Source organism: Escherichia sp. E2586 (genome assembly GCF_005781105.1).
Taxonomy (GTDB): Bacteria; Pseudomonadota; Gammaproteobacteria; order Enterobacterales; family Enterobacteriaceae; genus Escherichia.
Genome location: NZ_VATN01000029.1, coordinates 1 through 57,671, shown reverse-complemented (window position 1 = coordinate 57,671; position 57,671 = coordinate 1). Strand labels below are relative to the sequence as shown.

General features: G+C 49.4%; 59 protein-coding genes and 6 pseudogenes (1 of these 65 running past the window's edge). 9 read left to right on the top strand and 56 right to left on the bottom strand.

Annotated features, from left to right (window positions below):
* From faeD to FEK50_RS22070, 4 genes and pseudogenes are all read right to left on the bottom strand, one after another.
* Positions 1–109: the start of a F4 (K88) fimbrial usher FaeD gene (gene faeD / locus FEK50_RS22085; RefSeq protein ID WP_131161752.1), read on the bottom strand. It extends 2,294 nt beyond the left edge of the window; 109 of the gene's 2,403 nt are visible here — the first part of the coding sequence; the start codon lies at positions 107–109; the stop codon falls past the left edge of the window.
* A gap of 56 nt (positions 110–165) precedes the next feature.
* Positions 166–708, bottom strand: coding sequence for a type 1 fimbrial protein (locus FEK50_RS22080; protein WP_131161751.1), 543 nt, complete (start codon positions 706–708; stop codon positions 166–168).
* 194 nt (positions 709–902) lie between these two features.
* Complete coding sequence (locus tag FEK50_RS24755) at positions 903–1,196, bottom strand: PapB/FocB family fimbrial expression transcriptional regulator (protein WP_131161750.1); 294 nt, start codon at positions 1,194–1,196, stop codon at positions 903–905.
* 1,161 nt (positions 1,197–2,357) lie between these two features.
* Positions 2,358–3,485: pseudogene (locus FEK50_RS22070) on the bottom strand (IS256 family transposase); the annotation flags it as partial.
* A gap of 884 nt (positions 3,486–4,369) precedes the next feature.
* Between FEK50_RS22070 and FEK50_RS22065 the strand changes: the two are divergent.
* The 6 genes from FEK50_RS22065 to FEK50_RS22040 all read left to right on the top strand — a co-directional run bounded on the left by FEK50_RS22065 (position 4,370) and on the right by FEK50_RS22040 (position 10,517).
* Positions 4,370–4,711 (top strand): PapB/FocB family fimbrial expression transcriptional regulator, encoded by a 342-nt coding sequence (locus FEK50_RS22065; protein ID WP_346478048.1) that lies wholly within the window; start codon positions 4,370–4,372, stop codon positions 4,709–4,711.
* A gap of 392 nt (positions 4,712–5,103) precedes the next feature.
* On the top strand, positions 5,104–5,619 hold the full coding sequence (locus FEK50_RS22060; protein WP_131161749.1) for a fimbrial protein: 516 nt from the start codon (positions 5,104–5,106) through the stop codon (positions 5,617–5,619).
* An 85-nt stretch (positions 5,620–5,704) separates the two neighbouring features.
* Positions 5,705–8,119 (top strand): PefC/AfrB family outer membrane usher protein, encoded by a 2,415-nt coding sequence (pefC, locus tag FEK50_RS22055; protein WP_131161748.1) that lies wholly within the window; start codon positions 5,705–5,707, stop codon positions 8,117–8,119.
* Positions 8,112–8,804, top strand: coding sequence for a fimbrial chaperone (locus FEK50_RS22050; protein WP_205712941.1), 693 nt, complete (start codon positions 8,112–8,114; stop codon positions 8,802–8,804). Before pefC ends, FEK50_RS22050 begins: the two co-directional genes overlap by 8 nt.
* The gene (locus tag FEK50_RS22045; protein WP_240780264.1) at positions 8,791–9,315 is read left to right on the top strand and encodes a F18 fimbrial protein FedE; all 525 of its coding nucleotides are present in this window, start codon (positions 8,791–8,793) and stop codon (positions 9,313–9,315) included. The genes FEK50_RS22050 and FEK50_RS22045 overlap by 14 nt, the downstream gene beginning before the upstream one ends.
* 326 nt (positions 9,316–9,641) lie before the next feature.
* Positions 9,642–10,517, top strand: a complete 876-nt coding sequence (locus FEK50_RS22040) for a hypothetical protein (RefSeq protein WP_131161746.1) — start codon at positions 9,642–9,644, stop codon at positions 10,515–10,517.
* A 193-nt stretch (positions 10,518–10,710) separates the two neighbouring features.
* On the opposite strand, the pseudogene FEK50_RS22035 reads toward FEK50_RS22040, so the two are convergent.
* The 4 genes and pseudogenes from FEK50_RS22035 to tap all read right to left on the bottom strand — a co-directional run.
* Positions 10,711–11,030 (bottom strand): annotated as a pseudogene (locus tag FEK50_RS22035) (IS3 family transposase); the annotation flags it as partial.
* A 291-nt stretch (positions 11,031–11,321) separates the two neighbouring features.
* A pseudogene (locus FEK50_RS24605) lies at positions 11,322–11,475 on the bottom strand (hypothetical protein); the annotation flags it as partial.
* Positions 11,476–12,479: 1,004 nt separating this feature from the next.
* Complete coding sequence (repA, locus tag FEK50_RS22015; RefSeq protein ID WP_131161745.1) at positions 12,480–13,337, bottom strand: incFII family plasmid replication initiator RepA; 858 nt, start codon at positions 13,335–13,337, stop codon at positions 12,480–12,482.
* A complete protein-coding gene (gene tap / locus FEK50_RS22010) occupies positions 13,330–13,404 on the bottom strand; it encodes a RepA leader peptide Tap (RefSeq protein WP_001365705.1) in 75 nt (24 codons plus the stop codon). Before tap ends, repA begins: the two co-directional genes overlap by 8 nt.
* A gap of 60 nt (positions 13,405–13,464) precedes the next feature.
* Between tap and FEK50_RS24800 the strand changes: the two are divergent.
* Positions 13,465–13,603 (top strand): annotated as a pseudogene (locus FEK50_RS24800) (replication protein RepA).
* A gap of 21 nt (positions 13,604–13,624) precedes the next feature.
* On the opposite strand, the gene FEK50_RS22000 reads toward FEK50_RS24800, so the two are convergent.
* Together FEK50_RS22000 and FEK50_RS21995 are read right to left on the bottom strand one after the other, a co-directional pair.
* Positions 13,625–13,882, bottom strand: coding sequence for a replication regulatory protein RepA (locus FEK50_RS22000; RefSeq protein ID WP_097452575.1), 258 nt, complete (start codon positions 13,880–13,882; stop codon positions 13,625–13,627).
* Between the two features lie 283 nt (positions 13,883–14,165).
* Entirely contained in the window at positions 14,166–14,315 is a 150-nt protein-coding gene (locus FEK50_RS21995) for a Hok/Gef family protein (RefSeq protein ID WP_001312851.1), read from the bottom strand.
* A 335-nt stretch (positions 14,316–14,650) separates the two neighbouring features.
* Between FEK50_RS21995 and FEK50_RS24335 the strand changes: the two genes are divergently transcribed.
* On the top strand, positions 14,651–14,857 hold the full coding sequence (locus tag FEK50_RS24335) for a hypothetical protein (protein ID WP_033549320.1): 207 nt from the start codon (positions 14,651–14,653) through the stop codon (positions 14,855–14,857).
* Positions 14,858–14,937: 80 nt separating this feature from the next.
* Here FEK50_RS24335 and FEK50_RS21985 read toward each other — a convergent pair whose 3' ends face one another.
* The 44 genes and pseudogenes from FEK50_RS21985 to traM form a co-directional block, all read right to left on the bottom strand.
* Positions 14,938–15,504 carry a hypothetical protein gene (locus FEK50_RS21985; RefSeq protein WP_131161744.1) on the bottom strand — a complete coding sequence of 189 codons (567 nt, stop codon included), beginning with the start codon at positions 15,502–15,504 and terminating at the stop codon, positions 14,938–14,940.
* Positions 15,505–15,656: 152 nt separating this feature from the next.
* Positions 15,657–18,881: an inverse autotransporter beta domain-containing protein gene (locus FEK50_RS21980; RefSeq protein WP_131161743.1), complete on the bottom strand. Its 3,225-nt coding sequence runs from the start codon at positions 18,879–18,881 to the stop codon at positions 15,657–15,659.
* 218 nt (positions 18,882–19,099) lie between these two features.
* Positions 19,100–19,530, bottom strand: a pseudogene (locus FEK50_RS21975) (hypothetical protein).
* A gap of 48 nt (positions 19,531–19,578) precedes the next feature.
* Positions 19,579–19,911, bottom strand: coding sequence for a hypothetical protein (locus FEK50_RS21970; RefSeq protein WP_240780263.1), 333 nt, complete (start codon positions 19,909–19,911; stop codon positions 19,579–19,581).
* Between the two features lie 33 nt (positions 19,912–19,944).
* The gene (locus FEK50_RS21965; protein ID WP_165488993.1) at positions 19,945–20,571 is read right to left on the bottom strand and encodes a PIN domain-containing protein; all 627 of its coding nucleotides are present in this window, start codon (positions 20,569–20,571) and stop codon (positions 19,945–19,947) included.
* A gap of 218 nt (positions 20,572–20,789) precedes the next feature.
* A complete protein-coding gene (locus FEK50_RS21960; RefSeq protein WP_131161740.1) occupies positions 20,790–21,350 on the bottom strand; it encodes a fertility inhibition protein FinO in 561 nt (186 codons plus the stop codon).
* Between the two features lie 54 nt (positions 21,351–21,404).
* Positions 21,405–22,151, bottom strand: coding sequence for a conjugal transfer pilus acetylase TraX (gene traX / locus FEK50_RS21955; RefSeq protein ID WP_131161739.1), 747 nt, complete (start codon positions 22,149–22,151; stop codon positions 21,405–21,407).
* A 19-nt stretch (positions 22,152–22,170) separates the two neighbouring features.
* On the bottom strand, positions 22,171–27,441 hold the full coding sequence (traI, locus tag FEK50_RS21950) for a conjugative transfer relaxase/helicase TraI (RefSeq protein ID WP_131161738.1): 5,271 nt from the start codon (positions 27,439–27,441) through the stop codon (positions 22,171–22,173).
* Positions 27,441–29,594, bottom strand: a complete 2,154-nt coding sequence (traD, locus tag FEK50_RS21945) for a type IV conjugative transfer system coupling protein TraD (protein ID WP_131161737.1) — start codon at positions 29,592–29,594, stop codon at positions 27,441–27,443. Before traD ends, traI begins: the two co-directional genes overlap by 1 nt.
* Before the next feature lie 252 nt (positions 29,595–29,846).
* On the bottom strand, positions 29,847–30,578 hold the full coding sequence (gene traT / locus FEK50_RS21940; protein WP_000850422.1) for a conjugal transfer complement resistance protein TraT: 732 nt from the start codon (positions 30,576–30,578) through the stop codon (positions 29,847–29,849).
* 13 nt (positions 30,579–30,591) lie between these two features.
* Positions 30,592–31,101 carry a conjugal transfer entry exclusion protein TraS gene (gene traS / locus FEK50_RS21935; RefSeq protein ID WP_131161736.1) on the bottom strand — a complete coding sequence of 170 codons (510 nt, stop codon included), beginning with the start codon at positions 31,099–31,101 and terminating at the stop codon, positions 30,592–30,594.
* On the bottom strand, positions 31,098–33,923 hold the full coding sequence (gene traG, locus FEK50_RS21930; RefSeq protein WP_131161735.1) for a conjugal transfer mating-pair stabilization protein TraG: 2,826 nt from the start codon (positions 33,921–33,923) through the stop codon (positions 31,098–31,100). Before traG ends, traS begins: the two co-directional genes overlap by 4 nt.
* The gene (traH, locus tag FEK50_RS21925; RefSeq protein ID WP_131161778.1) at positions 33,920–35,293 is read right to left on the bottom strand and encodes a conjugal transfer pilus assembly protein TraH; all 1,374 of its coding nucleotides are present in this window, start codon (positions 35,291–35,293) and stop codon (positions 33,920–33,922) included. The genes traG and traH overlap by 4 nt, the downstream gene beginning before the upstream one ends.
* Positions 35,280–35,672, bottom strand: a complete 393-nt coding sequence (trbF, locus tag FEK50_RS21920) for an F-type conjugal transfer protein TrbF (RefSeq protein ID WP_240780262.1) — start codon at positions 35,670–35,672, stop codon at positions 35,280–35,282. The genes traH and trbF overlap by 14 nt, the downstream gene beginning before the upstream one ends.
* Positions 35,659–36,000, bottom strand: a complete 342-nt coding sequence (gene trbJ, locus FEK50_RS21915; RefSeq protein ID WP_131161733.1) for a P-type conjugative transfer protein TrbJ — start codon at positions 35,998–36,000, stop codon at positions 35,659–35,661. The genes trbF and trbJ overlap by 14 nt, the downstream gene beginning before the upstream one ends.
* Complete coding sequence (trbB, locus tag FEK50_RS21910; RefSeq protein WP_131161732.1) at positions 35,930–36,475, bottom strand: type-F conjugative transfer system pilin assembly thiol-disulfide isomerase TrbB; 546 nt, start codon at positions 36,473–36,475, stop codon at positions 35,930–35,932. Before trbB ends, trbJ begins: the two co-directional genes overlap by 71 nt.
* A complete protein-coding gene (gene traQ / locus FEK50_RS21905) occupies positions 36,462–36,698 on the bottom strand; it encodes a type-F conjugative transfer system pilin chaperone TraQ (RefSeq protein WP_212768171.1) in 237 nt (78 codons plus the stop codon). The genes trbB and traQ overlap by 14 nt, the downstream gene beginning before the upstream one ends.
* 160 nt (positions 36,699–36,858) lie before the next feature.
* Entirely contained in the window at positions 36,859–37,602 is a 744-nt protein-coding gene (gene traF, locus FEK50_RS21900) for a type-F conjugative transfer system pilin assembly protein TraF (protein WP_131161731.1), read from the bottom strand.
* Entirely contained in the window at positions 37,595–37,852 is a 258-nt protein-coding gene (locus tag FEK50_RS21895; RefSeq protein ID WP_131161777.1) for a conjugal transfer protein TrbE, read from the bottom strand. The genes traF and FEK50_RS21895 overlap by 8 nt, the downstream gene beginning before the upstream one ends.
* A 26-nt stretch (positions 37,853–37,878) precedes the next feature.
* Positions 37,879–39,741, bottom strand: coding sequence for a type-F conjugative transfer system mating-pair stabilization protein TraN (gene traN, locus FEK50_RS21890; protein WP_240780261.1), 1,863 nt, complete (start codon positions 39,739–39,741; stop codon positions 37,879–37,881).
* A 235-nt stretch (positions 39,742–39,976) separates the two neighbouring features.
* On the bottom strand, positions 39,977–40,357 hold the full coding sequence (locus FEK50_RS21885; protein WP_131161730.1) for a hypothetical protein: 381 nt from the start codon (positions 40,355–40,357) through the stop codon (positions 39,977–39,979).
* Positions 40,354–40,992 carry a type-F conjugative transfer system pilin assembly protein TrbC gene (gene trbC, locus FEK50_RS21880; protein ID WP_131161729.1) on the bottom strand — a complete coding sequence of 213 codons (639 nt, stop codon included), beginning with the start codon at positions 40,990–40,992 and terminating at the stop codon, positions 40,354–40,356. Before trbC ends, FEK50_RS21885 begins: the two co-directional genes overlap by 4 nt.
* 27 nt (positions 40,993–41,019) lie before the next feature.
* Positions 41,020–41,472, bottom strand: a complete 453-nt coding sequence (locus tag FEK50_RS21875; RefSeq protein WP_131161728.1) for a hypothetical protein — start codon at positions 41,470–41,472, stop codon at positions 41,020–41,022.
* Complete coding sequence (locus tag FEK50_RS24600; protein ID WP_131161775.1) at positions 41,465–41,758, bottom strand: hypothetical protein; 294 nt, start codon at positions 41,756–41,758, stop codon at positions 41,465–41,467. The genes FEK50_RS21875 and FEK50_RS24600 overlap by 8 nt, the downstream gene beginning before the upstream one ends.
* A gap of 204 nt (positions 41,759–41,962) precedes the next feature.
* Positions 41,963–42,331, bottom strand: a complete 369-nt coding sequence (locus FEK50_RS21865; RefSeq protein WP_131161727.1) for a hypothetical protein — start codon at positions 42,329–42,331, stop codon at positions 41,963–41,965.
* 153 nt (positions 42,332–42,484) lie between these two features.
* On the bottom strand, positions 42,485–43,477 hold the full coding sequence (gene traU / locus FEK50_RS21860; protein WP_045896540.1) for a conjugal transfer pilus assembly protein TraU: 993 nt from the start codon (positions 43,475–43,477) through the stop codon (positions 42,485–42,487).
* Positions 43,474–44,106 (bottom strand): type-F conjugative transfer system protein TraW, encoded by a 633-nt coding sequence (gene traW, locus FEK50_RS21855; RefSeq protein WP_131161726.1) that lies wholly within the window; start codon positions 44,104–44,106, stop codon positions 43,474–43,476. Before traW ends, traU begins: the two co-directional genes overlap by 4 nt.
* Positions 44,103–44,489 (bottom strand): type-F conjugative transfer system protein TrbI, encoded by a 387-nt coding sequence (gene trbI, locus FEK50_RS21850; protein WP_000214098.1) that lies wholly within the window; start codon positions 44,487–44,489, stop codon positions 44,103–44,105. Before trbI ends, traW begins: the two co-directional genes overlap by 4 nt.
* Complete coding sequence (gene traC / locus FEK50_RS21845) at positions 44,486–47,116, bottom strand: type IV secretion system protein TraC (RefSeq protein WP_131161725.1); 2,631 nt, start codon at positions 47,114–47,116, stop codon at positions 44,486–44,488. Before traC ends, trbI begins: the two co-directional genes overlap by 4 nt.
* 126 nt (positions 47,117–47,242) lie before the next feature.
* Positions 47,243–47,605: a hypothetical protein gene (locus FEK50_RS21840; RefSeq protein ID WP_000836688.1), complete on the bottom strand. Its 363-nt coding sequence runs from the start codon at positions 47,603–47,605 to the stop codon at positions 47,243–47,245.
* 27 nt (positions 47,606–47,632) lie between these two features.
* The gene (locus FEK50_RS21835) at positions 47,633–47,851 is read right to left on the bottom strand and encodes a hypothetical protein (protein WP_032250498.1); all 219 of its coding nucleotides are present in this window, start codon (positions 47,849–47,851) and stop codon (positions 47,633–47,635) included.
* Between the two features lie 79 nt (positions 47,852–47,930).
* Positions 47,931–48,404: a hypothetical protein gene (locus tag FEK50_RS21830; protein WP_131161724.1), complete on the bottom strand. Its 474-nt coding sequence runs from the start codon at positions 48,402–48,404 to the stop codon at positions 47,931–47,933.
* A complete protein-coding gene (gene traR / locus FEK50_RS21825) occupies positions 48,397–48,618 on the bottom strand; it encodes a conjugal transfer protein TraR (protein WP_001278689.1) in 222 nt (73 codons plus the stop codon). The genes FEK50_RS21830 and traR overlap by 8 nt, the downstream gene beginning before the upstream one ends.
* A gap of 134 nt (positions 48,619–48,752) precedes the next feature.
* Positions 48,753–49,268: a type IV conjugative transfer system lipoprotein TraV gene (traV, locus tag FEK50_RS21820; protein ID WP_131161723.1), complete on the bottom strand. Its 516-nt coding sequence runs from the start codon at positions 49,266–49,268 to the stop codon at positions 48,753–48,755.
* Positions 49,268–49,585 (bottom strand): conjugal transfer protein TrbD, encoded by a 318-nt coding sequence (locus tag FEK50_RS21815; RefSeq protein ID WP_135524311.1) that lies wholly within the window; start codon positions 49,583–49,585, stop codon positions 49,268–49,270. The genes traV and FEK50_RS21815 overlap by 1 nt, the downstream gene beginning before the upstream one ends.
* Complete coding sequence (gene traP / locus FEK50_RS21810) at positions 49,572–50,159, bottom strand: conjugal transfer pilus-stabilizing protein TraP (protein ID WP_131161721.1); 588 nt, start codon at positions 50,157–50,159, stop codon at positions 49,572–49,574. The genes FEK50_RS21815 and traP overlap by 14 nt, the downstream gene beginning before the upstream one ends.
* Complete coding sequence (gene traB, locus FEK50_RS21805; RefSeq protein ID WP_131161720.1) at positions 50,149–51,576, bottom strand: F-type conjugal transfer pilus assembly protein TraB; 1,428 nt, start codon at positions 51,574–51,576, stop codon at positions 50,149–50,151. The genes traP and traB overlap by 11 nt, the downstream gene beginning before the upstream one ends.
* Positions 51,576–52,304 carry a type-F conjugative transfer system secretin TraK gene (traK, locus tag FEK50_RS21800; RefSeq protein ID WP_240780260.1) on the bottom strand — a complete coding sequence of 243 codons (729 nt, stop codon included), beginning with the start codon at positions 52,302–52,304 and terminating at the stop codon, positions 51,576–51,578. Before traK ends, traB begins: the two co-directional genes overlap by 1 nt.
* Complete coding sequence (gene traE / locus FEK50_RS21795) at positions 52,291–52,857, bottom strand: type IV conjugative transfer system protein TraE (RefSeq protein WP_045896524.1); 567 nt, start codon at positions 52,855–52,857, stop codon at positions 52,291–52,293. The genes traK and traE overlap by 14 nt, the downstream gene beginning before the upstream one ends.
* A 21-nt stretch (positions 52,858–52,878) precedes the next feature.
* Positions 52,879–53,190 carry a type IV conjugative transfer system protein TraL gene (gene traL, locus FEK50_RS21790; protein ID WP_000012118.1) on the bottom strand — a complete coding sequence of 104 codons (312 nt, stop codon included), beginning with the start codon at positions 53,188–53,190 and terminating at the stop codon, positions 52,879–52,881.
* 14 nt (positions 53,191–53,204) lie between these two features.
* Positions 53,205–53,570, bottom strand: coding sequence for a type IV conjugative transfer system pilin TraA (traA, locus tag FEK50_RS21785; RefSeq protein WP_131161719.1), 366 nt, complete (start codon positions 53,568–53,570; stop codon positions 53,205–53,207).
* Positions 53,571–53,612: 42 nt separating this feature from the next.
* Positions 53,613–53,828 (bottom strand): conjugal transfer relaxosome protein TraY, encoded by a 216-nt coding sequence (gene traY, locus FEK50_RS21780; RefSeq protein WP_000086381.1) that lies wholly within the window; start codon positions 53,826–53,828, stop codon positions 53,613–53,615.
* 135 nt (positions 53,829–53,963) lie between these two features.
* Positions 53,964–54,611 carry a conjugal transfer transcriptional regulator TraJ gene (traJ, locus tag FEK50_RS21775; protein ID WP_057698287.1) on the bottom strand — a complete coding sequence of 216 codons (648 nt, stop codon included), beginning with the start codon at positions 54,609–54,611 and terminating at the stop codon, positions 53,964–53,966.
* Positions 54,612–54,801: 190 nt separating this feature from the next.
* A complete protein-coding gene (gene traM, locus FEK50_RS21770; protein WP_001151533.1) occupies positions 54,802–55,185 on the bottom strand; it encodes a conjugal transfer relaxosome DNA-binding protein TraM in 384 nt (127 codons plus the stop codon).
* A 353-nt stretch (positions 55,186–55,538) separates the two neighbouring features.
* On the opposite strand from traM, the pseudogene FEK50_RS21765 reads away from it, so the two are divergent.
* Positions 55,539–56,108, top strand: a pseudogene (locus FEK50_RS21765) (transglycosylase SLT domain-containing protein).
* 296 nt (positions 56,109–56,404) lie between these two features.
* Here FEK50_RS21765 and FEK50_RS21760 read toward each other — a convergent pair.
* Together FEK50_RS21760 and FEK50_RS21755 are read right to left on the bottom strand one after the other, a co-directional pair.
* On the bottom strand, positions 56,405–57,226 hold the full coding sequence (locus tag FEK50_RS21760) for a DUF932 domain-containing protein (RefSeq protein ID WP_131161718.1): 822 nt from the start codon (positions 57,224–57,226) through the stop codon (positions 56,405–56,407).
* 110 nt (positions 57,227–57,336) lie between these two features.
* On the bottom strand, positions 57,337–57,633 hold the full coding sequence (locus FEK50_RS21755) for a hypothetical protein (RefSeq protein ID WP_131161717.1): 297 nt from the start codon (positions 57,631–57,633) through the stop codon (positions 57,337–57,339).
* Positions 57,634–57,671: the final 38 nt, after the last annotated feature.

Genomic DNA, 57,671 nt, shown 5'->3' with positions numbered 1-57,671 from the left:
CGGCACCGCCCTGGATAAAGGACATATCCAGTTTTTCACCTGCAATACCTGTGGCACTGGCAAAAGCAGCTGATACGGCAAGCGCAAGTGCGGCCCGACGGAAAAACACGGACGAAACCGGCCCTGCGACTGCCTTCTTTCCTGCACACACAATCCTTTTCTCCGTTACTGATACGTGACCACAAAGGTCAGCGCACCCGTGTATTCCCCCGCCTTCACGTTCGCCGGAAACACCGGCTGCGCACGAAAACGGAACTGCCCTTTAGCAGCAAATTCCACCGGATAATTCACCGAATGACTGTCCTGAGTCAGACGTCCGCGATAATCTGCCTGCACATCCACCGCACGCACATCCACGCGAATACCATCACCGGCACCGCGGGTGACCACGCCCCCTGCATCCAGCTGTCCCGGGTTACCAAAATCCAGGGTGGCGACCTGCCCTGCCTGAAAGGCTGAGCAGCCCTGAACCGTGGCACCAGACTCATACAGACGCACAGTGAAGTCACGCGGAGGCACAGACGCCCCCGTGGACTTGCGGTAAGTCCCGAATGTCAGCCGGCCACTGTTGCCGGTGCTGTCCGCATCCACCACCACATGACAGGCCGAAGCCACCACGTCAGCATTGAATACGGTTTTCTGAACAGCGGCGTGAGAAAACCCGCCCCCTGCCAGAAGCAGAAGAACTGAAAGCGATAATTTTTTCATGCGGCTGTTATCTCATTTACAGAATAACTATCTTGATACATATACAGTACACACCAAATCACTCTGTGCACTCGTTAATAAATGCACAGAACAACAATACTTACTGCAATTGGCAGAAAAAGCGCATTAAGTCAACCGCTTGTTCGAATAATATATATCGATATAAAAATAAGACACCAAAAAGCAAGAACACATCAGTTCAAGATTAAATGCTCCGCCTCAAATTCTTTTTTTTTTGCATCCACTCTTCTAACATCCCATGACTCATCAGGCATCATACAGTAATCGGAATTAATTTTATAAATAAGATCTTCGGTATGTTTAAATCTCTTTAAAGCCACTGAAAAATATGCAGGTGAAACGTCATTGCGAAGGCATGCTTCTTTTCTGCTAACTCCCATTACAAGAAAATCTCTCAAAGAAGCAATCACTTTGCTACTGTAAATAGGGGCTATTTCAATGATTAACTCAAAATAACCTTCTTGCATATATCTACCTTCTCAACGCCGCGCCCTAACTCAACTATTTCATTACATATATTGGAAGGGTTTCTATTTATTAAGACAAAAAACAAGGAATTTGTTTTTATTACAATTTACTATACTTCATACTAAAAAACACCACCAAGACGCTCTTTACCACCATAAAACCAAAAAACATCAGAATAAAATCCTGAAAAAGAGGTAAAAATCATAATTAACCGGATACAAAAAGAAGTTGCACATTCATGATCGCCATGTTTTTACGAAAAAAACTAAAAACAAAAAAATTTTATATCCATGCTCTACATACTTCCCTAGATTAAAGTTCCGTGCGATATCATACCCTGGCTTACAGTTGCATAAGAAACAGAGTGATATCTTGTATGTAATAAACTTTTGGCAGAGGAAAACTGATAATTATTGACTCACCTGCTCGAAGTCTGAAAAATACTATATCGACCTCGCCACCAACCACATCAGAGATTACAATATGCCTGATGAGCTGCATGCTGTAATCGCGACCAGTGACGCGTACATTATTGGAAATTCAAACTGTTATACCTGGCTGTTGAGAGGAACCGTCTTTATTTCGATTGTTAATAATTGAAAAGTGAATGTAAAATTCATGTTGTTATCTCTTGTTTTTTGTCCAGAATATTCAGTTCTGACAAAAAACTGCAGGACATCAAAAAATTGCAAGAATGAAATCTGAGAGGAGGCTCTCTATCTGTAACAGGAAAAGGAGATACTTCTGGTTAGCACGGCTACGCTGAAAACATTCTACTTACGAACCTGACGACAGAAGCTGGGGAATCACTTGCAGGTATATTTTTATCAATAAAAGCCTGCGTTCAGCATGTCAGTATGACATGGTTTGCTCCACCTGTAACACTAGCTAGATTAGTCGCTGCAGGTGGGGAACCCCACCAGTCTGAATGAAAAAATCAGACGAATCGTTGTAATTTCAGAAGAGGTACGCCGGCTCAACTGTTGCACATTCTGCATGAAGGACCGAAAGTATTATATCTCACATCGGGCCCATACGAAGAAGATATGTCCTCCACACTAAAAACATTGCTGATTCGTGTCGAATCTACAGCAGATATATGAAATGCGAGAGCGTTCAGAATTCTGTGTCACGTTAAAAATTCTACAGTGTCTCACGGTATTCAATCGCCCTTCAAAATAAATGGCTAACTGCGACAATGTCAAATTCCTGCTCTGGATGGGCATTGTCCATTTTTCCTGTACGTTAAAGTAGCTTCAACAGACTGTTTTCATTAGGGAGAGCACCTTTGGTTTTGGTCAGTTTCCTGAACTGATGATGTACCGATTCGATAGCATTTGTGGCGTAAATGATCTTGCGGATATTCGCCGGATAGCGGAAGTATACTGAGGTTTTCCCACTTGCGACGCCACGACTGGAGTACTACCGGATACTGCTGACCTCATTTCGCCTCCAGCTCATCCAGCATCGTTTCTGCCGACCCGCACGACACTGGTTTCAGGTCAGCCATGAACGCTTTGTGGTGTTTTGACTCCACATATTTTATCGAGTTGCGTATCTGGTGAATGACACACAACTGAACTTCTGTCTATGGATATTGCCTCCGGGAAGCCAGTTAGCCCGTCCACGCAGCCGATAAGGATATCTTCCACGCCACGGTTTTGCAGATCGCTTAATACTGACAGTCAGAAGTTCGCCCCTTCACTCCCGACAGATATAGACTCAGGACTTCCTTTTTGCCTTCCAGATTCAGCGCCAGCACCGTGTAAACGGCTTTGCTCTGGTTGCAGCCATTCTCCCGGATTTTATAGTGAATGGCATCCAGCCTGACGAAGAGATAAACCTTCTCCAGCGGGCGCTGCTACCTCTGTTTTAGTTTAGGGACGACTTCGTCCGTTACCGCGCTGATGGTGGCGGTTAAAACGCTGAAGGTAAGGGATTTTCAATCTCCCGACAGATATCCTGATAACTCATCCTCAGTGCAAACAGGCGAATGATCTTGCGTTCAATCTCGTCGGACAGCGTGGCCTGATACTTCTTCACAAGCTGTGGCTCAAAAGCTCCATTACGATCGCGCGGAGTTGCCAGTTCGAAAGTGCCGGTGAGAGCTTTAATGGTCTTTTTGCCTGAGGCTCCCACATTCTGAGCCAGATGGGATTCAGGTTCTGCAGACAGGCAGTCTTAGTTAACTGATTGATTAATGGCGTTAAGACACCATTTTTGTCCGTTAATGCCTGGCCGGACTGGAGTGCCTTAAGCGCTTTATTGAAATCGAAAGGTTGAGACATGTGTCATTCCTTCTTGATTGTATATTACTGGAATGACACAGAATTTCTAACACTCCCTGAAATCTACTCCACTTATCCGATGTCGCGCCAGCGGCATGAAAAACAGCACTCTGTAGTTAAATATGGCTATGCTGATTATCCTGCTAACCATCCTCTCAGACATGGAGGTTCTCACACAAAGCAAATTCCCCCCGAAACATTATCCCTTTAATGTATTTAACCTCATTTCATTTTATGGCCTAGATACATTGTTGCTCTCGTCGTTCTTCGTTCCGCACTATATTTTCCCTTTCCTGAAGTTTTATCTGATAGTATAGCTCCTGATAAACACTTCCCCCATACATCTGTCACACCTCTCGTGGTACAGCATTTTGTTATTTGCATGTGCGTTTTGATTTTCTCTTTTACATAAATATTCATAAATAATAAACAAATGCACATTTATCATGATATTAATAACCATGGCCTTTATTACATAAGTTATCAAAATCATAGTAACAAACCATGTCATCATACTGTAACAATGGTAATTAACCCATAGACATATATATGATTATGTACTCATACCTCCTGAGATTTCTATTTTTTAGAAATATTATTTTGACCTGCATCTACATTTCTTCAGTTCATTCCTCTCGCCAAATATTTTGCATTTCCTGATAAAAACGATCTTTTTAACCACCATAGCACCATTAAACAGAATTACAAACCACAAAACACAAATAAAAAAGAATACAACTCCAAATTGACGCGTTTTTATGGAATAAAAGATCGTTTTTATGTTTATTGCCAGCATAAAAGATCGTGATATCATTCCTTCTGTAACAAAGGTAGTTCACGTTTTTATGTTTTTATTTCTACCACGAAATATGTAGGTGAAGCATATGTTGCGGTCTGAAAACAGAGTGATGCCAGAAGGCAATTTTTCTGCACAAGAGCAAAATGTCTTTTACTCAGGATATAAAAGACGCAAACTACCTTCTGCCTCATTATCTGAAGAGCAGTTCTGGATGCTTATTGAAATCTCACCATTGTATAGTGAGAAAGTAATACGTGCACTTCACGATTTTCTGGTTTTTGGATATACGCGAAGGGAAGTCTGTAACAAATATAATGTTTCTTTAAGTTATTTCTCAATAGCACTGGGACGCATATCACACATAAATCACATCGTATCATCGCTGGTTTTGTATTACAGAGACAAACATCACACCACAAGGGGGTGAGCAAAAAGTTATTATAAAACAATAAATTATTACATTTTTACTGATTCATGGCTACCCATAATTGTTACTTGTGCGAGTCGCCACCATGAATTGTAAAACATGACAAATACATACTCCGCTTTATCAGAAATATTTTTGTTTATTCGGTGGGGAATTTTTAGTGCTTACAATATTACGCAGTTGTTTCTTCTGACATTATAACAGAACATCTGCTCATATATTGATTTATTATACAGCTAACATGCATGACAGATATGGTTTTACTTTGCTGTTGTCCTGAGGAGGCGACATATCTTTCCTTTATACATAACAAAGAAGGACAGATATGACGCATTCATCGAGCGTCAGCTTTATCGCGTTTATTACAGAAATAAACCTGGAGTTAATTAGTAATGAAAAAATTAATGATCGCTTCTGCAATTGCTATGACTATGGCAGCAAGTTCTGCAATGGCATCTCAGGGAGATGTTCAGTTCTTTGGTAATGTAACTGAAGTTACCTGTGACGTAACACCTGAAGTGGGTGGTTCTGTTTCCGATATAATTCAGCTGGGAACCGTAACCAAGAACGGTAAAGGAGTAGAAAAGCATATTAAGTTTAAGGCAACGAACTCTTCTGGTGAACAATGCTCTGCACTTACTGGCAAAACAGCAACATTCACCTGGACTGGTAATCTGGGTGAAAATGGAATTAATGCTCAGAGCGGGCTTGCTGATGATGCCTATGTCATCTTCACCCCAGTGAATGCAGCGTATGGTAACAGTCCAATCACTGCGTCTCAGCAAACTGCAACCTTTAATGCAGAAAATGCCACTACTGATGGTTTTAAATTTAAGGCCCAGTTGCAGGGTAAGGATAAAGTCGGTGACTTCCAGACTGCGGCAGCTTACGCGATTACTTATAAGTAATCTCTGAACCTATAATCTTTTATCCGGGAGTCAACTCCCGGATATCCCCATTTTCGGAGTATATGCTCCCAGGATATATTCAGAGATGAAGCAGCGTCGTCTTTTTAAATTATCTCTGTTGGCACTGAGTATATATTCTCATTTTAGTGTCGCGACAGAATTAAACCTGGATTTTATCCAGGGAACCAGTGTAATTCCTTCCATTATGAAGACAGACACTGCTCTGCCGGCAGGTCAGTACGTGGTTGATGTGCTTGTCAACAATGAACGAACCGGGCGTACGAATATTGTCATTACGGAAGAGGATGAAAAAAATAACCGTCTTTGCCTCTCCCCTGAATGGCTGGATAACGCCGGGGTGATGATGAAACAGGACGCTTATGATGATGTCTTTGACAAGGAAAAACAGTGTTATGTACTGACCCGTAATCCCCATACTAAAGTGGATTTTGATTACGGTGCACAGACATTAAAATTTAATATTCCTCAGGCGTATTTGCTGAGTAAAACAGACCCTGCACGCTGGGATTACGGCGTGAATGGTGGGCGCCTGAAATATTACGGTAACTTTAATAAAAACGTTCATGATGATGTGAATGCTTTCGGGAATTTTGATGCAGCCATCAACCTGGGGCGCTGGGTGTTATCCAGCAATATGAACGTGTCTCATGACAAGGATAAAACAGAATTCACTTCCAGTGACCTGACGCTTTCAACAGCCATCAGTCAGGTGCAGGGGGACCTGTTGCTGGGAAAATCACAGACCCGTACGGAGCTGTTTTCTGACTTTAATTTCTACGGAGCGGCACTTCGCTCTAACAGCAATATGCGCCCGTGGGAATCCCGGGGATATGCGCCAGATATCTCCGGGATTGCCTCCACGCCTTCCCGTATTACCGTGAAACAGAACGGATATACGGTCTATTCAAAAATGGTGCCGGCGGGGCCTTACCGTCTGGATGACCTGCGTCCGATGGGTAACGGCGACCTGGTGGTGACCGTTGAAGATGAAAGCGGAAACAAAACCGAACAGGTCTATCCGGTGACCACGCTGCCGACGCTGCTGCGTCCGGGTGAGTTCCAGTACAACGTGGCGATGGGTAAGAAGAACAACAGTAATGAACTGGACAAGGCGTTCCATTCTGACACCGGGTTGTTCTGGCTGGGCAGTCTGGACTATGGCTTCTCCACCACCACGCTGAACTCGGCATTTATTCTGAATGATGACTATCAGGCTGGCGGTCTGGGTGTCACGCAGATGCTGGGTGGTCTGGGGGCGTTGTCGCTCAGTGCGAACGTCTCGAAGGCCCGCTATGACAACGGGGAAGTGAAAACCGGGGAAAGCTTCAGTGCCAAATACGCCAAGAGCTTTACAGACCGGACCGACCTGCAGTTACTGACATACCGTTACCAGAGTAAGGGTTATGTGGAGTTTGCTGACTTTAATCCGAAAGATATCTGGCGGTATGCGCGCTATGGCGGTCAGCGTTCCCATTATGAAGCGCGTCTGTCGCACCGTCTTGACGACACATATCTGAGCGGCTCTTACTGGCGTCAGGATTACTGGATGCGCGAGGGCGCAGACACCGGCAGCACGCTCTCACTGAGTACGTCAGTTTTTGATTCAGTGTCCCTGTTCCTGAACGGGTCTTACTCAAAGTACACCTGGTCGGATAAGGCGGATTACTCCGTTTCATTGAGTGTGAGCGTGCCGTTTGACCTGAAAGGCACCCGTCATTACAACAGCAACAGCGTGGGCTATACCCGGACCGGTGGCACGACATTCAACACCAGTATGTCAGCAATGCCAACTGACCGGTTTAACTACAGCCTGAGTGCGAATGCCGGTTCGAAAGGTGACCGTGGTGCTTCTGCATCGGCCAGTTATGCGTTTGATGCCATACAGACCAACATGGGCGTGTCCCGTTCCTACAACAGGCACGGGAACAGCCAGACCAGTTTCTCCGGCAGCGTTTCCGGTTCTGTGCTGGGTACGACAGAAATCGGTCTGCTCTTTACCAAAGAGTCGTCTGACACGGTGGGTATTGTCAGCATTCCGGGCGTTGAGGGGGTTTCTGTTAACGGCTCCATGCCGACGAACAGCGACGGTAACACGGTGGTGTGGCTGTCTGAGTATTCAGAGAACAGCATCAACATCAACATGGATAACGTGCCGGACGATATGGAGTTTGAGACCACGTCATACAACGTGGTGCCGACCGAAAAAGCGATGGTTTACCGCAAATTCGGCTTCGAGAATGTGCTGCGTTATATCCTGCGTGTGAAGGATGCACAGGGCAACTACCTGACCGGCGGTGATGCGAAAACGGAACAGGGGCTGAATGCAGGGTTTATTTCAAACAATGGTGTTCTGCTGATGAACATGCTGGCTGAACCGAAAACGGTCAGCGTGAATACAGGGGACGGAAAACAGTGCCGTTTCTCCATGGCAGGACTGAAAGCAAATACCAACAAAGTTCAGGAGGTTCGCTGTGAATAAACTGGGTAAGGCAGCGCTGGCTGCCCTTCTTTCTCTCTCTTTCTGCAGCCAGTCCATGGCGGCGTTTGTGCTGAACGGAACCCGCTTCATTTATGAAGAGGGTAAGAAGAATGTTTCTTTTGAAGTGACGAACAATGCGGACAAGACCTACGGTGGTCAGGTGTGGATTGATAACACGAACCAGGGGAACGGTGTCTACATGGTTCCACAGCCGCCGTTCTTTAAGGTGTCACCCAAACAGAAACAGATTATCCGTATCATGAATACGGACAGCAATCTGCCGAAGGACCGGGAATCCCTGTTCTGGCTGAATGTTCAGGAAGTGCCACCCAAACCTGAAATGAAGGGAGTCGAAGGCAGCGTACTGGCAATCGCCATGAACACCCGCGTGAAGCTGATTTATCGTCCAGCCTCCATCAAAGACGGTCGCAAGGATGCGGAGAAGCAGCTGAAGCTGGAGCAACGTGGTAATGACACCTGGCTGAAAAACCCGACACCGTATTACATGGCTATTGTTAACGTGAAACATGACGGTAAGAGCGTCTCCCTCAGTGACAAAGTGATGAAGGACGTCTCACAACTTAAACCATTCAGCGATGTGAATCTGGGGAAAAAGGTAAGCGGAAAAATCAGTGTAGATGCTGTAAATGACTGGGGCGGAGTTCAGAACCATGAAATTCACTAAAGCTGTTCTTGCAGTACTGATGATAACGGTAATGACTGGTAACGGACAGGCTGCTTCCACCACCACGGCAACGCTTATGATTAATGTCACCTTCACCCAGCCAAGCTGTGACATTACTGTACCATCTTCATATAACCTAGGACTTCTGATACAGGGAGAAAAGAGGAAAGAACATCCCCCCCTGAATATCACCTGGACCTGTGGAGGTGATACACCACAGAAAACAGCACTGACGGCAACCATTATTTCAGGTGATGCGGAGGGAGATGAGAAAATTTATCTGATGACGGATAGCAGTCAGCGTACAGGTGCAACACTTTCTCTTAAGGAAAAGGCGACCGGTTCCATGGTAAAGCTGACCGGTAAAAATGGAGGGAATCCTTTCTGCAATGATGTAAAAGAAAGTACAGATATGCGCACCTGTACGTTAATACCGGTGACTGACGTTTCCCAGAGTGGAGCTTTGGGGATGGCATCAGCCAGACTGAAATTTGAAGTTGCGTATCAGTAATCCCACGGAAGTAAAACAGGTGGTGTGAAGATCTGCTGTTCATTATGGCTGAGACTCTCTGGTTTAAATCTCATTAGCGGCAAAGGCCCGTAGGTTGTACTGAGCTGGCAGGGCGTGTGATTTGATGCAACTGGGCTCACTTGAATAGTCCCTCATGCGAAAGAGAACCTCTGTGCACATCAGTTACGGTTTGAGATGCAGATTCGCAGGAAAGGATTGTCGAACAGGCGTCAGTGGGAGCAACGGCATGAGATACGATAGATGCTATAGGCAGAGCGCCAGATTCAGGCTGCTTTGTCTCTGCTGGATATAATTTGGAGTTAAATATGACAAAATTTTTTCTTGGTCTCATTCTTTTTCCACTCGGCGTAATTGCAGCCGATATAACTAACTCTGTCCAACCAGAAGATGGTGTTGAAATACCTGTAAAACTTGACGTCCGCAATCCGATAGCAGCAAACATCGAATCCGGGGGACTCGGGTTCACGCTGAATACCCGAAACCCTGACTACGTAGACGACACTTCTGATTACTACATTCTCAGATGGTACACCACGACGGATATCCCTGTCGTAAAAGTTAATGGGTATAATCTGAATGCTGAAGTTGCCAGTACTCACGACACTCTGTCCTGTCGCTGGATGAGCGTAAATCACATTCAGAGTGCTTCCACGGGTATTACTGCAAAAAATCTCTACCGCTCAGGTATATTTTATCAATCTAATATCCCCTTCTTAAACCTGAAATTCGATGGCATAAAGCCAGGACAGATACAATTAGGCTTCCATGCACCTTCAGCGACAGGTTTTGAACCCAATAATACCCGATTAGACTGTCAGCAAACTGTTACCTTACATGCAGGGAGTGTTACCGAAGAAAAAACAATTAATGCATACTTTATATTCCGACCCACAAGCGGTGGCACCTTGCGACTCGATAAAACAATACATAATTTGGTCGCTGGCAGTGATGGCTCATATGGGGATGTAATTAGACTGACAACTGATTCGCTGCCTGGAGATCTATTCTTCACCTCATCATCTCCCCTTACTCTGGCGGGTAATTATGGAACTAGCTGGAGTCTCAATGTACCAGGGACCGGCGTGGCACGTGAAATAACCTATCCATTGCAATTCTCAGGAACTATGCAGTCACCGGGGACAAAGACGATAACAATTAATATATCGCGTACTTATAAATGACATCCCGGCTTAATCCCGTCTGACAAACCAGTTACAGAACGGTAATCTGTTGGTTCTGGTTTTGAACCGGTTAATATCTAATCGCATGCGCACTTGGGGTAACTACGCTCCGGTAGACTGTTTCTCTCCCCACGGCAAGGCCTTTTCGAAGGCCTCCGGGCTGGCTCCATAGAGATGACTGTAGCATCGGGTACAGTTGTAGAGTATCACCATGGTTTATACGATAGTCATAAACTCCGCCACTCAACGTGTAGGAATCACGGATGAGTTCCAGCAGTCACTGGTTATCCTTATTCTCCAGCAGATACAGAGTTATGGAGCCGGGCATAAAATCCGGCACGCGCAACCTTCAGAACCCGACACATCGTAACGATTGACCATATTTCACGGAGATCGTTGATAAAGCGAGACTTCAGTCGAGCTCTCTTGCAAAGAACCGCCTGCCTTTTTCAGAATATCCCATTCTTCCTCAGTGCATTTTAGTAACGCTTTCAGCCATGAGAGAGCTTCTGTGCCCGGTCGGAGTCATTTTTTTCCAGCCAGCAACGCTGCTAACAGGTCGTTATGCATTTTCAGAGATTTAAGTTCACCAGTCAAAGTTGGTTTTGCTTCCCGCGAATCTGCTGCATCTCTGAGTGCTTTATCCAGCGCTGTCTGACGCGCTTTTAGTTCAGTATCAAGCCGTTTTTGCAGGTCTGCCTGTTGCTGCCGGTGCTGCTCTGCAGCCTTTTTTCCTGCCTTCTCTGATTCACCCAGCAGTTTCTCTGTCGCAGCCAGGCGTTCCCGTAGTTGAGCCAGTTCGACGGCCTGAGCCTGCTCTTCACACCTGCTTAAGCCGTCCGGGATTACCACCGCCACCACGGTTACGCAGCGCGAATCCGGTGATATTCCGCCCTTCGGCCTGTAATGCCAGACCTGCCTCAATAATCTGCTGTGGTTCAAATGTTGCCGGACGCATAAACCTGCTCCTGTTCTGGTGATTGTGCATTCATTACACACAACAACAAATAAACTAACAAACAAATAAACTAACTAAATACGTGACACCGTTACAGGATTTAGATTTTTTAACGACTAAATTTGTTGGTTTTTTGTTTTGACTTAAGTTGACAGATGCCGCGTCAGCGGCATGGAAGGCGGCACTCCGTTGTTTCATATGATACCGGAGTAAAACCGCCGAAGCCCGGCGTAAGCCGGTACTGATTGATAGATTTCGCCTATCCCATCCCTGCCCTGCTAAGCCATACCCACTTTCAGCCATCAGAGAGCTTCTGTGCGCGGTCGGAGTGGTCCCGACAAGGGTTTACCCGAAGTCGGGGCGTATCTCCGCGTTAGCGGGCCGTCAGGGCCGCTTACGAGCGTGTACTCAATACTTCCAGCCAGAAGACTGACAGCGACGATGATGCTTAGTTACAACATTCATAATTAAAAGCGACTCTGTTCCGGCCCTTAGGGCCGGGGCGGGGCCGCTTTTCAGTTGTGAGGGAGGGGCTTTGTGGTTTCAGTTCTGCGCGGAACCGGGGTTTTTCCGGGATTTATGTTTGTATGTTGTAATTAAACTGGCTCCGGATGGGGCCCGCCGCTTGAGGTGGGAGGTGCATATCTGTCTGTCCACAGGACAGGCAGTGAATAGGTTTTCTTTTTAAATGAATATAGTTAGGTAGTTTAAAGGAGATATAAACAGGTGTTTAAAAGATACATTGCACCCTGTAAGGCTGGCGGCTGGCGCTTTATGACATGAACGGTTGTAAGCTTATAGTGAAGTCCCTTGCAGTTAAATGTGGATAAGCAAAATTACCCGTCTGTGAGGCGTGTTTTGTATTAAAAACAGGGGGAACCGGATGCAGCAGAAGGTGAATGGTGAGGTTGTTTTTGTATAGGGTGCTGTTTTTTTGTGCACTGGCAGGCTTCAGGTGTGCGGATGCCTCCGGCGCGGGCCGGATTATTCAAAGGAGGTCACTTTCAGGGGGAAGCTGTGGCCAGCCGGCTGTAATTGCGGTTACGTGACAGAATCATGCGCTCCTTCACACGACGCTCCACTTCACGTTTTACCGCCTCACGACTGGCAGTGAAGCGCCCTTCCGCGATTTCGCGCGTCAGCTGCCGTTTCACCAGGGTGACAATATCCTGACGTTCCCTGTCCGCATCACGACGCGCACGGGCACGCTTTATTCCCCGGGACTTAAGCTCTGTCTGGTAACTGCGGAAACGCTCACGAACAAAACGCCAGGCTTTCGCTATCAGTTCATCCATGCCCAGGGTATCCAGCCCCTGCTTTTTGCGTTGTCTGTTTTCCCATTCCACGCGGCTGCGGCGTGCGGAAGCCACTGCCTCCTCAGACACATCGAGAGCAGCAAACAGTGCCAGTGTGAACGTGATATCGGTCGGAATGTAGCACCCGATAAGCGGGTCATATTCCGTCTGGTAGGTAATCAACCCCAGCTCTGACAGGAACGTCAGGGCACGGGTGGCACGGGTGATGGAGAGCTTTCCGGCAGCAGACTCCGTCGCCAGCCCGCACTCAATGGCCAGCGTGGTGATGGAGCACTGGACACGGTTGGCCAGCGGGTCATAGTGGAAACACAGCCCCTGCAGCAGCGCATCAATAGCCCGTCGACGCAGCACCGGTGGCATGCGCCGACGCAGTCCCTTCGAACGGGCATGCGCCACATGAATAGCGAAATCAAAACGGGAGGTGAAGCCCACCGCCTTTTCCATCAGTTTTTCGCAGAACTTCAGCGTTCCGGCACCTTCACGGGGTGTGAACACCGGATTCGGGTTCTTTACCTGGCGGTAATACGTTTGTTGAAGATCAGTCACACCATCCTGCACTTACAATGCGCAGAAGGAGTGAGCACAGAAAGAAGTCTTGAACTTTTCCGGGCATATAACTATACTCCCCGCATAGCTGAATTGTTGGCTATGCGGTTTCTTGTTAGCCCCGGTAATCTTCTTCGTCGCCAAACATAGAAAGATTATCGGGGTTTTTGCTTTTCTGGCTCCTGTAGAACCAGTTCCCTGCCACCTTACGGCGTGGCCAGCCACAAAATTCCTTAAACGATCAGCAATCTATCACTCACGCCTGAGATAAGCAAGAATGTGAATATTTACGAAGCCGCTCTGCGTTTCAGCTCTGATTCAATCAGTTTTTCAAGCATCTGCGCCTGGGTAATACCTTCCTCATCCGCCAGTTCACTCAGCCTGTCTTTTAACCGGGCCTGGATAACCGCATGAAAAGCCTTATGAGTGTTGCTTCTGCGAGCCAGAGAAGCTCTTTGCCTCTCTCTGGCCGGAACAGGGTTACCTTTCCGGTATGCACGCTTGGTGCCTGATGAGGAAGTCACTGCATTTTCTGTCTGCGACATCTCGCCTCCTCAATACTCAAACAGAGATCGTTTCGCAGAGGATACTACAGTTTTTTGAAATCAGCGACTTGAAAGTTGTGACGATGATCAGTGTTGGCGCACAAATCATGTCTGATTACGACCGTTTAATGTGATTTTGATAATGAAATGACTGAAAAGCAGGAAATGCCTTAACCAGGATGCCGGCCCCGGGTGGGACCGGCTGTTTCTGGCATTTCGGGTGTCTGCCCCTGAAATACCTCACACTTCCGGAAAGCGGGGACTTCCGTCCCCGCCCGGCAGCTTACTTCCGTGCTTCGTAGGCCAGAGTTACCTGCACCACTGTATTTCCCCTGTGAATATTCAGTTCACATAACCGTTCCCTGAATATCAGTGAAAAACACAACACCGTGGCGCACACGGCGAGCAACCCGATAAGGGCATACTTCGTCATAAACTTTGACCTCTCTGCAAGGAAGAGGCTACAATCAGTAGTGCAACGTACTTCATGCAGACCTCACGAGTTAATGGATTAACGAGTGGGGTCTTCGCATTTCTGGTACCTGCGTCTTGCCTGAACCAGAAAGGCTCAGACACCCGCAGCGATAGTACCACACTTCAGCCTGTCGGTTAATTATCTGATAACCTTAACAATCATCAGCATTTCCCGAATTGTTCCATATCTGTTTGTACGTAAAATCCCGTAATAAAAGATAATAACGATATCGTTCGTTATCTGTCAGATAGCTGTGAGTTTCTGTTTTTACTTATTTTACGAGAGTTGATAGTATGGTTAACGCAATTTATCTGGCCTATTTTCTTATCGCCATTCTTAATACATGGTTTCTGGTGCAACAAATTAAAACCAGAAAAACACTGGCTATATCCCATGAATCCTCAGCACTGTTAAAAGAAACCAATATTAACATCGGGCTTTCCGTATTAATTTATCTTGTTGATATTATGTTTGTATATATGACAAATGCCATTCACTAAATAATACCGGAAACGCCGGAAGCGGGGAAAACTTGCTTTTTCCCGTTTCCGGGGTTGGACAACTGAGCAACGCGAAGGCGTCAGGCAACGTTTGCCTCTGACGTATCCCATAAATTTATTACCAGACGCCCCGGAACCTGGCTCTTTGGCATCTTTTTACCACCTGATACAAAAACATCTGAAAATTTTATATTGATATTTGCCTTCTCAGTATAACAAAACAGATCGGATATTATATAATTAGCCTCCTGTGAGACAGGCGTTGCCGAGAACCTGTAGCCACTCACATTAAATTCGCAGGGATTATCAAACATCAGACCATGACTACCAAGCACTTTATCTGCCAGCTCTCGCTGTATTATGGCGGTGCTTCTTTTCAGAGTGGTTATTTCCTGTAAATAGTTTTCGGAAATGCTCTTCAGCTGTAATAACTCTTCTGATATAAAACCTGATTCCTCAGCCGTTTTTATATCCTGCAGAATTTTATTAATCATCCACTCCACGGAAGACTCAGACTCAATTATGGTATTGACAATATCAGCACACTGATAGCGTTTTTTCTCTTCAGCGTTCGGAGCATAACGACTGTTCAGCGTAACAATCCCATAATTCATAGTTCCTTCCCATGAATTATCTTCAAAAGTCATACTTATTCTCCAGTGAAATAACTTAGTGATATCTTTATTTTTGTTCCCCCATATTACCGGGAGAAGAACCACAATCAAAATAAGACAGGACGAATTCGTCAGGACAGATTCGTCCTGTAAGATGATTAACTACGGTTTATATTTGTGACAGATTAACGGCAGGCGTAATAACCACTCGGCCCGGACAGTTCGCTGACCGTACCCTGTGGCAGATAAAATGCCCGATAGTAAGTTCTGCCGTTGCTCAGAATTACAGTGGTGCTGCTGTACAGCCAGTTGCTGGCCAGTGATGTCCAGCCCGGATATTTCTGGAGTTCTCCCCACTCACTGATGATTCCGCTCAACTGCCCCTCCGTTGCAACCCTGGCGTTAAGTGCTTTACAGGAGTAAATCGCTGTTCCGTTGTAGTCACCACTCAGCCACTCCGATTTTGTCGCACTCTGTGCAAACCAGTTGCTGCCCATATTCAGGGTCACGGTCTGTCCGTCTGTATCCGTACCGGTCAGGGTGACGCCTGCCGGATTGCTTTTCACGGTCATGACATTGCCGTTAATGCTCACTGCCGGTGAGGATGCGGTCCAGGTGACTGTGCCGGCGGCATTCTCCGTATCGATGCGGAATTTTGCGCCCGGCCAGGTGTTGTCGGGGACACGCTTACCAAAGTTCTGACCATCTGCGCCGGTGGCATCGATGCCGGTGACGCTGCTGACTGTCAGGGCAGGCATGACCGTGATGACAGGGGCTGTGTACTGCTGACCATACGCGTCAGCGGTAATGGTGGCCGTTCCGGGCGTGGTACTTTCCCACGTCGTGGTGGTACGGCCCTGTGCATCCGTTGTTCCCTGTGTCTGCCAGAGGTTGCCACTGTCAGCATGCCAGTCCACACGCTCGCCACTGACAGGATTGCCTGCGGCATCCGTCAGCGTCAGGGTGACCGTCTGTTTGCTTCCCGGATAAACACGCTCTTTTTCAACCGTGATGACACCACGGACGGTACGGGTGAAGGTGACAGACTGTGCACTGACCGCTCTGCCGTCCACGGTGGCATTAACCACGGCCTGTCCGGCCTGCGTGCTGGTCAGCGTTACCGTGGCTTCGCCCTGTGCACTGGTTGTGCCCTGCAGGGTCGAGAGTGTGCCCAGGTCAGTGCTCCACTGCACGGCTTTGTCCTTCACGGGCTGACTTGCCGCGTCACGCACGTTCAGGGTGTACGTGATGGCGTCGTTTCCGTCTGCCACAGCGGTGGTTCTGCCGGCCTGCAGGGTGAGATACAGCTGCTGTGTGAAGCTGACGCGGGGCGCATTCACTGTGGTGGTTGTACCGTTCAGGGAAAGCGATACCTGTGCATTACCGGCCTGTGTACTGGTCAGGGTGGCAGAAGCGGCACCGGCAGCATTCGTCACCGCGTCCTGCTGTGAGAACTGCCCGTTGTCTGTGTGCCAGGTGACAGCCTGCCCGGCGACCGGAATGCCGGCGGCATCCCGGATGACAGCGGTCAGAATGATGCTGTCCTGGCCGTCGGCAACGGCGGAGGTTTTGTTTACCACGATGGTGGAATCCAGGTGGTTTTCAAACGTCACCGGGGCGGCACTGATGGTGGTGCCGTCCACGGAGGCATTCACCACAGCCTGTCCGGCACGGGTGCTGGTCAGTTGCACAGACAACTGACCGTTCTGGTCGGTGGTGCCCTGCGTCCGGCTCAGTTGCCCGGCCGTGGTGGTGAATGTGACGTTTTTCCCTGAAAGGGGCTTACCGTCAGTGGTTTTCAGCGTCAGGGTGTAGCTGACTGCCTCCTGACCATCGGCCAGCGCCCGAGTACGGTCAGCCAGCAGCTCTCCCTGCATGGCGGCAACGAAGGTCACATCAGCCGCTTTTGCCGTCTGGTTACGGGTGGTGGCCGTAACCCGGATAATACCGGCAGTCTGACTGGTCAGGGTGGCTGTGGCCACACCGTCAGCGTTCGTGGTGTTCTCACCATTCAGCGTGCCGCCGTTGTGTTCCCAGCGTACAGCCTGTCCGCTGACCGGTTTTCCGTCACTGCCCGTGACGGTCAGGGTGTAGCGCACACTGTCCGCACCGTCTGCAGTGGCCGTGGTTTTATCCGTACTGACAGCCAGTTGCTGCTGCACTGCCGGGGACACCAGAATACGGGTGCGGGCAATATCAGAGAGGTTGCCACGGGTATCCCGTGCCCTGCCGGAGAGCGTGATGCTCTGACGGTCAGATGACCAGGCGGGTAACTGGAGAGTGATTTGTTGCCCGTTATTACTGATAACTTTCCCGCCAGCCTGACGCAGTTCTGCGTCGTCAAGCTCGATACGGGACAGCCCGTATTTTGCGTTTACCTGTGGTGTCAGGGTGACGGTCGTCAGCTCTGCACCGTACACATCCGGTGGCAGCTGCAGGGTAATCAGCGTCTGCTTACGATATTCCAGCACCACATCATTGTTACGGTTCACCAGTTCCAGGCGGTTAGCGGCCAGTGAACGTTGTGCACCCACCCGGCTGCTGTCCAGCTGATGCGCCAGCGGTTCACCGATACGGTATGTCAGACCGAGGTTCAGGCGGGTGTCGTCAGCCCCGTTTTTGCCCCGGCGGTAATCGACGCCAGTGGTCAGCAGCGGAAACGGCGTCCAGGTGACACCGGCAGTGATGGCGTGAGGATTTTTCTGGCGTTCAGACTCACCGAACAGCGCCACTTCATTCCCGTAATACTGTTCGTAAACCAGCTTACCGCCCAGTTGCGGCCAGGCAGGCAGCCAGCCTTCGGCACGGATATCCCAGCCGTCAGCCGGACGCTCGTCGTAATCGGTAACGGTCGGGGACTGTCGCCAGTCAGACAGACGTTTATATCCGTTGGCGGATACTTTAAGGTAATCACGCCAGGCTTCCACGCCAATCCCGTAGCGGCGGTTGGTGTTGCGCCAGTCCACGTCATAAAACACGTTGTATCCCAGCATCCAGCCGTTATCCGTGAAGTAACGGTGGCCAAGTCCGGCATTGGTGGTGAATCGTCCGTCGTTATCCCGCATCCCGAGCTGGGTAAACAGCATGTTCTTCGGGGTATTGTAAAACGGCAGCAGCACATCGAGCGACGAGCCTTTCAGGGAGAAGTCACTGTCCACGTTCAGCTGCGTTTTCGCCGTACCGAACTGGTTCAGCCACTGCGTGACCGCATCTGCTGCCTGCCCGGAAGCCTGGCTGGTCAGCAACTGGCGGGCAGCATCACCGCTGTTGCTGCCCTGCAGCACACGTCCGGCCTCCATCGCCGTCTGTGCCACAGACTGCTCATCAGCCTGAAAGACACCGGCAAATGCCGGGGAAATTTGCGCAAAGAACTGCACGGCCACCATTGAGTAGCCAATAGTTTTCTTCATTTCTACACCTGCAGATATTACGAATGGAGTTTTATATAAAGACGGGACAGAAACATTATTTGCTTTCGCGACATTTATTTAATTTCCCCTTCCACCTTCTGCTTTTCACAAATAATCTCCGGCACATCCAGATTTATTACAACAAAACAACCCTGAATAAGATAAACAGGATTACACAACAGAAAAGTTAATTATTATCCACCTGGCTGATGACAGGGTCAGACGCTTCCCGGATAACTTACAACAACAATATTATCCTTACCCGTTAACTTCCCGACAATCTTAAAGTTGTACTTCAGTCCGGACGCATCTCTTTCATGCACTGCAACAATAAGTTGCTTATCAAGTTTTCTGGCTGCCATGGCAAACTGTAATATTGCAGAACCTTCTCCCAAATCCGGCCACCCGACACAATTAAAAATAATAACGTGCTCTTCAGAATTTAAGGCATCTCTGACAACAGAAACAGCATAGTCATTTCTGTCAGCAACCAAATCACCATCACCGCTTGCCTGACTGAAATCATAATATTTAGAATCAGGTATGTAATATCTCTTAAAAACTTATCAATTCGGGTGACAGAATTCCCCACAATAAGAACATTATGCTCATATCTCGCTATCAAATCTGATGTTTCCTGAGTACTCATATATTCATCCTCGTCATTTAATTTCACAAAAGAATCACAACAGGCACTTTAATAATTCCCGTACCACCATCCATCATCTTTTTTGTTCAGAATAATACAAACACTGCGCACACCTGCAGGCAGTATTTCTTTGCTGAATTTACCCGCGAGCGTGAATGTACCGGAAGACAACTTCAATCCCTCCCCGGGTGAATCTGTTGGTTTTAATCTTATCTCTTTCGCATCATAGTCCAGCTCTGTGATGATGAATTCTTTTTTTCCACGAACTGCAACACTCACATAAAGACCTGACGCGCCGGATTTTGTCCTTCTTACTGTCAGTCTGGCATTACCCTTATCTTTAAATGATGCCCTCTGTTTTGTCACAGGAATAAATGGCATTCTTTTCTCCTTATTTAGCATTATAAATCATGGCTACTTCCGATCACTCAAAGATGACCAGGTAATTTTGCTTTCTTTAACTTTTATCACCCTCCGACGAATCAGTTCATCACGAATATCCTTAGCCAGCGTTTCACTCCACTCTTTCCGCATCTGTGACTTCAGATAATTATTAAATGATTTCACTGACGCTGGCATATTACGGGGTTCTCTGGCATATAACTGAATTTTATATACCCAGCGCACAATAACATCAATACAAATAACGGGGGATGCTGCCAGAACAGTTCTCTCAGGTGTGACACGACGACACTGAATGCCCTGCCTGCGCAGCGTCTGTATAATCCCATCATATCCCTTATCTGCTGAAATAATATGGTATGTATTATCCCTCTCACCACAACAGGTCATCCTGCCAGGTTCAAGAACCAGATGAAAATCAACATTATTTTTTGACACTCCGCTTGTCTGTCTGATACTTATTTTTACATTATCCGGAAATAAATTAACCGGTAGTACAACATTTTGCTGCAGGGGGCCGGTAAAGATGATTAATTCTGTATATTCTTTAAGTGAGATATTTTTCAGATTACTGCAGTTCTCATAATCAATAAGGGCAATACATCTTTCTGTATCTTTTCCCCTGTTTATCTTCTCCATAATAATTATTATCTCCATATGCTTTTTGTAAAACTTTCATGACAAAACATTACATCAGAGGGGTTATCAACCGTAATATGCTGTGCTACCTTTCCCGGGTGTTCTCTGGACGTGGGCACATATTCTGTACATGATGAGGCATATACAAATATACTGATTCACACCAGGATACGTCCGGGATGAATCCTTCGGCCTCCGACCCCATGCGGAGGCTTTTTTTATTTCTCATCGAGCACGGCCTGTAGTTCTGCCTTTATCCGGTTCTGGCGACGGATTTTCTCCAGACGCGCTGCCGCATACACTTCCTCCTCCTGAGAAATATGCTCCGTCACATACCCTTCCGTGTCATAGCGGCAGGCACCGGCTTTCATGGCGCCAAGATAGCTTTCTGAACGGGTGATGGCCTTCAGCGCCCTGCGCAGTTTTTTATGCGAGAGTGGGATATTCCGCTGCGCCACGTCTTCCAGTAACACGTCCCGGATACCGCAGGCCAGAAGCCGGGGTGTGTCACCGTCAAACAATCCCGGCCACCAGGGCTTCAGGGTGTTCACGGCCTCATCCAGTGTGGGCAGGTTCAGATAAATGGACAGCGCCTGTCTGGCCTGCGCTTTTTTTGCTGCCAGCTCTGCTTCCCGGGCTGCTTTCTCGGCCAGCTTCTGCTTTTTCACCTTCCATTTTGGTGGCGTGGTGACATTGATGATGGTTTTCCGGCTGCGGACAGGCGTCTCTCCTTCCGTTTTCCGCTTCAGTGTCAGTACCGGTCGCTTCTGCTCTGTCATGCTGTGTTCTGCCTCTGACGAATCATCCTGTTACGGTCAAAGATACCACACCCGTCACAGTGCCAGAACGCCCAGCACAGCCAGATGACTGGCATAGAACGTCGGGAAAAAATCCCCGGGCCAGAAACGGGGTAATGATTTCCCTGTACACAACACCAGACCAACGGTCAGCACCGTCATCACAAGACCAGCTACAGCCGCCACATCACTGGAGGCAAGGTTAAGCGCCGGAATCACGGCCAGCAGGCATGCAACCAGCGCCAGACGTTCCGTTCTGTCTTCCGCCCGGTACAGCCGGTGGCTGACCGCCAGCATCAGCAGCCCGGCAATGCTGTAACTGGTGCCGGACAAAGGCAACCATACTGCCAGCAATAACATGGCCCCCACAGAACGCCACAGGCTGCGCGTTTCACACCATGTCAACACCTGAGCCGCAACTGCAAAGGCAAACAGGATATTCCCCTCATACCAGGGAAAGCCGGCCAGATAATATGCGAACTGGGCAATCACTGCCCATCCCCACAGCCGGTTAATGGCCGGTTGCCGGATATGCGCATGACGGGACAGATTCAGCCCCCACACCAGAGCAAACAGCGGAAAGGCCCCGCGCCCGGCCAGAAACATCCACGACTGGTCCAGATGCAGAATGCGGTTTGCATGGTCCAGAACCATCAGCACCAGTGCCACCGTTTTGATGATATCCCGCTGTCCGGGTGACCAGACCAGCAACGACTGCAACCAGGTATCGGTCCGGGCAGCCAGTGAATCGTTACGTGTCGTGTTCGTGTTATCCGTTGTCATCAGCGTTTATCTTCCTGTATCAGTCTCCACCCAGGGTTTTCTCTTTCTGCAGGTCACGAACCATATCCCGCTCCATCTGCTGCAGACGCTCCTGCAGCAGATTTTCCCGGGCAACCTCCCGGATCGCTTCCCGCTCCCGTTGTGATTCACGCAGCACACTCTCCGGCAGCGCGGCTTCCCGTTCAGTTATGGCAGCCCGCTCACGCTCCTGCCCGGCAATCTCCCTGACAGCCTGCTCTGTTTTGCCATCCGGCAGGTCAGGTTTGTTCTCTGCCATTTTACGGACAATTTCATCCGCACGGCGTTCCGTTTCACGGCGGATGGCCTCTTCAGCCTGCCGCTGTGCCAGTACCTCTGCCGTGACCGGCTCACCGTTTCCGGCACCCGGCTGGACACTGTTGTCCGGGATATCCCCCCACACGCGACCGCCGGTGATGGCACCGGGATTCCACGGGCGACCCTCACCGGCAATTCTCACCACCACACCGCTGTCAGGATTATCACGGGCAATCCGGACGCCATCCTGCATGTTATCAGCCAGCAGACTCTCTCCGTTACGGCTGCCCTGCAGGGCCACGAACTGCGCATCTCCGCTGCCTTTCACCCGGCCTTCACCGCTGAATCCCCGCAGCCCGTTTCCGTCATCCGTAGTCAGTGGGTTCAGCCAGATACCGGCGGACTTGCCGTTACGGTCAAAAGCCGGCAGTGCCACATACGGCTGCGGATATTTGCGCCCCGGTGCAATAAACCGTGCAGGACTGTCTCCCCCGGCAAGTCCCGCCTGACGGAGAACGGCACGCCCTGCCGCCACGTCCCGCAGTTCCCGTGCCGTACTGAACAGCCGCTCTGCATTCATGACCTCCCGGTCAGCTTTCGGCTCCAGCACATCGTGGGCAGTCCCTTTCTGTACGGCATTGTTGATGGCATCCGTCCAGCCCTGACGGTCATCAGTGTACACCTGCACATGCTGCTTCATACGCGACAGGGCAACGTAGGCTGACTCAAAGCCAGCCATCTGTTTCCGGCCACCTTCCGTGCCTTCAAGCGCGATGGCAAAGGTTTCACTCGCCCCCTGTGCACCGTGGGCAGTGATGGCATAGGCCAGATCAATATGTTGTTCTGCCTGCTCCTGACCGGGGCGAATCACCCGGGTCTGCAGTCCGTCAGAAAGCGTGACACTGTCACCGGAAACCGCCGTCACCGTCCAGACGCTGTTGGCCACATAGCCGCGCTCCCGGTCACTCTTCGTGAAGCGCATCCGGTCACCGGTCCCCACCCGGATGGTGTCCGGGGTGTACAGTGTGACACCTTCAGCCACCGCCTCCCGGGGCGAAATCAGCCGCGTGTTACCTTCCGCATCCTGCAGGGTTATCAGCCCGTCACCCTTACTGATACCGGCAATCCGGTGATACACATTATCCACCAGGACAAGTGCGTCCCGATGTGTCCCCCAGGTGGAGAGACGACGCAACTCCCCGTCGCGTATATTCGCTGTGCTCAGGACAGGCACCATGACCTGCTCTTTTCCCAGCTCACCGGCCTTTTCCCGTGCATCATGAATCATGCTGTTCAGCACGCGCCTGTCTTCATTCAGGTGCGTAACAATCAGCGTCTGCTCCCGTGCTTCCGGTGTCCTGCCGGTATAGTCGCGGACAATGGCTTCATACAGTGTCATGGGGACATCCGGGAAAGCCTCGCCTTTCAGCATCGCCTTCTGCTGCGCTTCTGCCAGTTTCACTTCCTGGCTGTGACTGAACTCCGTCACAGAGTGCTCCGGTGCCCATGCGCCCTCCTGACGTGGCACCTGAGACGGTTTCACACTCTCAAGCCCGGACAGTGCCCTTTCCACATCCCGGTTAATCAGGCTGTATACCGCCTCCCGCAGTTCCGGCGTCTGACGCACAATCTCCTTCATGATGGCCACATCGGCAGCACTGCGCGTCTGCTGGAGACGGAAAGGCTGACCGGGCGCGATGGCCTGCAACTGGTCCGTGTCACCGCTGGCCACGGCACGACCACCACCGGCCGCAATCAGGGCGTATGCCCGTGCCATGTCGGTATTGCCCACCATTGAGCTCTCATCGAGCAGGAACAGCGTGTTGCTGAAATCCGGCGTTTCTCCGCTGCGCTGCTGCAGCTGCGTGTCATGCAGAAAGGACGCCAGTGTCTGTGCATCCACGCCGGCACTGCGCATCTCCCCGACCGCACGGTGCGTGGGGCCCAGCCCAACGACACGGGGACGCTCACTCTCCGGCAGCAGGTTCACGGCTGACATCACCGCCCGGAACTGTGTGGTCTTACCCACACCGGCATAGCCCTGCACCACCGTGAAACGGTCGGACGTTTCCAGTATCATGCGGGTGGCGGCGCGCTGTCCTGATGTCAGTTTCTCCATGAGTTCGCCAGGTACTCTCTCCATCAGCGGCGTGACCGCCTCCTTACCTTCGAGAATATGGCGAAGAATGCTTTTTTCAGCCTCATACGACACACGGGAAACCAGCAGGTCTGTGCCATAGCCTTTTGCCACATCCACATGCAGTAAATCGCCCCGTTTTATCTGCGCATCGATTTCCTGCCCCAGGTCAGCAAAACTGGTTCCTTCTGCAGCAAACGACTTTGCCTCTGTCAGCAGGTCCACATGGCTGAAGGCCAGTTTTTTACTTTCCACCACCGGAAGGGCAAGATGAATGGCCTGCTGTGCCGGCGTATGAAGTGCGGACTTCTGATGACTGATAGCCGTTTCCAGCGATGTCTCACCGGCCCGCGTCTTTATCTGCTCAGAAACCACCGTAAAGGAGGGATGGCGGGCAAGTTTTTCCGCAGTACGGGTTTCATCCAGTGAGGAATACAGCCGGACATCACGACCACTGCGGGCCAGACCGTTCAGGGTGGCATTGTCCATTGCCATCTGTGTGACGGAGGCAAAAACCTTCGCACTGTCACTGACGGAATGCCCGGGTGTTTCCACCCAGCCGCTCTCCAGCTTCAGTGCCGTGAACGGTGAATCCCCCACAGGCAGGGTGGCCGGTTCAGCCCGTCCCGGCACAACAACCGTCATCGCGTCCTCACTGACGGATGCCACCTGCAGGCGGTTACCGCCGGAGACGCGGAGTCCGGGGATTTTTCCCGTCACCCTCAGACGCTCGCCGTCTGCCACCGACATTTTTTCCTGCCGGAACAGCGACCAGCTGCTGTCCAGAGAAGAAATACGCACCACCTGCGTTTCGCCCTGCGCATCCCGCAGGGTCAGGCTGTTACTCTGCGCCGTCACCCGGTCTATCACATAGCGGTCATGACTGCGTGTCTCCGGGTTCCACTGCTCCATCACCATCCCCGGGCGGTACATATCCCGCAGATAACGGCTCCGGCTGTCCAGCCAGACCGGAGACAGGGCGGTCATGGTTATTTCCGGGTGTCCGAGCACGCCCTGTGTTTTCAGCTCACTGCGAATGGCCTGTGTCAGAATGGCCTGTTCCCGTACCCCGCTGACCTGTGCCACGCTCTCTTCTCCGGCTTTCACGCTGGCCGCAAAATCTCCTGCCAGCCGGGCATAACGGACATTACGGTCCGGTTCACTGATGATGGTGGCCGGTCGCTGCTCTCCGCCCTGCCAGCGATATGTGTTCACCCCGGCATCCTTCATGGCCATCAGCGCACTGCCTGTACCGGTTCGCTGCCCGCTGTCGGTTATCAGGATCTGTACGTTATGACGTGCGGCACCGTCCAGCAGGGTTAACGTCTCTTTCAGGGAGAGTTTTTCACCCTGGTCGACAATAACTGTACTGCCTGGTGTGAAGGCCATGCCTTCCAGCAACTGACGACGCCCGGTTATCAGTTCACCGGACAGCCGTTCATCCTGCTTCAGGTTCATCTGTGAGCGACGGTCAGCAGCGATAATCTGCACCTCCCGCCCCTGCTCCCGGGCCATCATTGCCAGTTCAGCCACCCGCTCACGCTGCCCGGCTGCGCCACCCTGCCCTGACACAATAGCCAGCGGCGGACGGTCCTGTGCCAGAACACTGACCGCATCGCTGTAACCGGCAGTCCGGGAAACACTTTTCTCCGGATGTACGGTTACCCGGTTCTGTTTCATGATATCGCGACTGAGTGCCCGAACTGACAGTTCATCGAGCACATGAATCCAGGACGTGAACAGCCCCTTCTCACGGTCAAGGGGGATGAGTTGCTCACGGCTGATGGCCTCATCAATACCAGCGCGTGCCCGCTCAATCACGCCCTCTTCCGGCGGCAGTATGCCGATTGTTCTGGCCAGCACGTCCGTGTACGTAAACTGCACTTTTCGTTCACTTAATCCGGCAATGGCCTGTGTCACCGCCTGCTGCACATCCGGCCCCTCCTGTGAAACAGCCCCGGGCGCCTGCGTGCGGGTCTCTGCCCGTTGCTCCGCCGCGTCACGATACGCCCGGATATCGAACCCGGTTTCCTTCAGCGTCTGCATCCACTCGGTCATTTTGATTTCAGGATCGACGTGCTGTTTGGATTTTCGCGTATCCAGTGCTGCCACATCCCGGGATTTCAGTGAGGCCCCTTCCCCGACGGCCTCCCTGATAGCCTGTGAACGACTGGAAAAGGCCTCCACCGGTACGCCCGGCATTTCCCACATCCCGTGCTTACCGACCACTTCTGTTTCATAGCCCAGCGCCTCAACCCGCTCTTTCAGCTTTTCCCGGTAGAGCCTGCCAAAGGCAATCTGATTAGCGTACACATTCTCAATGAACCCTGTTTTTCCCACTTTGTCACTGCTCAGCGTCTTCCACTCGCCGTTATGCTGTGTGACATTGGCCACCACCGCATGCGTGTGTAACTGTGGTTCCTGATCGCGACTGGTGTCGTGATTAAAAAGCGCCATCACCAGATTACCGGTCAGCACCGTTTCTGACTGTCCGTCCGTCATAACCCGTGTGGAGGCCAGCGCCTCCACCTGACGGACAGCAAAATCCACGGCCTGGTTATGTGCATCAATAAGACGTTTATCACCGCCTAACATGGCCATCATGGAGACACTTTTGGGGGCGGAGAAGGTCAGGTCGTAGCCGGGACGATGCTTATTACTGCCATCCTGCATGCGGCTTAAATCCGCTCCGTCCGGCAGCTTACCCTCCAGAAGACGGGTAAAAACATCCTTATCGACACTGCCCTGCAGCCCCAGTTGCTCTGCCCCCCTGCCGGCCCAGCGTTCCTCCATGCTGCCCAGTACGTAGTAATTATCCTTGTCGGTGTAGTAATTACCGGCGCTGCCAGCCGATTTAACAACACTGATACTCAACATCAGAAATCATCTCCCGGCTCAACATCTTCCCCGCGCTCCCGGTGCACATTGATGTTCACCTCTTCACGACGCTGCATCTGCTGCTGGGTGTCCGGATGATTTTCCTGTTGCCATGCCTCATAAGCGGCCATATCCACCACTTCACCGGATTCACTGATCCCGGGTGGCAGTTGCTGTTCCATCTCTTCTTCCGGTTTCATTTTCAGTTCCTGCTCGATCCCCCCTGCCGGAACATTCACACCTGCATCTGACTTCTTATCGTTGATGGCAGGAGACACCGGCTGTTGCGGCTGTTCAGCCTGAGTCACGTCTTCTCCGGAAACAACCTCCGGGACATCCGGTTCGAAGAGGCTGGCCATCTGACGACCTTCTGCTTCCCTCGCGGCAAGTACGGCACTCAGGCGGTTCTCCATTTCCGGGTTGATGTCACGCGGAATAAACTCCGGAGCGACCTTCGGTCGTGTCTGATATTTCAGAGAGAGTTTTACTGCCGGATACGGTCCGGGCAGGGTGACATAACAGGTCAGATCCGGCAGAGACTGAATGTCGGAATAACTGACCAGCGTCTGGCGCTCCATATCCTTACCGGTCGATACCCCGTCACGCACGGGGTCAGCACCGTAGGAATACTGCTCGCTGGCTTTCAGGTGCTCTTTCTCACCAATCTCACCGGCAGCGAACTCTGCAATCTTATGGCTGGGAGAACGGAAAAAGGCACGGGTGTTCATGACGTCAAACAGCGTGGCAGCCGCTTTCTCACCGTAGATATCTTCCAGCTGGGCATAGGACTGAATACCAAACACATAGCAGCCACCGAACTTACGGGCTTCCGGCAGGATCTCCACCAGGTCCGGCAGTTTGTGTAACGTGGGTAACTCATCACAGAAAAACCACACACGACGGTTACGGTTTTCTCCCATTGCCAGCAGACCACGAATGGCAATGGACAGCCACATGGAGATCACCGGCTTCAGGGAGGCATGGGTGTCGGCATTCGACGAGATAAACAGCCAGCCGTTTTTCTGATCTTCCCGGACACCACGCATCCAGTCACGGATGGTAAAAGGCTCACCGTTATGCTCAATCCCCTGCAGGTAACGGATGGCTTTCACGTAGTTGGTCAGCACAGCACGGATGGAAATCGCCGTTTTCTCAATTTTCTCTTCCACCAGGTTGGCCGCCGGTGAATTACGCAGGAAGGTACGCAGTTTTTCGATTTTGATGGAAAGCAGTGTGTCCACCAGTTTGCTGTAACTGCGGTTGGGGTCATTACGCATCAGGTACGCCGCTTCCGCAAAAATGGTACGTCCTGAACCCTGCCAGAACGGGTCCTCTTTTGTGCCCATCGGGATCAGGGTATTTGCCGTATTATCAAAATCCGGCTGTGTCAGGCACTCCTTCCATAAATCCCAGGCGGCACAGCGTGCATCCAGCGGATTCAGGATCTTATCGATGGAGGGATCATAGTAACTTTTAACAAATTCCCCTGAACGGTCATAAATCACCACCATATCTCCACGCTGACGGGCGTAGTTGGCCAGACGACGGATAACTTCCGACTTACCGGCCCCGACCGTGCCGTGCAGACAGAAGTTCTGGATTTCGGAATCCCGGATAATCGGCAGGTCACCAATCCGGATATCGGAGTCCTTGCCGTCTTTTTTCAGCATCCGGGCAACGTCTTTCGGATTGTCTGTCAGTTGACGACCACCTGTGACTTCATTTTCGCTCTGTTGTTTACCCTGACGCCCCAGAATCCAGGAGACAACAAAGAAGGTGATCAGGCAAATAACCAGGGCCACGACAGACGCCAGAACGAATGCAGACCATAGCTGCTCACCGCACCAGATCATATATTTATCATGCAGTACCTGAGCAGCGTTCATCCGGAAGGTTTTGCCGTAATACTGGATCTCATATACCGGCTGGGACTTGATTAAATCCCGCATACCTTCCAGCGTGGTACACCACCAGTAAATGCAGCCATTCACAAACGTCTGCCAGCTTATTTTTACCCATAAAACCAGACCAACGAGAATCCAGAAAAAAATAAACAGGCAGTAAAGCATGATATTGGCGATCTGGCTGAACATGCGGATACGCATGGACGCAATCTGACCGCCCTGGGTCATATCCTTTGCGTTAAAACTCATGATGATATTCCGAAGAAAGAAAGTCAGTCGGACTGATTATTAATTATGAAAAGATTAATAACCGTTAAATTCCGGCTTCGCCGGCAACACTTCACGGTCGCACAAAGAATTTGCACAACCGCTCAGTGTTTTCATATTTATTTCGAAAACGCCGGGGAGAAATAAAATTTATTTTATTTCTTTCCGGGGTTGGACAACGAGCAAAGCGAGGCGTCAGTCAGGAGGCCGGTCAGACCAGCCTCCGGAAGATAATCAGAGAATATTTGCGATTGATTTGGCCAACTGGTCTTCGAGAACAGGCTTCGCCTCTTCAAATTTCAGGTTAACCTTGTTCGCATTGGAGACCACACGGGTCTGATATTTATGCTGGTTACCTGTTTCAGTACTGGTCTGAATTTTCGCACCTGATGTGCCCTGACGAAGAGCGGCAACATTATCCGTTGTCACCGTTGCCTTAGTACGCTCTGCAATCTGCACATCCGTGATCATGGTATAGTTCACATCTTCCACCATCGCATCTGCAGCCATACCCACCAGACCAGCAGCAAGCCCCACACCGAGTGTGGCACCGGCAGAATTGGAGTTATATCCGGTAATACCGGCACCTAACGCTGCACCAACAGCTGCTCCTTCATAACCACGGTTCAGCCATCCCTGAGACTCCCGCAGATCCATCTTATCGGCCTTCAGCACATTCGCCTGAATCCAGTAGTAGGCTTTATCCGGAGAAGTCACCACCTGATATCCTTTTGCTTTCACAGCATCAGCAATTTTGCCCTGCAGCCCACTCATGTCTTTATCAGACGTGTTTTTGATCTGCAAAAATACCGTGCGTTCGCTGGCGGGTTCAAGCCAGATGGTCTCACTCATCTGGGTCTTCACCTCAAGGTTACGCTTCTTGATTGCTGTGCTCATCGCACCACACCCTGAAAGGGCCAGAGTGGAACTGACCAGTGCAACCATCATCAATTTTTTTGTTTTCATCCAAAATATCCTTTTAACTAACAGATTCTTTTTTGAATAGACCTATTACTGAGACTATTGCAGAGAGATTATAACGATTTACATCTATAATATAAATAAAGAAAAAAATTATAAACAGAGTTATCGATAAAAAACCAAACAAGAACGTATGGGCGAAGGAAACTATTGAAAAAACAATCACAAACGACAAGATATAAGTTTTGTTCTTATCATACATAAAAGATATAACTTTCGACTCATCTCTGAATTTTTTAGGGATAGCAAGATACAACATCATTCCATTAGTAATGGCAACAAAAAGGATAAACCCCATTACGCCACTAAAACATATATCAAACCCGGCATCTCGGATATCAACTTTATCTGCCAGCAAACGGAGAAATGTTGGCCATAATAAAACCCATAAAAATACATACCCCCCTGGCTTTATGACTTGTAATAATGGCGGAATATTAACACCTTCTACAGAGAGTACATCCTTTAGTTTCTGTGTCTCCGTTTTTATATCATAGTGAGTAATCATAATGGCCCCTTCAGTCGATTCTTTTTATCATCAATCATTTTTTTCACAGCCTCTTCTGATGGCTCAGGTATTATCTTTTGACTTTCTCGCTCTTCATTATATTTATTATTCTGAGATAATGCTTCTGTTTTATGGTGATTTTGCAGTTCAGAATACTGCCCTCTTATAATATTTTCCTCGCCACGGATGCTGTTCTGAGTATCTCCGATATTGCCTCGGTATTCTGTGACCATATTATCAACCTGATGTTTTACATCATTACGGATATTACTGTCCTGCGTTCTTTGATCAATAATGGCCTGATGCCCCTGATGGTCAGCAATAATATCCTGGCTGCCACCACCCGAAGATACGCTTTCCATTCCTTTACCAATATCACCACGGGATTCACGCCAGGCATTATCAACACCAGGCTGTACCTGTTCCTGCACAAAAGACCACGCCATCGCCCGACGGCGTTCTGCAATCTCTGGTGAACTGGTATTTGTCAGAATAGCTTCTGCATCCTGCGGCGCGTGTTTCATCACATACTGTGCAAACTGTTGCGACAGGTCTTCACTCATCTGCCCACTCATGCTTTCAGTACGGGATGCCATTTCAGCATATTCATGGCTGCGGGTCATATTCGTCGTGTACTGGTCGTAACTCTGTTTCGCTGAGTTCAGGGCAGCAGACAGCTGATCCACACGGGAATCGGCATTATTGTCAGTATGGCTGCCAGATTCACTGACCTTGCGACTGGTAAAGTAATCGCTGGCCTCTTTAAAGTCCTTGCTGGCTTTAGCGTCAATATCATGACGAGCATCATGGCTGGCTCGTGAACCACTACTGGCTTCATGTGAGTCAAGATCACTGCCATCAATGCTTGCTTTAACTCCAGCCTGGAAACCAACCCCTCCACCGTTACCCATTACACTTATGCCTAAATGCCCTTTAGCATAAGCATCACCGTAAAGCCCAAGCGACGCATTTGTACTTCTCGAGGCCAGTTCTCTGGTCGCCTGCTCATTACTGATATTATGCGCCTTCGCATAGCTTTCCACTGCACTGCGCATACGGCTGGCCATCATGGAGTCCTGAGCACTCATGGTGCTGTCAGCACCACCGGTGACAGAGTCACTGCTCCCCCGGTTAGAACCAAACTGACTGAGTGTGTTCCAGGCACTGGCAATACTGCTGCTGAAACCATGCAGGGCGCTTTCTGCTCTGTTCGACGCCTCCCGGGCCATTTCCTGTTGTGCCGCCGCAATCTGACGCGTTGCATTGATACCGACCGGTAAACGGGACATCGCCCCACTCGCATCCATCACCATATTACCGTCACGGGTCTGCGTGGTGGTTGCGCCACTGCCGGTCTGGTACATCATCTGACCAAACGACGTGGTGCTGTTGGTGCTCCAGCTGAAGCCGTTCACGTTCTCCGTCTGCATGTTGCCGTAGGAGTAGTTTCCGTCAACCACACTGCCTGCCGCACTGGCGGTCGGGCTGATGGAGGAAGAGGCGAAGTGGCTGTACACGCTGGAAAAACCTGCACCAAGGCCTTTTACCATCATCCAGGACAACGGGGGGATCATGGCTGAAAGATACCCGGCAGTGGAGGCCAGGTCGGAGTATTTCAGCTGTATCTGAGAGAGTTCAGACAGCACGACCGGCGCACCATTCATCTTCGCATAGAATGTCATGGCACTGTTCAGAATGGCATACAACAGCGGCCAGGTCTGCAGCCACATCAGGGCAAACACATAGCCTTTCAGGACGGACAGCGTCAGCTTGTTGAAGACAGCCGCCAGTACCAGAAGCGGGAAAATACCAATGGCAATTCCCGTCAGGATAGTCTGTACCATTGGCAGGTTTCGCATTGTCACATGGCCAATGGAAACATGCGCCAGGCGCTGCTTCTCCATCGATGACGTGGTGGCCAGATTCACCAGACTGGCGGTATCGCCATTGCGGGCCGCATTACTGGTGATACCCTCTTTCAGGGCATTCATGGTAACGTTCTGGCGCATAATCTGGCTGGCTGACTGGCTGGTGCCGTAGAAATAACTGTAACTGTCGCTGACCAGTTGTCTGAATAACAGGTCCGGGTCCGGTCTGCCGCCAAATATCTGCTGCACATAATAATGCCAGGTTTTGCCTCCCGTCTTTGTATCGAGATTAAGCTTGTCTTTCAGCGAAACCGACGCATCCTTACAGGTTATGAAATTATTATTGCTGTCATAAACGCCCCGCAGCGGGCTGGGCTGAGAAAAAATCAGCGTATAGGGGTCATCGGAAGCCATCAGGTCTTCCAGCGTGTATTTATGATTCAGGTAAATATCACCCAGCACGCAGTTCTGGACATAGTCCTGAAACAGATTGATGATTTCCGGATTCCGGGACAGGAAATCGGTGCTTTTCACAATCAGATTCGCCCCGAACAGCATGCCTGTCTTGCTGTAGGTGACGCTGTCCGGTTGGGTGAATATCATCTCGTAGCTGACCACCATTGCATGCCCGATACGGGTCGTCAGTGTAAGTGGCATTGCCAGACCGACCGGCACATTATCCACCCGATGAACCTGGACCAGGTCACTGTTATCAATAATCTGCACCGATGTACGGACATTAACCAGCAGGCTGATAAGCACAAACACCGCCACCCAGCCCAGCAAATCCATCACGTTATGCCGCTGTACCCACATAAACGCCACAGCAACAACAGACAAAGTCAGTACGATTTTCTCAATGGAATCCCACGTCCTGGTCCCCATAAAGGCGGCAATGGCGTTCAGGTTATTCCGCAACCACTCACCACCGGCAATCACATAAACTTCATTCACAGTGAGCTCCCTCCGAAGTGATAGTTGTTCTGGTAACGACTGAGCATGCGTGCAGACAGCTGCTGGCGCATGTAGCTCATCTGACGTTCGACAACCAGCAGCGCATCCTGCTGTACCTGTACCTGACTCTGGAAGATGGCAATCTGTTGCTGTGCCTGATTCAGATTCTCCAGAACATTGTCCATCACAGCCTGCGGGTAATTCCCGGTGGCAATCATGGCCCGGGCCTGCTGAAGCAGCTCCTGAATGTACTGAAGCATAATGTCGTAGCCGATATAGTCCGTCAGCTGGTAAACCACACTGTTGGAGATACCGAGCATCTGCGGGTCAACCAGATATTTAAAAACGGGAATGGTGGTGCTGGAAATAAAACCTTTTTCCCTGTCATCCAGAGGGGTATCACTCACCGCTTTATTCTGAATACTGGTGAGCAGTTTTGTAATCTGTGACTTCAGTGCATTATCCCGACTGATGGTTACCGGCGAATCTGCCACCACTTTCAGGCATTTGTCAGAATCGTTGCAGTGATAAATTCTGGCGGTTCCCCCTTCCATAATTGCCCGCAGAATATCGCGGTCAGTGGTACGCGCCGGCAGGGGCGTAATCTCGCTGTCTTCTCCAAAAATCAGCGTTCCGGTGAGTGTCATGATGAATTCTTTCAGCTCTTTGTTGCCGTCAAACATCCTGTTCTTTTTCAGTGCCTCCCACATGATATTCTGGTTTTTCAGTACCCGTTCCTTATCCTTGTCACTGGCCTTATCACGAACAGATGCGGACTGTCCTCCGACCGTGCATCCCTGGCGAGAAGCCGCCCAGTCAGCAAAAATATTGCTCTCACCGGCAATGTCCTGGCAGACTTTTCGTTGAGATTCCTGCGTCTGAGGAAACAGCCCACCCACAAGCCCCTGTGCCACCTGACAGGAACTGAGGTTCATACTGTTAATGTCGCTTGCCATTTTCTGCAGGTAGTCTTTTGCGGTTTTCATTTCCGGCACTGTCGTCTGCAGGGCAAGGTCAAAAAAGTAACCTGCAGCGTTGCTCATAATCTGCTTAACAAAACGCTGCAACTGCTCGCCATTAATAAAACTGAACGAACCGAGATAGGCGTCGATGCCGCCACATCCGGCATTGATATCCGGCAGCGTCATGGAAATCAGCTGAACATTTTTGACCTGAGTACGGGCATACAGGGAGCCACCGTAAGCATAGCCGGCGGCCTGCCCCTGCCAGACGCCCGGCTGTGTGGTATTGGAAGCAAACCCCAGCTTGTTAAAGAACTGATTCATGTCGCTGTTCACATCCGCTGACGCTGCGGGTGTGACCGTCAGTAAAGCGGCACAAAGAACCAGAAGAGGTTTAATGCGTGGCATCATTCTTGCCCTCCCTTAATTTGTTCTCCCGGCACATACGGCGTTTCAGCAGGAATATCATGATATTCCTGACTGGTAACGCACATAAAGGCAGCAGATAACCCGCAACAAAAAAACCGGATGCAAGCGCCCATAACGTACACGGAATGGCATACATCAGGATGTTCCACATATAACGTACGTTATTTAATTCCGGGTCAGCTTTCCACGAATCAATACAGGCATCAAAAATAATATTCATAACTATCCATAAAACAATTCCGGCAGTCAGGAATACCAGAGACAATACAGCATACCTGTCAGTAATTCTGGAAATGTATTTATAATCTCGTTCTGTACTTCTGATTTTGAGTTCAGGATTATTTTTATTTTCTTTCATTATAAGTTCCCTCTGATATTTCTGATAATTTATTCAGCCTGGTCATGCGGCTGTAATATATTTCAGACACAAAAATCCATCCCACAATTACCCCCACAAAAAACACAACAGAAACAGAAAAGGTAAGACACAGCGAAACGACAATTTCTACAGGGCTGGCGGGATAAAAAAGCCCCTGACGGATAAAGGGGATATTCAGGCTGACGATTATTCCTGTCGCGATGCCGGATATTCCGGCAATGAGTAACATCACCTGCTTATTTCGCACCTTTTTTCCCTCCGTACATCTGCAGAACGGTATCCATCCGCGCCATAAAACCAGCGGCATCCGTTGCCCCCTGTAAAAGCGGTAATGCTTCAAGCGTGTTGACGTTGACCAGGAAGGTGGTCGGTGTGGCCACCGGGATATTCGGGAAGAAGGTCTGCATTACGTCAGGTGGTGCCGGTAATGCCTCCGGAAAAGCCGAATCCCCCTGACCATCCAGGGTGTAGGGAAAAACGGAAAAACCGTACTGTTGTGCCAGCTGTTTCAGCACCGGGTCAAACTGGTGACAGTAAGGGCAATGTCCCTGCATAAACAGCACCACCTTCCAGTCGGCCAGGTTAACCTGCCTGCCGTTGCTGAGGCGGAACCAGCGGGGAGCCGGTTTTTCTGTTCTGGCTGACGTACCTGCTGCTGGTTGTGCAGGCTGCGCCGCCATACCCTGCGGATTCCAGAGTCGCTCTATTTCATCCCGGGTGGAGGCCTGCACACCTGTGGCCATCATCAACAGAATGACCGGCAGTAATTTAGTGAGAGACATGTTCGCCCTCCTGCTGCTCTGCCATCATGGCCTGTTGTCTGGCTTCCAGCGCCTCACGCTCTTCCCGGCTGACACGGGCAATCCATGCATCCAGCACCTGGTATGCACCGAACAGCACGAGAATGGCCGCAATAAGCTCCGCCAGAAAAAAAGCCATCCAGGGTTTGCTGTGAACAAGACGGGCGACGATATGAAACCAGACACCCAGGGAAAATACCCACATTCCCGTAATATCAAGCTGGGGTAAAGAGAATTTATATTTATGCACAGTAAAACTCTCCTGTCATACAGAGAATTAAATAAGGGATTACCGGAATAAATGGTGAATTATTTCCAGGTTCAGAATTAATGAAATTTACTGACGAACGGGAATTATCCGTAATTCAGAAGTTCGGTTTAAAATCTTCAGAAACGTTCAGGAACTGTTTTGCCAGGTCGTCCTGCGAAATAAAGCCGTATGATAACGGACGAACACTGCCCTGTTTCGGGTCAACCAGCATCATTGCCGGGAAATATTTCACGCCGAGGCGCTGCGCCTGCCCCCGGTCAGTCCGGGAATCCGGCAATAGCGGATTAATCACGCCATCCACGGAAACGGGAATAACACTCAGACCATACGTATCCCTGAAGCCATTAATGACCTGCGCCAGCTGCCCGTCGATGGGGTCCTGACCCCGGTAAAAAAACATGATGCCGTAGTGTTCAGCCAGTTTCGCAATGGCCTGTCGCTGCTGCGCCTGGTCTGCCGCCAGCTGGTTCCGGACCGTGCCGTTGTAATGGCTGTACTGCAGGTTATAGTCCAGTTCGGGATGCGCCAGCATGGCTTTTTTAGCGCTCATGGTGAAAAGCCCGGCCTGCTGAGTCCAGTAATTCTGCAGACGGAAATATTTCACAAAATTATCCACGCCGGGATACAGAATGGCTTCGTACAGCGCCCGCTTTGTTGCCGTCTGCAGCGCGGCCAGTTTCTGCATAATATCCGGTTCCTGACGGGGGGCTGCAGGTACGGGTTGATTTTCTTTTTCCTTCTGATTTATTTTCTCGTTATACCACTGCCAGCCTGCATCTTTCCCTGACGCCGGAAAAATAAAGCAGCAGAGTAACAGTGGCAGTAATGCTTTATTCATCTTCATTCCTTTTATCATTTTTTCTTTCATCAGGTTTCTGCAGGTCAGTCAGAGCAGAAAAACCAAAATACAGAATAAACAGGAGCACACCGGAGTAAAAAATAACGAAAGCAGCAGCAAGTATCTCACCTGCAGTGGTTTCTTTTACCGTATTCCACGACCAGGTAATTACCGGGGAAATGACAATCGCTGTAATCAAAAGCCGGATAAGAAAATCAACAAGACGATTAGAAGTGAATATGACCTTCATCATTTTCCCCGGTTATTTTCCATACCTTACTGTCCTGCCTGTTTCAGCTGGTCAGCAATCTGTTCTTTCACTTTCTGCGTCAGAACGTCACTGTCCGGGATCTTCTGGTTATTCATCAGGTCTTCGTAAAAGTTAGTGAAATCCAGTCTGTCGAACTGAATTTTCTGCAGCTCATCAACCGTAATTCCCCGGCAGTCAGGATGCTTCGCACTGCCAAAACTGATACGCAACTGACCGTTGCGCCCCTGCTGCTGGACTATCTGCGCCAGTTTAGAATCAAACTGACAGTAGCTGCGTTTTTTCTCCAGACAGACTCCCAGCACTTTCTTCGAACAGAATTCTCCGACGCTGACGGTCAGTTTGTCTGATTTTGCTTTAGCCAGGGCTTTTTCATCACTGCTGCATTTGGCCAGCCCGATATCCTGTCCCCAGCCGCTGTCCTTACAGCAGTTGCTGTATCCGGCTGCAGCCTTCTTACAAAATTTCGCCTGACCGGTGAAAGCCCGGACATCCACCCCGTTCAGCGCCGCAACATCCTTACCTGCAGCGGCCAGTGCTGCCAGTTGAGAAACAGCTTCGGCAAAATCATTACTCTGCCCGCTCTGAGCCTTATCGCATTCGCCATCGAGACAGAATACGTCACCACCACAAATCATGACCTTTCCGGATGTTTTTGACTCGCAGGAGTACGTGGCATATTCATGCAGACAGGCACCTTCTTCGGAGTAAAAGGCACACTGGTGTGACACCAGGGTACAGGCTGGATTGTCGGTGTACGTCTGACAGGTTCCCTTATCTGCTGACTGTGTGACATACGTGTCCCGGTATGCCCAGCAGCTCTGGTACATGCTGTATGACTGACCGTCTTTCACTATCGTCCTGTTCCCGCCAGCCTCCGTACATTCTGTTTTTGTCAGTTTCCCCATCTCCTTGCTGAACGGGCAGCTTTCAGACCAGACAACATACGGGGTGTACGAGGCTTTTTTTACCCTGACAACCAGACGCAGCTTCATTGCCGTATGACGCTTAAATCTTATACTTCCTGCCCGGGTGGGATGAGATGAGGTAAAGGCCACACCGGCAGTCAGCGTTTTCTGCACTGGCGTAAATGAGGCATCCACGGATGTTTTCGAGTTCCAGTTCAGACGGCTGCCCAGCACGGTAATCACCATGTTGTCACTTTTTTGTATATATATTCGTTTCCAGCTGTAATGAGCACTGACAATTTCACCGGTAACGGGAGAGGTAATGGAGACAACATGCTGACCATTCACTTCACGGGAAGGTAACTGACTCATGTCATATTCCAGCGTCCGGGTTTCCCATGTGGTACTCCCCTGCAGCTCCATACGGGCAGTTCGTGTGCAGTACTGCTCCACCTGTAAATCCCGCTCACAGGTGTAATTCGTGTATTCACTCCGGCTAATCTCCTGCGCACTGCACTGCTGTCCGGTGTTTCCCACAATGCTGTCAGCCCGGTTCACCACATCCCTGCCGGTCTGGATAAACGGTGCATCCGGTGAAAGAATGTCTTTCGGCTTGTTCATGAATGACTCCGTGATGGTTTTTCCGGTTTCACCGGTCGCCCATTCCGTGGTGCCGTCATTTTTCAGGCCGCCATCACCACCGGCAGTTACGCCACCGTAATATTTTGTCTCGTCCGGATTCGCGTTATAGCCGGGGATACTCTCCTGTGGATTAAAGCCCTGAATACTGCTGCTTCCCTGCCCTTTGATCTGGTGAGCAAAATCAGAACCGGCCCGGTAATCACTGTTGCTGTCAGCAAGCACAGAAAAGCTCAGGAAAAAAACAATTGCACAAAGATTGCATGGATTTACGGAATAATTAAAATTCAGAGACCTGAAAAAGGTATTTATCTTTTCTTTCATAACCTGAACCATACTGGAGAATGAAGTGATGTCATCTCAACTTCAGAACTGTGTTGATTGTGGTAAAGCATTAAGTCGAACAGCCACAACATGCGGGAATTGCAGCTCAACAGATCCTTTTGGAAAAAAACGGCGCAGCGATCGCTTTTACCAGTGGTTTGTAGGGTTGTGTGTTACGGCTATTATTATTGCTGCCGGATTATGGTACATGGGGCTTCTTGACGTACCGGGGTTACTACTCAGATAACGACTTTAGTAACGATTTCAGTGTTCTGAAATCGGCATATAACGAGTGACGACAATACCGGTTATACCAGTAATGAGGGACATCGGGCTGAAGCCTGAAACAGAGCTGAAACTCACTGTTAAAAGCCCCCGTCACCGACCATCCCCATGCCAGACGTGGTATTGCTGATTCAGCATCCTGCCGTAGTCGCTGCTCAAGAAGGGCAGCCATTTTTACCGGACAGGCAAAAGCAATATAAGGAGGCAGCTTTGTAACAGGGAAACCATGTCCCTGACAGGAAGCATATGTACGGAAGCCGTGAATGTTCATCGCGGCCACCAGTGCACGGATCTCCGGATCAATCCGATAATACCCGGCAGGTAAAGTCATTTTTGTTTATCTCCGGTGTTATTCAGCAACGCCCGGGCTACCTGTCGGCAGTCCCCCGTGGCGGCTACTTTCTCCAGCGCCTGGCCGACCCGCAGGTTTCCCCGGATGATGTCATATCCCTGACTGCAGAACACCACCAGTGCCGGTACGCTGCGAATGCCGTACTGTAAAAACAGCGTCGGGTCGATCTGAACACCATCAGTTGCGCCGTCTTTCACCAGGAACAACACAGCGTCAGCGGTGGTCTTCAGATCATTGTTCACCATGCCCCGCAGTGTGGCCGGAATACCGTAGTGCCGGGTTTCGCCCAGCATCCGTTTCAGCCCCTCTTCGGGAATGGAAAACGACACAAAATACAGGGCACCCTGCCGGGGTTTCCCGTCCTGCGAAGCCTGCTGTTTACGAACCAGTTCATCCAGAAAATGGTTATCTGAACGCGGAAGCGGGTTTTCCTGCACCTGTTGCTCCGACCAGGCTTTCAGCTGATGGTCAGGTTTTTCACGCAGTTGTCTGCTTAAATTTTCCTGCTGCTTCAGGAACTGGCGGTTTTCGGGCGTATTCACGTTTTCCGAAGCATGGGCAGAAATAAACAGTCCTGCAGTCAGGGAAAAAAGCGCAAATATTTTCCAGTTCATGATATATCCTGATGGCATTGTTACAATTTAATTACCCGTAGGGTTTTCTCTCAGTTTTTCTGCCAGTTTTAAAAAAGCATCAAACTCTTTCTGATTTGCACATATTTTACTGGCTGTAACCGACACAGTTATTCCTGATTTATTATTGGCAGAGCCTTTAATATCATTATTATGGACGGAGACATTATCGGGACTGAAAATATAAACCTTTTCTCTGGGATAATCCCTGCCCACCTTCTCCCGCCACTGAATCTGCTCTTTATCAAAACTGTGATACATTATTGAGGAAAACCGGCACAGCCAGTCGTCAATATATGACAGCTTATCCAGTAATTGTTGCGAATGACTGACTTCACTGGCAAGCTGTCGACACTCCATAATGCACCGGGACACACTACCATGTGTTTTCAAAAATGATTCCATTTCCAGCAGAATGCCCATGTCCAGCATTCTTGAGCCATATTTCATATTATTACTCATTACACCCTCCTTTATTTTTATTTACACACTTACCTGGCATAAATGCATCAGAGCATAAATATTTTAAAAACACCATAACAAACGCACATACAAAGGTAAGCTCCAGATACATTCGAACAATAAATATTTTCCCTGACACATCTGTTTTTTGCCATTCATAAATAATTTCACCGAGAACACTATCAGGAGCAAAATAAAACAATATCGCAGGTACCATTACCAGATTAAAAGGAATCCATTTTAACGTTCCATTTATCAGGTGGATAAGCACACAACATACACTTATAAATTTACAAGTATATTTATTTTTTTATTATATCAATTTTCATGGATATTCCTCTCATTGATTAACTTGATTTACAGGCAGTTTCTGATAAATATGTTTTTCAGGATAATAGCTGCTCACATGTTTCCACCACTGCCCCAAACTTTTTCACAGCAATGCATTATTAAGAATACCTGACACCCCCGGTCGTCAATACATGACTGTTTATTCAGACATTTTCAGAGTTGTGTAAAACAAGAAGGATATCAAAAGAATAGCCAGAACAGGCAATATAATCTGTGGGAGAATACAATTCATATACTGAACCGGTGTCATTTCATAAGTTCCACCATAAATACTTATATATCTCTTTATCACAATTCCAGATAACACATAGCCTATCCCCACAAAGATAACAGAACTCCCGAATCCCTTAACAGGCGTTTCGTCTCTAAACTTAAAAAACAAGTAGTAAAAAGCATCTGATATTACAGAGAGAAAAACCAGCCCATATACCAGAATGCTACCATTGGTGGTCTCACCATATTGTTTTTCCATCATCCATATTGCAATATTTTGCATTAATTCCTGCATTATTTTCACCTTCTTGGCATTGATATATTAACGATTGATTTCATGTTACTTACATATAAGCACTCAAATGACACTGACATCGTTTCTTAATTTAATTAATTTACTTAATATTTTTATTTGCTTCTAAGTCCTCCTTCAGCATCCTTTTTACATTCACAGAAATACACAGTTGCGTTTACGCCACATCAGGTAGCCGAAGTTTTTCTTTGTGTTGGGTGGATTTTTCCCGGTTTCCCAGCGGGTCACGCTGCGCCCGAACGGGTGGCACTGTCCGCTGTCCGGATACATATTCACCATCTGATAACGCCAGCGTTCTTTGGGCAGGATTGGGGACGGATATTCATTACAGACGGCGTTATTTTTCCCGATGGTTTCCATAATCATGCCCTGACGGTGCAGCTTGAACGCCATGCGTTCACTGACCAGCAGGGAGGACTGCAACGGACTGGACTCATTACTCACCCAGCCATTAAACGGGTACATACTTCCCTGCGAACCGGCACACCAGAACAGGGCATCAATGGGCATGTTAAAGGCACTGGCAATGGCATCTGCTGCACAGGCCCCCTGTGCTATCGGATTGGCAAAGATGACAGCTTCCGGATTGAGAATGGTGGTCAGGCTGCTGTCCGTCCAGGTGGGGTCAATTTCAGAAAGATAAGCGATATCCAGGTCACCACCTTCCAGACAGCCCAGCGATGTGATGATGTTAAGCCAGTACGTCAGCGGGTATTTGTACCAGTGAACGTGATAGAACGCCCCGTTCACCTGCTTCTCATCCTTTTTCGCTGTTCCCTGTGCCGTTTTACCAAAAGCCGGCAGGCTGAAGCCCAGATTAACCATACATCCCGGTGACCGGGTGACGTCCGTCAGCGCCATCGGCTCCCAGTAACCAATGGCCAGCCCGATACGCCTGAACAGCGGCGGCGGTGCCGGACAAATCTGAATGGGCATCGACGGGTTCGCCGTGTCGGGGACCTTACCCTGACTGACTTTGATACTGCCCAGCGAGAGCGGGAAAATACAGCTCCAGCAGATATCCGTGATCGGGTTTACAAAACGCCCCTCACAGGCAGACTCCGCTGACGCCGCAGGGACATGACCGGCGAGAAGGAATAACATCAGCAGCCACAGGCTTCGCTTCATTTTCTGCCCTCCTCTGCCGGAATAAATTCCACCTTCAGGAAGCGATCGCCGGGAACGGCGCTCACCCGTGCCGGGACCTGATCGATGCCGAGGCGCTGGCAAAGCACACCGTTCTGGTCAAAGTAAACACGGCTGTCCAGTGCTTTCTGCATCTCCGGGATACTGCCCTGCACCAGGATAATTTTGCTCTCCAGTGTGGGCGGCGTCTGGCGTTTCATCCAGGCCACCTGCGCCGGATCATCGCCATTGATGAAATACAGCGTCTGGTTAAAAGGGACATACTGCAGCGGATTCATCACTTCTCCCTGACGGGCAAACACCCGCCCTTCGTTATCCCGGATATCCGCAGCCAGTCTGACGGACGGGTCAAACAACCGGCTGCTGTATTTTTCCGTGCGTCCGATACCGGGCACGGCAGGGGGCCGCAGGCTGTTGCGGATCACCCGCTCCTTAAAGGCATCCATTTTCCGGCCCATCTCACCGGACTGCTCCAGTGCCGTCAGGCGCTGCATGATCACCGTCAGCATGTCCGGCTCCTGCACCGGCCACAAATCGCCCCAGGTGCCAAGATCGGCGGCGGCCACACTCTGCCCCCATATCAGCAGGGCAATCAGCCCCCGGCATCTCATGGCTCTGCCCTCATCCGCCGGGCAATATCCTGCTGGATTTCCCGGGTGATATCCGGTGCCCCCTGTACCACAGCAGGCGACACCAGAATGACCGCGTGGTGCTTCTGCTGCCATGCCTGCAGGCTGGCTTCCAGTGCCGTGTTAAAACGCGCTGAAAGGGCTTTTGACTGTGCTTCTGACAGTTGTTTCTGACTGGCGCTGTCAAAAAACGCATCCACGGTCTGTTTCATGTTGAAGGCGACAGTCACCGGTGCGTTCAGTCTGACAATGCCGTAACTGACGGCCGCATTCAGTAACACCATTGCCAGGCATCCCGGTACCGTCCACCACCAGTGGCTGCGTCGACGGGCTGTAACATCAGTCGTTTTTTGCGTTGTGGTCATGCAACACTCCTGTATTTCTCATGTTCTTCCAGCCAGGCTTCCAGCGAAGCCATCTCCGGCCCAGACTTCTTCCACGCCAGCTGCCACACTGCCTCATGAATACTCAGCCCCTCTTTACGTTTCTGCTGCACAAACTCAAAATCCGGGCCGTCAGAGCTGTACATGGCACGGCTTAACGGGTCCACAAACAGGCGGTGCCAGGAGGAATGGTTTTCCACCTGCAACAGGAAGGAACTGAACCACTGGTCTTTGGCCGCACCGAACTTACCAATCATGTCGCGCTGCAGTGGCTGGAACTGGTCCGGATACAGCTGGTTGTATTTCGCGAACTCCTTCGCACTCTGTTTGAGGATAATTTTGTAGGAGGAGTTACCCCATGCTGCACGGGCCGCACTGGAGGCTTTGTCAGAGTCAAAGTCGACGATGTTCTGTGTGATGGTGATATAGGCACCGGTATGACGGCGGGCGGTACGGTAACCTTTCTCAATAAATTCACCGACCTTGTGATTTTTGAAGTCCAGCAGACGCCAGCCTTCATCAATAACGTTCAGTTTCTTGAGGTTACGCGGCGTGCGGTACATCCTGTTCTCGATGTAGATAATCAGGGAGAACATCACCGCAACCAACAGTGACGGACGGTCTTCCAGTCCGCCCAGCTCCAGCACCACCATTTTTGCGTCATCCCGCAGGGACGGCTCATCAGAGTTAAAATACTGGCCGTAAGTGCCGTTGGCAGTGTACTGGTCAAGCAGCACAATCATTTCGTCCAGACGGCTGCGGATGGTCGGTGACTCGGCATACTGGTCGTTATCACGGGCGTTTTTCAGGAAATCCACCACATCATCAATACGCGCCTGGTTCTTTTTGGCCAGCCAGGAGGCCCTGACGGCCTGCAGCAGCAGACCTTCATGCACTTCATCCAGGTTACCGTTGGGGCTGGCCATCACCGACAACTGGTCGCGGACACGCTCCGCTGACTGGTCAATATCGGTGATGTTCGCAAACGGGTTAAAGCGCAGGGTTTCACCGTCCAGATATACGCCCCCCATGTTCTCACACAGGGACTTGTAGCCATCCCCCATATCGAACACCACGGCAAAGCCCCCGGAGTCCAGCACGCTGCGGATAAGTGGCTGTATCAGCCCGGTTTTACCGGCCCCGGAGGTGCCACAGACCGCCATGTTGTAGTTGGTGTTATTCATCCCCCGGAAGAAAATATCGATAAACGCCAGCTGGTTACGGTAGGTGGGTGCCAGCAGACCTGCCGGTGTCAGGGGATTATCCGCCACTAACGGCATCAGGTTGGCAACATTAAAGCTCTCTGCGCGCTGAACCACTCCGGCCTCTTTCAGTTGTTTAAACAACCCTTTCCCGGCCATAAAGGGCAGACAGGTCAGGAAATTGCGCATGTGGTTAAAGCGCGGTGAAATCAGCTCAAAACCGTTTTTACGGAAGCTGTTCAGGATGTCCTGCTCTACTTCCAGTGCCGTTTCATTATTGTCCTTGCAGAAGGCTGTGATGTTGAGGAAGTAGGACACGACAGAGGACTGACCGGAGCCCAGCCGCTGACGCAGTTCCCCCCACTCCTTCGCCTCTTTCTCCACGGACGGAAACCATTTGGCATAGGAGGTCTTCGACTTTTTCTCCAGGTCCATGTACTTCAGGTTGGCTTCGCTGTGGGTTTTCACCTGGTCTTCCACCACCAGAGTCAGCGTCAGGATGAACGGACAGGAGATGGACAGTTCCGGGTTCAGCAGGTTGCTGTAGTTGTCGGCCATGTTCCACAGGAAGGCGATTTCCGGGTTACGGGCCAGATGGAAATTCAGGATGCGGGCCGTGCTGTTCCTGCCGTTCTCACGCAGGCCCAGCGTCAGGTAATCAGCCCGGACTTTCAGATCAAAACTGTCCTCCACACACTGATAATTCAGATCAGAATACGGGTCCAGCTGACGTCTTTTCGGGTACAGGGAGTCCGGATTATGGTTAATCATCTCCCCGACAATATCGATAAAGGCCTGTGCATCCACCGTCTGTGTGGTGATACTGGCCCCCTGTAACGACGCCCGGATGATTTTCACCAGGTTTTCCATTTCCAGAATGTCGGCCCGGCTTTTTTTCTTCGAGGGAGAACAGTACGAGATAAACACCCGGTAATGGCGCAGGGTCAGGGGCAGATTCATCCCCTCCGGCAGCGGGAACTGTGTCGCTGCCGCTTTCATATAATAGGCACGGGTAATGGCGTTAAACCGTTCAGCCTGTTCACCTGACCAGGAGAACTCACGCAGCCCGTATTCAATCCTGTCACCAACCAGCTGACTGGACATCAGATGGATACACAACGGAATACCGCGCGGCAGTTTGGTGCGCAGCATATGATCGAGCGCCTCCACAATGGACTCATTCGCACCATTGATGGGAATGGCTTCCAGCATAAAGCCCATCGTGGTGTCATTCATGAACAGGCCGGACTCCTGGTTGTAATCACGGTACGGCAGCAGACGGCTGAACTGCGGGAAGCTCATCTCACCGAGGATCTGATTAGCCTGAGAGGATTCATCCGGTAATTTAAGCGCAGTCAGCAGTGAATTAACCGCCTGAGTGACGGCCTCAAGTGGGTTATTACTCATATGAGTATTCCTTAGTGCGTTTAAAAAAGGAAAATATCAGTCTGTGGGCCGTGGATATATCACGCAGTGCCATTCTAAAAACCACAGCACAAATAAGAGATGGAGGCTTTTAACAGGAAATCAGGATTAACGTTCCTTTACTGAATGAGCATCATTTAATGCCTGAAGTTGTTTTTCGCGTATCTTATTGCGCTCGTTTTCTCTTACCCGTTTCACCTCTGCCATTTCGTTTCTTTCTCTACACGCTGATGCAAGCTCTTTTGCCTTACCAAGACTTAAAGGTTCAGGCTGATAATCAGATGTGTCAGACTTAATAGCTTCCTTAAATGCTTCTGCTGCACAGGGGGTATCCTGTGTAATCTCTGTCAGTTGTTCTGGTGTTGCAGGTTGTTGCTCAAGGTAATCATTGTAAAAAAGACCACATATCAACATAGCCATAACGCCAACAAATATAAAAGCCAGAACAGATTTTAAATATATCGACTTCATTTCATTTTCCTTCGAAGCAGTAAGCACTCATTGCCCACCACCATTCAGTGTTTCCATCACGTTGTTCAAAGGTTCATTTGTTTTAACTTCAATACACTCCCCTGTATTTCCTAAGCCCCTGCCTCCACGCGCTTCTATTCTCCGAAGGATCTGTACACATACATCCGTATTTGGCATGGGTGTAATATTCCAGATACCACCACCGCCAACATTTTTCATCAGCACAAGAAAGATAAAGGTATGCATTCTTTATTACCTCCAGTTAAATATTAATCATTGAATATTCCTTCAGTTAACTTATGAGGTTATAAAACACAGCAGATTTTCATTCAGATTTACTCTCTTCAGCAAACTTCCGGATGGTATCCTGTTCACGCTGACGGGTGGCAGACTCCTGCATTGCATCCACTTTCTCCTGCCAGAGACGCCGGATATCCTTTTCATCCCGACCAGTCAGTTTTTTACCGGACAGCAGACGGTTAAGCAGTTCCTGTCTCGCATCCGGTACGTCTTCAGTCAGACGCATAAGCTGAAGCAGACTCTGACGGCTGAGGACCATGAGTGATTCCGGCAGGAGGGTGAAGAAGAAAATAAAAAAGCATACCGCACCACAGCAGGCAAGGACCGCAAACAGGATTTTCAGATATATACCATCAACGCCGAACGCAGCAATAATACAGGGAATCCATGCAATACACGCACAAAACGCCAGGATGTTATCTATTCGGTTATGTCTGCGATGTATCCGTTGATGTTCATCCAGAATAGAATCTATTTTTTCAGTTTCTGATTTATGCATAGTGTTTCCTCTGCCTTTCCTGATACGCCTGACATTCAACACATAACGTCACACCGGGAAATATTTTCCGCCGGGCTTCCGGAATAGGATTTCCGCATGCTTCACAGAGATAAACAGGAATACCATGAGCATTTATTTTCTGGCGTATCCGGTTTATTCCTGTCATGGTCAGTTGTTCTGTTACTGAATATGCTTCATCGGCTTCATCACTCACGGAATATTCCTCCCGACATGTTCTGACACGCTACCGCCCATCCCTTTTCACGCACAGGGCACTCGTTTTACAGGCAGATTTTGAATACAGAAAGCCCGCCGGCATTGCCGGCTGATATACAACTTCAGGGCCAGTTAATTAATACGTGGTTTTCCCCACGCAGACGGTTTAATAACAAAAAACACACTGGATGGCTGATGATAAACATCCTGATTATCAATATAAGGCGCTATCCATAATGCTGCCGTCTGCTCACCCGTTCTTAGCGGGCGGGGAGGTGTTACCGGCGCAACTGAACTGACCGGAACGACCGTTTTCACTTCCCGGGCAGCGGTAAACAGCGGGCGTGGTGCCAGCAGTTTCTGCTCAGGAAGTGCCGTCACCGCAGGTCTGCTACCGGACGGAGTGATCGCGGTGACGGTCTGCACCGGCATTGTCCGGAAGTTCCCTTCAGCCAGGCGCGGCAGTGATGCCGCAACCGGCTTTGCCTCTGAGGTCTGCTCCAGTTTTTTGGCTTTCTCATTAGCCTGCTCCATCGTCATACAGGTATCTGATGTGGTGGCGTTACACTCAAATTCCGTATTAGTTCCGGCACAGCCAGAAAGTAATAACGTCCCCAGCAGAGGAATAAATAAAGAAATCTTTTTCATTACCCTTCTCCTTTTTTATTATTCCCCACAACAGCAGAAATTAACTCTGCTGTCAGATTTGTTTTCCCTGCACAGGGTTGTCCGAAGACTACTGTATTTCCCGGAGAAGAAAATAAGCTCATCGACATACCCTTCTTCATCACACCGACAGCTGCCATATTAAAATTGTGCGGCAATGATTCAGAACCGAATTCCTTCTGTGCAGGAAGTACGATTCTTGTGGTGCAGTTACCAAGAACAGCATTCATAAAATCATCTGATACGCTTTTATCCGGTACAGAGCGTGCAGTAATAATATTAATATTACGCATGTTCATTTTTATCTCCGTTGTTTCTGTTTGTCCTGTCATCAGGGAAATAAACATGGCATTTCCTGATTTTTTCCGACAGGGAAGTATCTTCCGTAAGAACTTCCTTCAGATGTTCATCTGCAGTTGCCACCCGGACACATTTCATTTTTCCGGGTCGCACAGGATATTTTCCGGAGATCACCGCCAGCGAGACATACATCAGGGCCAGCGTTGCCCATAATGCGGTGACCAGTTGCATCAGAGACCGATCAGTCTCCCTGACATATTCTGCAGCATCCCCCCGGCGAAAACCGCACGTTACAGACGGAGGCATCGCTAAATCGGAACCAAAACTGTTCGAGCAGTATCGGACCGGATATAGCCCGGCTGGCGTTCTGTCCCTTACATACTCGATCTCCTGAACCAGCAATTTTCCCGGTGTGGTGTTGTCCTTCCATAAAACCAGTAACGCCAGCAGAGCCATTGTGGCCAGCGGCAGAATGACGGCGTATTTCAGACACCAGAACAACCAACACAGGCCCCGGACAACAACATACCGGGTGGCATGGCATATCTGACGGAGTGACATATTATTTGCCATCGTTGCCCCCTCCCAGGCTGCCGGACATAAACTGCTGCGGATTCAGGTTGCCCAGCTGCTTCAGCATCTGGTCAGTATTAAAGCCGTTAAGATGACTTTCAGCTGATGGCGGAACAGGAACCGGACTTTCCGGATTGTCTTCTTCCGCTCTGCTCTGCGTGCGTTCCAGCGCCATCTCTTCCACGGTTTTCAGCTGGAAGCCGTCCTGGAACACCACGGTCACTTCGTTGCCCGCACCAATCGGTATCACCGGGTGATACTGCTCGGCACGTTTGATGTAGTAGTCACTGAGCGTCTGTGCGGCTTTCGATGCGCCTCCACCGATACCCATTTTCAGGACATCGCCTGCCCCGTAAGCGGCAGTAGCCCCCAGCCCAACCGCCGGCTGAGAGGCGCGCTCCATTCCCTGACCGATACCATCAACAAATCCCGCGCCCCATGCCCAGCCGAGGATTTTGCCGTTACGCATTACCACTTCACCCTTGATACCGTTTTTACCCCGGAAGCTGACATGCCCCTTAATCGGCATATCAATAGTTTTGCCGTCCTTCAGGCAACTGATATTGCGGGTGCGTACAATGGCACGCTCACTGGACACATCCCCCCAGGCTTCCAGACCCACAAAACATCCCGTTGCGTCATACGTCTTGCTGTTCGGCATTTCCACCAGGCCGGTGATACGCAGCTGCATCGGCACCGTGGATTCATTACCGGTGACAGAGGCATTGGCATCCGCCCCTTCAATCAGCATGGCTTTCGCAAAACTTCCTGACGGAATGTACGGCAGTGATGGTCCCTGTTTTCCCTCATTACGGGTAAACACCTTACGCTGTATCCGGTTAGGCACCGGCACAGACTGGTACGTCACCTGTGGTGGTGGCGTGACACCATTCCCGGGATAAAACGCCGTCGGCGGTGGAACAGCAACGCTGCCCTGCGGCGGGAAGGATACGGGTGTGTTTCCTGGCTGTGGTTCGCCTTCCGGGCCGGGCGGTGAGGCTGGCATCTGCGGTACTGGTTCTCCGGTTGCGGTGACAGGATTTGCACCCAGGGCTTTCACCTGCTCTGCCAGGGCGGCATTGTCCTGTCCCAGCTTTTCAATACGACGCTGGTCATCACCGCGCTGTTTGTTCAGAACATCCAGCTCACGACGGATTTCCTCATACTGCTTCTGCATCTGCGCTGCCGTCACCTGCATCTCTGTGGTGGCATGCTGACGCACCTTGTCATCAAAGGTCGTATCCACCACACCGGTCATATCCGGCACAGGCTCCTGTTCAGCCACGGTTTCACCGTTACCGGACATGTCCACATCAGACAGATACAGCGCACCACCAATCGCGGAGGCTGCACCAATAACCACAATCCCCAGCCACAGGTACTGTTTGCGTTTCACAATAGTGTTGATACTGGCCATCAGTTGCCCTCCCCGTCACGGATGACATACACATCCATGCGCGTACCTGCCAGTAACTGGCTGGCAGGCTGGCTGAACATCACGGCACGGGTTCCCGGCTGCCAGAAGTCACTTTCCCGGATATTCAGGGCAGACAGCGTTTTATTTTCCACGGCAAAGCGGACCATCTTCAGGTGATTCCCCGTCCATACGGCATCCGCCACTGAAGACAGCCCCGCCGGGGCCTGCAGGGTTTCCTTTGTCACCGGGACCTGATACCAGCCTGCGGGTAATTTTCCGCCACGAACGGCCTGGCTGATGGTCACAAGCAGGGATTCGTAAGGCGTGGATGTTTCCCATGCACCGGCTTCTTCTCCGGTTCCGCGCAGGTCACTGACCAGCTGAATGGTACGCCCCGCGCCTTCACGGGGAACGGCCTGGATGGATAGGTTAAGACCACGTTCTGTTTCCAGAATGAACGTAAAGGGCTTTTTGTTGACGGTGGCCACCACCACACCGCCGGAGGCGGTCTGCTCATTATTGGTCAGGGCACCATCCAGACTGTTCACGGCGATAATCCGGTCACCGGGAACAGTAAACAGATTCGGGCTGGTATTGCTGATGGCAATACTGGCCTGCCCACCATTCACCATTGGCACCACGGTGGGGGCCAGTGTACCGGCTCCGGCCATCACGCTGCAGGAAAAAAACAGGCCGCCGAATATTATTGCTGTATTATTTTTTCTCATCGTCTGTTTCCCCGAAATTATCCAGCCAGGTCACCCCGTTTTCCCGCTTCAGAATAAGGATGTAATGTTTGATATCAGTGAAAGGTTTTGAATCACCAATCCAGGTTTTAAGCACACCACGAATTTCCACACGGCCATACTGAGGCCAGACACGAACACTGGTCTGGAAAAAGGCTGAGTTCACGTTATCGTTTTTAATACGCTTCGCTTCTTCAGCCAGAATAACTTTCATCTGGTTCTGTGCGCCCGGGCGGATATATTGCAGAAGCGCCTGATGTGAGGCATCGACAGTTTCTGATGAAACATTCAGGCGAAGGGCAATAAATGACAACGCCATCTGCTGTAAATAAGAGGCATCGGCACTGTTCTGCGACACGGCAAAGGGGGCATTAAATGCCATTGGCGTCACAGCAGTGCGTTGCTCATTCTGAAGACGGTAATTATTCACCCCCTGAATGACATTCACAGAGAGGCTGAGAACAATAAGCAATGACATAAATATAAAGGCGATGGCCATTACACGACTGGTACTTAAACGGGCACCGTGCTCCATATAACAATCCTGGTATCAGTTCTATTTAATCCACTGCCGGAAACACGAATCGGGAACATTATGAAAAATACCGCGCAGCAGGGCTGTTGGCATATACCAGTAAATCAGGTCACGTAACCAGGAACTGCCCCGCCCTTTTTTCAGTTTCTTAATCCCGAAATAAACCAGAACCGCTGCACCAATACCGAACAGATATTTTGATGTCATCATTCCCCACCCAATACAGATTACTGCGGGGATGAGTTCATCCAGCGGTAGGCCGAACCAGCGGCTCTGGTTGGTCAATGTTTCCGGGAAACGATACTTTTTAAGTTTATTCTCGTCTCCCGACATCGTTTTATTTCCTGTCAGAGACCAACAACGGTCATACCCACATTAACAAATACAGATACGATGGCAAAACCGGCCAGGAACTTGACGTTTTTGGTCATCATGTACATGACCGCACCGACCAGAACTTCAGCCAGAATGACCCATTTAACAACACTGGAGTCCTTACCGAAGGTCGCCTTAACCGTGGAGTTACCACTCTGCATCAGGTCCTGCCCACTGCTGCCAGCGGCCATCGCCAGCTGCGGGAAGAACATCATCAGAACAGCAGCCGGGATCACAGCGCGAGCCAGGCGAAGCATATTCAGACGAGTGAATTTAGAAAAAAACGACTTCTTTTTGACGGGCGCAGAAGCACCCTGAACACTTAAAACGGCGTCCATATGATTCCTCTGTTTAATATTGATAGTAAAAAATAAAACTCTTTATATATCGTCTATGTCTTCAGCTTCCTCCTTTACTAAAGATGCATTATAAAAGTCGGGAAAACGATTGAGATGATCTTTTAGTCTAATGAACACCTCATTAGTTTTTGTTCTTCCGCTACGATCCCTGGCTGCTAAAAGTTTCTGATTAGTTGTCTCATCCAGTATTAATAAGACTTTGTTACCTGGTGCGGCTCTGGTTCTCCCTCTGCTCACGTTCCCTCCGCATAATTACTTGAGATAATAAAATATAATCATATAAATCATCTTTAATGAAAACAAAAATAGAGTAAATTATATTAACAAAAACGGGAACCAATGGTTCCCGCAAAGTAACAAAAAGTTAACAGCTTATCTTCCCAATATTTCTTTTACTTTAGCATATAAAGGAAGTATCTTTTCCGTTCTAATCATTTCATCCAACCAGAGATCTCTAGAACTAAATCCATATCGTTTAAATAATTTCATGGTTTTCTTCTTTGATTTAGACACAGTGATGTTCATCTTTGCTGATGAATAATGATGGCTAAACCCTATCAGATATGGCTCAATGCCTACATATTCATCAGAGGGTACAATTAATTCATTGGAGTATTTAGACACAACAAACGATGACAGATTATCATTTGCTACCCAAATAAACCTCCAGATGAAGAAATAGCCGCATGGTGTTATAACACTTTCTATGATCACACTCCATAACGTATTATTAAGTAATATGTCATTATTACAATTTACACCATAAATAGAAGAGCATGATTCAATCTCTGCTCTGGATAACTGTAATTTACATTCCAACGTTAAACTATCAAACCATTCATCACATGAATTAAAGGACGATCTGATAAGTTTTTCAAAGCAGTTATTTTCCTTAATAAAAGAACCATCTTCGAAGCGGATACATACAGGATATTTTAAAAACGAAATAGCCTCTCCAAGACTATGAGGGAAATGCAATTGACTGATGAGTGCTCTTTCTCTACGATCCATCGCACACATAGGAACCTCCGTTAAGGATTCTATGGACAGTCGATGCAGGGAGTGGCTGCTCCCTGCATCGGCGATTTTCAGTTTCAATTTTTAACGTGGCATTAACCACGTAATCAATATACTAATTATTCTGATTATTGTCATCAGTTCGAACCATAAAAAACTCTGATATTTGAACAAAGTCAAAATTTATTTCCCTTTATTCATCATCATTTTTTGGAAAGAACCTTTCCATCTCAACCGACACCTTCTCTCTGATATCTTCAACCATATTGGCATATTCAAACTTCGGGTTTCCGGAAACATGAGGGCTAAGAGACTCAATACCTAAAATCTTTGCCACTGTTGACTGCGTTTTTACAACACATTCAAGAAGAAGTTTATTAAACTCTGCCTGATTAAATGCAGACTCTTTGCGCTCCATCTGAGCCTCATATACACGAAGACCCAGTTCAAGAAGCATTGAAGCCGTTGCTGAAAAACTGACATCTTTTTCTCTCGCCCCCTCCTGTCGACGTTTTTCAATAATCGCATTTATTTTTTCATAAGCATCATTGCTGATATACAGATTCACCTTAGCCATTAGATATTACCTTTTTTAAACATAAAACAAAGTTAATTTCGAAACACTAGAATTCATAGTGCAAACAGGGACGCACCGCTAGCAGCGCCCCTGACGGTATCCTATAAAAAAACACACCGCGCCGCTAGCAGCACCCCTAATATAAAATAATGTTTTTTATAAAAATAGTCAGTACCACCCCTACAAAGCGGTGTCGGCGCGTTGCTGTAGCTGCGTTAACGACGCTGCTTTAAATAAATCAGATTTAAACAATATAAATCCACAAATACAACTCAATGATATTAAAGATAAATCAGCAAAAACTTGTTTTTGCGTGGGGTGTGGTGCTTTTGGTGGTGAGAACCACCAACTAGTTGAGCCTTATTGTGGAGTAGGTTAAATTATTTCCGGATAATGTCACCAGAGGTGAAAAAATGAAAAAGTGGATGTTAGCAATCTGCCTGATGTTTATAAGTGGGATCTGCGAAGCCGCCGATTGTTTTGATCTTGCAGGCCGGGATTACAAAATAGACCCGGATTTACTGAGAGCGATATCATGGAAAGAATCCCGTTACCGGGTTAATGCCATTGGTATTAATCCGGTAACGGGATATGGCAGCGGATTGATGCAAGTAGACTCCCAGCATTTTAACGAACTGGCCCGCTACGGAATTAAGCCAGAACATCTGACAACAGATCCCTGCATGAACATTTATACAGGTGCCTATTATCTGGCAATAGCATTTAAAAAATGGGGCGTATCCTGGGAAGCCGTTGGTGCATACAATGCCGGATTCAAAAAGAGTGAACGCCAGAACCGGAGGCGTCTTGCCTATGCATCAGACGTTTACCGGATCTATACCGGGATAAAGAGCAGTAAAGGCATCCAGGTTCCGACCACGAAGAAATCACTTCCCCAAATTAACAGTGTGCAGAACAATTAATATTGTATACATTATCAAATACTGGTTATGCCGCGACAGCGGCATGGAAGGCCACACACAAAAATATCATATGAGTGATAATGCTGACTGGCCGAAGCCCCGCAAAGCGGGAACCCATCTTATATATATCCGGTAACTGCGCAGCCTCCTGCCAGACCATTTTTCGCGGGCACAATATTTACAGACTACCGAAAAGCCAGTTGATGAAATTGAGGCATATCAGACGACATAGCAATGCCGCAGGATGATAATATAAGTAAAGTCCCGAAAAATTTTTCGGGACTTTACTTATATTATCATGACTTCCACTCCCTGAACTGTTCGGCAATCATCCATAATGCTTTGTTGATTCGGATATCACCGTCAATGCCTGTAATGGCTCTTGTCCTGGTATTTTTACCGGAGGCACTTCGCCCCGATAATCCACCTTTTATCATATTCTCCTGAACCCGCTGCCAGGTCGTCCAGAGATCGTTCTGTTTATCCTCCCAACGGCGGGGAGTAATTATTTGTTCAGGCGTCACTGGCGTTTTATTTTCATCTTCATACCTGACCATCAATGCAGCTCTGCCAAATAAATGTTGCTCGTCACTGTTAAGATGTATCTCTTTCATTGTCTCCATATTTTCAGTGACTTTATCAAAGACACCGGGCACTTCATACGCTCCCTCAATAACCTGCCCGACAATATCACCTTTATGTGGAACGCGGATTTCGCCAAAATTATTCCCGCACACCAGGCCATTTGTGCAGACAAAACGAAAAATTCCGGGGATCATCTGATAACTGGATGAACCATCATGTGAATTAAGCAGGGTAATTTCAGGAACTTCTTTCCCGTTAATATGCCCTTCCCTGCGAAGACGTAACATATGTTTACTGTATTCGCGGCGACCCAAATCACGAACCCGACTCTGACAGGCAAAGAACGGCTGGAAACCTTCATCACGTAATTTATTGATGATATTGATGGTTGGGATATATGTATAACGCTCACTCCGGGATTCATGTTTATCACCAGAAAAGACAGATGGAACAAACTGCATTAATTCGTCATCCGTTAACGGGCGCTCACGGCGAATAGAATTATATCGACCAAAACGGGAAGCTAATCGCATAACAGTAACTCCTTTATGAAGGCATAAAATTAATAAAAATTTTTTCGCTTAATATCATCCCTCCTCGGTTATCGTTAACAAAAAGACAACAATTCCGAGGGGAAGGACCATCAAATCAGGTCAGTTCGGGACTGACCAACCTGCCGGGTGAAAAGCAGTAACAGCGCGATCAACTCATCAGCCTTTTTTCTGACAAGAGGAGTATGATTCTCCAGGCTATCCAGTAAGTCATGCAGCTCATTATTGACCTGGTGGAGCACCTTAAAGAGTGCACCAGAATCCCGGCAGCTCTGATATGCAAGATTTGCCTGAACGGTACGATTCTGCATGATCCCGATTTGTGCGATTGCGTCTTTCTGCTGATCACCGGTTGGCTGATAAGTGGTGTTAAAAGAAAATGCGCTCATGTTTCCTCCTGTGTTTAATGTTTTCAGCCCCCATCATC

Coding starts and splice junctions, on each gene's coding strand:
- FEK50_RS22080 (WP_131161751.1), bottom strand. CDS start 708: ATGAAAAAATTATCGCTTTCAGTTCTTCTGCTTCTGGCAGGGGGCGGG.
- FEK50_RS24755 (WP_131161750.1), bottom strand. CDS start 1,196: ATGCAAGAAGGTTATTTTGAGTTAATCATTGAAATAGCCCCTATTTAC.
- FEK50_RS22065 (WP_346478048.1), top strand. CDS start 4,370: ATGTTGCGGTCTGAAAACAGAGTGATGCCAGAAGGCAATTTTTCTGCA.
- FEK50_RS22060 (WP_131161749.1), top strand. CDS start 5,104: ATGAAAAAATTAATGATCGCTTCTGCAATTGCTATGACTATGGCAGCA.
- pefC (WP_131161748.1), top strand. CDS start 5,705: ATGAAGCAGCGTCGTCTTTTTAAATTATCTCTGTTGGCACTGAGTATA.
- FEK50_RS22045 (WP_240780264.1), top strand. CDS start 8,791: ATGAAATTCACTAAAGCTGTTCTTGCAGTACTGATGATAACGGTAATG.
- FEK50_RS22040 (WP_131161746.1), top strand. CDS start 9,642: ATGACAAAATTTTTTCTTGGTCTCATTCTTTTTCCACTCGGCGTAATT.
- FEK50_RS22000 (WP_097452575.1), bottom strand. CDS start 13,882: ATGTCGCAGACAGAAAATGCAGTGACTTCCTCATCAGGCACCAAGCGT.
- FEK50_RS21995 (WP_001312851.1), bottom strand. CDS start 14,315: ATGACGAAGTATGCCCTTATCGGGTTGCTCGCCGTGTGCGCCACGGTG.
- FEK50_RS24335 (WP_033549320.1), top strand. CDS start 14,651: ATGGTTAACGCAATTTATCTGGCCTATTTTCTTATCGCCATTCTTAAT.
- FEK50_RS21985 (WP_131161744.1), bottom strand. CDS start 15,504: ATGACTTTTGAAGATAATTCATGGGAAGGAACTATGAATTATGGGATT.
- FEK50_RS21980 (WP_131161743.1), bottom strand. CDS start 18,881: ATGAAGAAAACTATTGGCTACTCAATGGTGGCCGTGCAGTTCTTTGCG.
- FEK50_RS21970 (WP_240780263.1), bottom strand. CDS start 19,911: ATGCCATTTATTCCTGTGACAAAACAGAGGGCATCATTTAAAGATAAG.
- FEK50_RS21965 (WP_165488993.1), bottom strand. CDS start 20,571: ATGGAGAAGATAAACAGGGGAAAAGATACAGAAAGATGTATTGCCCTT.
- FEK50_RS21960 (WP_131161740.1), bottom strand. CDS start 21,350: ATGACAGAGCAGAAGCGACCGGTACTGACACTGAAGCGGAAAACGGAA.
- traX (WP_131161739.1), bottom strand. CDS start 22,151: ATGACAACGGATAACACGAACACGACACGTAACGATTCACTGGCTGCC.
- traI (WP_131161738.1), bottom strand. CDS start 27,441: ATGTTGAGTATCAGTGTTGTTAAATCGGCTGGCAGCGCCGGTAATTAC.
- traD (WP_131161737.1), bottom strand. CDS start 29,594: ATGAGTTTTAACGCAAAGGATATGACCCAGGGCGGTCAGATTGCGTCC.
- traT (WP_000850422.1), bottom strand. CDS start 30,578: ATGAAAACAAAAAAATTGATGATGGTTGCACTGGTCAGTTCCACTCTG.
- traS (WP_131161736.1), bottom strand. CDS start 31,101: ATGATTACTCACTATGATATAAAAACGGAGACACAGAAACTAAAGGAT.
- traH (WP_131161778.1), bottom strand. CDS start 35,293: ATGCCACGCATTAAACCTCTTCTGGTTCTTTGTGCCGCTTTACTGACG.
- trbF (WP_240780262.1), bottom strand. CDS start 35,672: ATGAAAGAAAATAAAAATAATCCTGAACTCAAAATCAGAAGTACAGAA.
- trbJ (WP_131161733.1), bottom strand. CDS start 36,000: ATGCCGCTGGTTTTATGGCGCGGATGGATACCGTTCTGCAGATGTACG.
- trbB (WP_131161732.1), bottom strand. CDS start 36,475: ATGTCTCTCACTAAATTACTGCCGGTCATTCTGTTGATGATGGCCACA.
- traQ (WP_212768171.1), bottom strand. CDS start 36,698: ATGTGGGTATTTTCCCTGGGTGTCTGGTTTCATATCGTCGCCCGTCTT.
- traF (WP_131161731.1), bottom strand. CDS start 37,602: ATGAATAAAGCATTACTGCCACTGTTACTCTGCTGCTTTATTTTTCCG.
- FEK50_RS21895 (WP_131161777.1), bottom strand. CDS start 37,852: ATGAAGGTCATATTCACTTCTAATCGTCTTGTTGATTTTCTTATCCGG.
- traN (WP_240780261.1), bottom strand. CDS start 39,741: ATGAAAGAAAAGATAAATACCTTTTTCAGGTCTCTGAATTTTAATTAT.
- FEK50_RS21885 (WP_131161730.1), bottom strand. CDS start 40,357: ATGACTTTACCTGCCGGGTATTATCGGATTGATCCGGAGATCCGTGCA.
- trbC (WP_131161729.1), bottom strand. CDS start 40,992: ATGAACTGGAAAATATTTGCGCTTTTTTCCCTGACTGCAGGACTGTTT.
- FEK50_RS21875 (WP_131161728.1), bottom strand. CDS start 41,472: ATGAGTAATAATATGAAATATGGCTCAAGAATGCTGGACATGGGCATT.
- FEK50_RS21865 (WP_131161727.1), bottom strand. CDS start 42,331: ATGCAGGAATTAATGCAAAATATTGCAATATGGATGATGGAAAAACAA.
- traU (WP_045896540.1), bottom strand. CDS start 43,477: ATGAAGCGAAGCCTGTGGCTGCTGATGTTATTCCTTCTCGCCGGTCAT.
- traW (WP_131161726.1), bottom strand. CDS start 44,106: ATGAGATGCCGGGGGCTGATTGCCCTGCTGATATGGGGGCAGAGTGTG.
- trbI (WP_000214098.1), bottom strand. CDS start 44,489: ATGACCACAACGCAAAAAACGACTGATGTTACAGCCCGTCGACGCAGC.
- traC (WP_131161725.1), bottom strand. CDS start 47,116: ATGAGTAATAACCCACTTGAGGCCGTCACTCAGGCGGTTAATTCACTG.
- FEK50_RS21840 (WP_000836688.1), bottom strand. CDS start 47,605: ATGAAGTCGATATATTTAAAATCTGTTCTGGCTTTTATATTTGTTGGC.
- FEK50_RS21835 (WP_032250498.1), bottom strand. CDS start 47,851: ATGCATACCTTTATCTTTCTTGTGCTGATGAAAAATGTTGGCGGTGGT.
- FEK50_RS21830 (WP_131161724.1), bottom strand. CDS start 48,404: ATGCATAAATCAGAAACTGAAAAAATAGATTCTATTCTGGATGAACAT.
- traV (WP_131161723.1), bottom strand. CDS start 49,268: ATGAAAAAGATTTCTTTATTTATTCCTCTGCTGGGGACGTTATTACTT.
- FEK50_RS21815 (WP_135524311.1), bottom strand. CDS start 49,585: ATGAACATGCGTAATATTAATATTATTACTGCACGCTCTGTACCGGAT.
- traP (WP_131161721.1), bottom strand. CDS start 50,159: ATGGCAAATAATATGTCACTCCGTCAGATATGCCATGCCACCCGGTAT.
- traB (WP_131161720.1), bottom strand. CDS start 51,576: ATGGCCAGTATCAACACTATTGTGAAACGCAAACAGTACCTGTGGCTG.
- traK (WP_240780260.1), bottom strand. CDS start 52,304: ATGAGAAAAAATAATACAGCAATAATATTCGGCGGCCTGTTTTTTTCC.
- traE (WP_045896524.1), bottom strand. CDS start 52,857: ATGGAGCACGGTGCCCGTTTAAGTACCAGTCGTGTAATGGCCATCGCC.
- traL (WP_000012118.1), bottom strand. CDS start 53,190: ATGTCGGGAGACGAGAATAAACTTAAAAAGTATCGTTTCCCGGAAACA.
- traA (WP_131161719.1), bottom strand. CDS start 53,570: ATGGACGCCGTTTTAAGTGTTCAGGGTGCTTCTGCGCCCGTCAAAAAG.
- traJ (WP_057698287.1), bottom strand. CDS start 54,611: ATGTGTGCGATGGATCGTAGAGAAAGAGCACTCATCAGTCAATTGCAT.
- traM (WP_001151533.1), bottom strand. CDS start 55,185: ATGGCTAAGGTGAATCTGTATATCAGCAATGATGCTTATGAAAAAATA.
- FEK50_RS21760 (WP_131161718.1), bottom strand. CDS start 57,226: ATGCGATTAGCTTCCCGTTTTGGTCGATATAATTCTATTCGCCGTGAG.
- FEK50_RS21755 (WP_131161717.1), bottom strand. CDS start 57,633: ATGAGCGCATTTTCTTTTAACACCACTTATCAGCCAACCGGTGATCAG.